At 39.9% G+C, this 57,671-nt stretch carries 55 protein-coding genes (1 of these 55 running past the window's edge); 8 read left to right on the top strand and 47 right to left on the bottom strand.

Annotated elements, in window-relative coordinates:
• From RCP16_RS19290 to RCP16_RS19260, 7 genes are all read right to left on the bottom strand, one after another.
• A protein-coding gene (locus RCP16_RS19290) for an ABC transporter ATP-binding protein (RefSeq protein WP_371748128.1) crosses the window boundary here: on the bottom strand, positions 1-1,460 show its 5' portion. 343 nt of this gene lie to the left of the window's left edge; the window shows 1,460 of its 1,803 coding nt (coding positions 1-1,460); the start codon lies at positions 1,458-1,460; its stop codon lies off the left edge, out of view.
• Between the two features lie 25 nt (positions 1,461-1,485).
• Complete coding sequence (locus tag RCP16_RS19285) at positions 1,486-3,249, bottom strand: sensor histidine kinase (protein ID WP_308641075.1); 1,764 nt, start codon at positions 3,247-3,249, stop codon at positions 1,486-1,488.
• Positions 3,246-3,923, bottom strand: a complete 678-nt coding sequence (locus RCP16_RS19280) for a response regulator transcription factor (RefSeq protein ID WP_069326481.1) — start codon at positions 3,921-3,923, stop codon at positions 3,246-3,248. Before RCP16_RS19280 ends, RCP16_RS19285 begins: the two co-directional genes overlap by 4 nt.
• A gap of 68 nt (positions 3,924-3,991) precedes the next feature.
• A complete protein-coding gene (locus tag RCP16_RS19275; RefSeq protein WP_137224695.1) occupies positions 3,992-4,483 on the bottom strand; it encodes a DedA family protein in 492 nt (163 codons plus the stop codon).
• The gene (gene pssA / locus RCP16_RS19270; protein WP_273592808.1) at positions 4,483-5,010 is read right to left on the bottom strand and encodes a CDP-diacylglycerol--serine O-phosphatidyltransferase; all 528 of its coding nucleotides are present in this window, start codon (positions 5,008-5,010) and stop codon (positions 4,483-4,485) included. The genes RCP16_RS19275 and pssA overlap by 1 nt, the downstream gene beginning before the upstream one ends.
• 223 nt (positions 5,011-5,233) lie before the next feature.
• The gene (locus RCP16_RS19265) at positions 5,234-6,259 is read right to left on the bottom strand and encodes an endo-1,4-beta-xylanase (protein ID WP_083243357.1); all 1,026 of its coding nucleotides are present in this window, start codon (positions 6,257-6,259) and stop codon (positions 5,234-5,236) included.
• 212 nt (positions 6,260-6,471) lie between these two features.
• Complete coding sequence (locus RCP16_RS19260) at positions 6,472-7,488, bottom strand: SDR family oxidoreductase (RefSeq protein WP_308641074.1); 1,017 nt, start codon at positions 7,486-7,488, stop codon at positions 6,472-6,474.
• Positions 7,489-7,746: 258 nt separating this feature from the next.
• On the opposite strand from RCP16_RS19260, the gene RCP16_RS19255 reads away from it, so the two are divergent.
• Positions 7,747-8,634, top strand: a complete 888-nt coding sequence (locus RCP16_RS19255) for a diacylglycerol/lipid kinase family protein (protein WP_069326477.1) — start codon at positions 7,747-7,749, stop codon at positions 8,632-8,634.
• Between the two features lie 140 nt (positions 8,635-8,774).
• On the opposite strand, the gene RCP16_RS19250 is transcribed toward RCP16_RS19255, so the two are convergent.
• From RCP16_RS19250 to RCP16_RS19235, 4 genes are all read right to left on the bottom strand, one after another.
• Positions 8,775-9,326: a WGxxGxxG-CTERM domain-containing protein gene (locus RCP16_RS19250; RefSeq protein WP_308641073.1), complete on the bottom strand. Its 552-nt coding sequence runs from the start codon at positions 9,324-9,326 to the stop codon at positions 8,775-8,777.
• Positions 9,327-9,462: 136 nt separating this feature from the next.
• Positions 9,463-10,008: a DUF2812 domain-containing protein gene (locus RCP16_RS19245; protein ID WP_161594291.1), complete on the bottom strand. Its 546-nt coding sequence runs from the start codon at positions 10,006-10,008 to the stop codon at positions 9,463-9,465.
• Positions 10,001-10,327 (bottom strand): PadR family transcriptional regulator, encoded by a 327-nt coding sequence (locus RCP16_RS19240; RefSeq protein ID WP_308641072.1) that lies wholly within the window; start codon positions 10,325-10,327, stop codon positions 10,001-10,003. The genes RCP16_RS19245 and RCP16_RS19240 overlap by 8 nt, the downstream gene beginning before the upstream one ends.
• 249 nt (positions 10,328-10,576) lie before the next feature.
• Positions 10,577-11,131 (bottom strand): hypothetical protein, encoded by a 555-nt coding sequence (locus RCP16_RS19235; RefSeq protein WP_308641071.1) that lies wholly within the window; start codon positions 11,129-11,131, stop codon positions 10,577-10,579.
• 96 nt (positions 11,132-11,227) lie between these two features.
• Here RCP16_RS19235 and RCP16_RS19230 point away from each other — a divergent pair, with 96 nt between their 5' ends.
• On the top strand, positions 11,228-12,142 hold the full coding sequence (locus tag RCP16_RS19230; RefSeq protein WP_273592814.1) for a phosphatidate cytidylyltransferase: 915 nt from the start codon (positions 11,228-11,230) through the stop codon (positions 12,140-12,142).
• A gap of 87 nt (positions 12,143-12,229) precedes the next feature.
• Here RCP16_RS19230 and RCP16_RS19225 read toward each other — a convergent pair whose 3' ends face one another.
• The 9 genes from RCP16_RS19225 to RCP16_RS19185 all read right to left on the bottom strand — a co-directional run bounded on the left by RCP16_RS19225 (position 12,230) and on the right by RCP16_RS19185 (position 17,214).
• Positions 12,230-12,985: a class I SAM-dependent methyltransferase gene (locus RCP16_RS19225; RefSeq protein ID WP_308641070.1), complete on the bottom strand. Its 756-nt coding sequence runs from the start codon at positions 12,983-12,985 to the stop codon at positions 12,230-12,232.
• A gap of 148 nt (positions 12,986-13,133) precedes the next feature.
• The gene (locus RCP16_RS19220) at positions 13,134-14,030 is read right to left on the bottom strand and encodes an alpha/beta hydrolase (protein ID WP_308641069.1); all 897 of its coding nucleotides are present in this window, start codon (positions 14,028-14,030) and stop codon (positions 13,134-13,136) included.
• 166 nt (positions 14,031-14,196) lie between these two features.
• On the bottom strand, positions 14,197-14,487 hold the full coding sequence (locus RCP16_RS19215; protein ID WP_308641068.1) for a putative quinol monooxygenase: 291 nt from the start codon (positions 14,485-14,487) through the stop codon (positions 14,197-14,199).
• A gap of 100 nt (positions 14,488-14,587) precedes the next feature.
• Positions 14,588-14,731, bottom strand: a complete 144-nt coding sequence (locus RCP16_RS19210) for a hypothetical protein (protein WP_308642510.1) — start codon at positions 14,729-14,731, stop codon at positions 14,588-14,590.
• A complete protein-coding gene (locus RCP16_RS19205) occupies positions 14,713-15,282 on the bottom strand; it encodes a hypothetical protein (RefSeq protein ID WP_308641067.1) in 570 nt (189 codons plus the stop codon). The genes RCP16_RS19210 and RCP16_RS19205 overlap by 19 nt, the downstream gene beginning before the upstream one ends.
• A gap of 13 nt (positions 15,283-15,295) precedes the next feature.
• Positions 15,296-15,577 (bottom strand): hypothetical protein, encoded by a 282-nt coding sequence (locus RCP16_RS19200; protein WP_308641066.1) that lies wholly within the window; start codon positions 15,575-15,577, stop codon positions 15,296-15,298.
• Positions 15,578-15,925: 348 nt separating this feature from the next.
• Positions 15,926-16,156 (bottom strand): hypothetical protein, encoded by a 231-nt coding sequence (locus RCP16_RS19195; RefSeq protein WP_308641065.1) that lies wholly within the window; start codon positions 16,154-16,156, stop codon positions 15,926-15,928.
• On the bottom strand, positions 16,117-16,587 hold the full coding sequence (locus tag RCP16_RS19190; RefSeq protein ID WP_308641064.1) for a VOC family protein: 471 nt from the start codon (positions 16,585-16,587) through the stop codon (positions 16,117-16,119). Before RCP16_RS19190 ends, RCP16_RS19195 begins: the two co-directional genes overlap by 40 nt.
• Before the next feature lie 30 nt (positions 16,588-16,617).
• The gene (locus RCP16_RS19185) at positions 16,618-17,214 is read right to left on the bottom strand and encodes a histidine phosphatase family protein (RefSeq protein ID WP_308641063.1); all 597 of its coding nucleotides are present in this window, start codon (positions 17,212-17,214) and stop codon (positions 16,618-16,620) included.
• Positions 17,215-17,434: 220 nt separating this feature from the next.
• On the opposite strand from RCP16_RS19185, the gene RCP16_RS19180 reads away from it, so the two are divergent.
• A complete protein-coding gene (locus RCP16_RS19180; RefSeq protein WP_308641062.1) occupies positions 17,435-17,917 on the top strand; it encodes a hypothetical protein in 483 nt (160 codons plus the stop codon).
• A 144-nt stretch (positions 17,918-18,061) separates the two neighbouring features.
• Here RCP16_RS19180 and RCP16_RS19175 read toward each other — a convergent pair whose 3' ends face one another.
• The 23 genes from RCP16_RS19175 to RCP16_RS19065 form a co-directional block, all read right to left on the bottom strand.
• Positions 18,062-19,714, bottom strand: coding sequence for a rhamnogalacturonan lyase B N-terminal domain-containing protein (locus RCP16_RS19175; RefSeq protein WP_308641061.1), 1,653 nt, complete (start codon positions 19,712-19,714; stop codon positions 18,062-18,064).
• A 369-nt stretch (positions 19,715-20,083) separates the two neighbouring features.
• Positions 20,084-20,980 carry an ABC transporter substrate-binding protein gene (locus RCP16_RS19170; RefSeq protein WP_308641060.1) on the bottom strand — a complete coding sequence of 299 codons (897 nt, stop codon included), beginning with the start codon at positions 20,978-20,980 and terminating at the stop codon, positions 20,084-20,086.
• 210 nt (positions 20,981-21,190) lie between these two features.
• Entirely contained in the window at positions 21,191-21,745 is a 555-nt protein-coding gene (locus RCP16_RS19165) for a HupE/UreJ family protein (RefSeq protein WP_308641059.1), read from the bottom strand.
• A 1-nt stretch (position 21,746) separates the two neighbouring features.
• Positions 21,747-22,949 carry a hypothetical protein gene (locus tag RCP16_RS19160; protein ID WP_308641058.1) on the bottom strand — a complete coding sequence of 401 codons (1,203 nt, stop codon included), beginning with the start codon at positions 22,947-22,949 and terminating at the stop codon, positions 21,747-21,749.
• Between the two features lie 245 nt (positions 22,950-23,194).
• Positions 23,195-23,797 (bottom strand): TetR/AcrR family transcriptional regulator, encoded by a 603-nt coding sequence (locus tag RCP16_RS19155; protein ID WP_308641057.1) that lies wholly within the window; start codon positions 23,795-23,797, stop codon positions 23,195-23,197.
• Positions 23,798-24,036: 239 nt separating this feature from the next.
• Entirely contained in the window at positions 24,037-25,545 is a 1,509-nt protein-coding gene (locus RCP16_RS19150; RefSeq protein WP_308641056.1) for an efflux RND transporter periplasmic adaptor subunit, read from the bottom strand.
• A gap of 51 nt (positions 25,546-25,596) precedes the next feature.
• Positions 25,597-27,135 carry a DHA2 family efflux MFS transporter permease subunit gene (locus RCP16_RS19145; RefSeq protein ID WP_308641055.1) on the bottom strand — a complete coding sequence of 513 codons (1,539 nt, stop codon included), beginning with the start codon at positions 27,133-27,135 and terminating at the stop codon, positions 25,597-25,599.
• Between the two features lie 14 nt (positions 27,136-27,149).
• Positions 27,150-27,803 carry an HlyD family secretion protein gene (locus tag RCP16_RS19140; protein ID WP_069326446.1) on the bottom strand — a complete coding sequence of 218 codons (654 nt, stop codon included), beginning with the start codon at positions 27,801-27,803 and terminating at the stop codon, positions 27,150-27,152.
• 91 nt (positions 27,804-27,894) lie between these two features.
• Positions 27,895-28,437, bottom strand: coding sequence for a PadR family transcriptional regulator (locus RCP16_RS19135; protein ID WP_137224739.1), 543 nt, complete (start codon positions 28,435-28,437; stop codon positions 27,895-27,897).
• Between the two features lie 292 nt (positions 28,438-28,729).
• Positions 28,730-30,658 (bottom strand): PTS fructose transporter subunit IIABC, encoded by a 1,929-nt coding sequence (locus tag RCP16_RS19130; protein WP_308641054.1) that lies wholly within the window; start codon positions 30,656-30,658, stop codon positions 28,730-28,732.
• Positions 30,659-30,673: 15 nt separating this feature from the next.
• Entirely contained in the window at positions 30,674-31,552 is an 879-nt protein-coding gene (locus RCP16_RS19125) for a ketose-bisphosphate aldolase (protein WP_308641053.1), read from the bottom strand.
• Between the two features lie 18 nt (positions 31,553-31,570).
• Positions 31,571-31,921, bottom strand: coding sequence for a PTS sugar transporter subunit IIA (locus tag RCP16_RS19120; protein ID WP_308641052.1), 351 nt, complete (start codon positions 31,919-31,921; stop codon positions 31,571-31,573).
• Positions 31,922-31,944: 23 nt separating this feature from the next.
• Positions 31,945-33,435 carry a BglG family transcription antiterminator gene (locus tag RCP16_RS19115; RefSeq protein ID WP_308641051.1) on the bottom strand — a complete coding sequence of 497 codons (1,491 nt, stop codon included), beginning with the start codon at positions 33,433-33,435 and terminating at the stop codon, positions 31,945-31,947.
• Positions 33,436-33,665: 230 nt separating this feature from the next.
• The gene (locus RCP16_RS19110; protein WP_137224747.1) at positions 33,666-34,037 is read right to left on the bottom strand and encodes a DMT family transporter; all 372 of its coding nucleotides are present in this window, start codon (positions 34,035-34,037) and stop codon (positions 33,666-33,668) included.
• On the bottom strand, positions 34,037-34,588 hold the full coding sequence (locus RCP16_RS19105) for a TetR/AcrR family transcriptional regulator (RefSeq protein ID WP_308641050.1): 552 nt from the start codon (positions 34,586-34,588) through the stop codon (positions 34,037-34,039). Before RCP16_RS19105 ends, RCP16_RS19110 begins: the two co-directional genes overlap by 1 nt.
• Before the next feature lie 147 nt (positions 34,589-34,735).
• Positions 34,736-35,242, bottom strand: coding sequence for an SRPBCC family protein (locus RCP16_RS19100; protein WP_308641049.1), 507 nt, complete (start codon positions 35,240-35,242; stop codon positions 34,736-34,738).
• Between the two features lie 213 nt (positions 35,243-35,455).
• Positions 35,456-39,283 (bottom strand): glycosyl hydrolase 53 family protein, encoded by a 3,828-nt coding sequence (locus RCP16_RS19095; RefSeq protein WP_308642509.1) that lies wholly within the window; start codon positions 39,281-39,283, stop codon positions 35,456-35,458.
• A 335-nt stretch (positions 39,284-39,618) separates the two neighbouring features.
• A complete protein-coding gene (locus RCP16_RS19090) occupies positions 39,619-41,148 on the bottom strand; it encodes a malate:quinone oxidoreductase (RefSeq protein WP_308641048.1) in 1,530 nt (509 codons plus the stop codon).
• 364 nt (positions 41,149-41,512) lie between these two features.
• Positions 41,513-42,508 (bottom strand): glycoside hydrolase family 43 protein, encoded by a 996-nt coding sequence (locus RCP16_RS19085; protein WP_308641047.1) that lies wholly within the window; start codon positions 42,506-42,508, stop codon positions 41,513-41,515.
• A gap of 227 nt (positions 42,509-42,735) precedes the next feature.
• Entirely contained in the window at positions 42,736-44,157 is a 1,422-nt protein-coding gene (gene araA, locus RCP16_RS19080) for an L-arabinose isomerase (RefSeq protein WP_308641046.1), read from the bottom strand.
• Positions 44,158-44,313: 156 nt separating this feature from the next.
• Positions 44,314-45,009: an L-ribulose-5-phosphate 4-epimerase gene (locus RCP16_RS19075; RefSeq protein WP_308641045.1), complete on the bottom strand. Its 696-nt coding sequence runs from the start codon at positions 45,007-45,009 to the stop codon at positions 44,314-44,316.
• Positions 45,010-45,011: 2 nt separating this feature from the next.
• Positions 45,012-46,628, bottom strand: coding sequence for a xylulokinase (locus RCP16_RS19070; protein ID WP_371748127.1), 1,617 nt, complete (start codon positions 46,626-46,628; stop codon positions 45,012-45,014).
• 527 nt (positions 46,629-47,155) lie between these two features.
• Positions 47,156-48,724: an SAM-dependent methyltransferase gene (locus RCP16_RS19065; RefSeq protein ID WP_137224758.1), complete on the bottom strand. Its 1,569-nt coding sequence runs from the start codon at positions 48,722-48,724 to the stop codon at positions 47,156-47,158.
• Positions 48,725-49,067: 343 nt separating this feature from the next.
• Here RCP16_RS19065 and RCP16_RS19060 point away from each other — a divergent pair, with 343 nt between their 5' ends.
• Genes RCP16_RS19060 through RCP16_RS19045 form a run of 4 tightly spaced genes read left to right on the top strand, consistent with a single transcriptional unit; the run spans position 49,068 to position 53,017 of the window.
• Positions 49,068-50,144 carry an iron-siderophore ABC transporter substrate-binding protein gene (locus tag RCP16_RS19060; RefSeq protein ID WP_069326431.1) on the top strand — a complete coding sequence of 359 codons (1,077 nt, stop codon included), beginning with the start codon at positions 49,068-49,070 and terminating at the stop codon, positions 50,142-50,144.
• On the top strand, positions 50,137-51,177 hold the full coding sequence (locus RCP16_RS19055; RefSeq protein WP_083243353.1) for a FecCD family ABC transporter permease: 1,041 nt from the start codon (positions 50,137-50,139) through the stop codon (positions 51,175-51,177). The genes RCP16_RS19060 and RCP16_RS19055 overlap by 8 nt, the downstream gene beginning before the upstream one ends.
• Positions 51,174-52,205 carry a FecCD family ABC transporter permease gene (locus RCP16_RS19050; RefSeq protein ID WP_308641044.1) on the top strand — a complete coding sequence of 344 codons (1,032 nt, stop codon included), beginning with the start codon at positions 51,174-51,176 and terminating at the stop codon, positions 52,203-52,205. The genes RCP16_RS19055 and RCP16_RS19050 overlap by 4 nt, the downstream gene beginning before the upstream one ends.
• Complete coding sequence (locus tag RCP16_RS19045) at positions 52,205-53,017, top strand: ABC transporter ATP-binding protein (RefSeq protein WP_137224762.1); 813 nt, start codon at positions 52,205-52,207, stop codon at positions 53,015-53,017. The genes RCP16_RS19050 and RCP16_RS19045 overlap by 1 nt, the downstream gene beginning before the upstream one ends.
• Positions 53,018-53,104: 87 nt before the next feature.
• On the opposite strand, the gene RCP16_RS19040 is transcribed toward RCP16_RS19045, so the two are convergent.
• The 3 genes from RCP16_RS19040 to RCP16_RS19030 all read right to left on the bottom strand — a co-directional run bounded on the left by RCP16_RS19040 (position 53,105) and on the right by RCP16_RS19030 (position 56,589).
• On the bottom strand, positions 53,105-53,944 hold the full coding sequence (locus tag RCP16_RS19040) for a P-loop NTPase family protein (protein ID WP_308641043.1): 840 nt from the start codon (positions 53,942-53,944) through the stop codon (positions 53,105-53,107).
• A 110-nt stretch (positions 53,945-54,054) separates the two neighbouring features.
• Positions 54,055-55,206 (bottom strand): PQQ-dependent sugar dehydrogenase, encoded by a 1,152-nt coding sequence (locus RCP16_RS19035; protein ID WP_308641042.1) that lies wholly within the window; start codon positions 55,204-55,206, stop codon positions 54,055-54,057.
• A 270-nt stretch (positions 55,207-55,476) separates the two neighbouring features.
• Positions 55,477-56,589 carry an NADH-dependent flavin oxidoreductase gene (locus tag RCP16_RS19030; RefSeq protein ID WP_308641041.1) on the bottom strand — a complete coding sequence of 371 codons (1,113 nt, stop codon included), beginning with the start codon at positions 56,587-56,589 and terminating at the stop codon, positions 55,477-55,479.
• Positions 56,590-56,764: 175 nt separating this feature from the next.
• Between RCP16_RS19030 and RCP16_RS19025 the strand changes: the two genes are divergently transcribed.
• Positions 56,765-57,187 carry a MerR family transcriptional regulator gene (locus RCP16_RS19025; RefSeq protein ID WP_137224770.1) on the top strand — a complete coding sequence of 141 codons (423 nt, stop codon included), beginning with the start codon at positions 56,765-56,767 and terminating at the stop codon, positions 57,185-57,187.
• Between the two features lie 34 nt (positions 57,188-57,221).
• Here the strand turns inward: RCP16_RS19025 and RCP16_RS19020 are convergent, their stop codons facing one another.
• Positions 57,222-57,662 (bottom strand): DinB family protein, encoded by a 441-nt coding sequence (locus RCP16_RS19020; RefSeq protein WP_308641040.1) that lies wholly within the window; start codon positions 57,660-57,662, stop codon positions 57,222-57,224.
• Positions 57,663-57,671 lie beyond the last annotated feature (9 nt).

Genomic DNA, 57,671 nt, shown 5'->3' with positions numbered 1-57,671 from the left:
CGGATTCCTCTTTCACCGACTTCGGTATCATAACCTTTAGACAATGAAGTAATAAAATCGTGGGCATATGCCTGTTGGCTTGCCTCTATCATCTCTGCTTCTGTTACCGTATCTATACGTCCATATATAATATTGTCACGGATCGTTCCATCCACTAACGGACTTTCTTGAGAAACATAACCGATTTTACTGCGAAAAGAAGCAATATCGAAATCGGTAATTGATCTTTCACCATAAGTGATCAACCCTTTGTCAGGTACATAAAATCGTTCAAGTAGCGAAAATATAGTCGTTTTCCCACTACCACTAGGGCCTACTAATGCGGTAACTTGTCCAGCATGCATATATATATTAATCCCTTTTAAAATAGGTTCTTCAGAGGAGTAAGCGAACTCCACATTGTGAAAGACAATATCTTGCGTAAGGATAGGCATAATAGCACCTTTCTCATCGTGTTCATCTTCAACTTCTGCTTCCAGAATCGGTTTTAAGCGTTCTACTGCTCCTGATACTTTCTGCAAGTTAGAATAAAAAGTAGCGAATGTATTAATCGGAAGCATAATCTGAAATAAAAGTAATACAAAAGATACAAGCACTCCTGTGCTTAAAGCGCCCGAAGATACACGCATACCTCCATAAGCAACAACAGTCGTAAGTAGTACAATCATAATCATCGACATTAGCGGTGAAAGAACAGCATAGACTTTTGCTTCTTTCATACTCAATTCAAATAAATGATCTACTTTATCAAATCCATTTTTTTCTTCACGCTTTTCCGCATTTGAATACTTCACTAATCGAATTTCTCCAATAACCTGAGTCAATACGGAAGCAAACTGTCCCAACTGCTCGTACATATTCATCGAAATTTTGTACATTTTTCCGCCTATTGGCATAATAACCGCTGCACCCAGTGGAGCGGCTAGCAGAACAACCAACGTCAAACGCCAATCTAGCCAGAACAGAATGACCAGTGCGCCAATGACGGTCAGTACATTGGAGAAAAAAGAAATCAGATGTTCTGTAATCAACGTACGAATCTCGTCGGTATCTCGACTGATTCGGCTCATTACATCTGCTGATCGGTGATTATCAAAAAAGTGAACAGGCAATGCTAACGTTTTGCTCCATAATCGCTTACGTAACATTGTAACTGTGCGATTGCCTGCATAAGCTAACATATAATAGGAAACCCCTGTCGTTAATGCTTCCATCAGGAATACGCCAACAAGTAGGATAATCAATAATCCATTAATTCCACCTGTACTAAATTGGTCAATAAATCTGCCTGTCATCACTGGCCAAACGAGACCAATCATTGAAGATGCAATACTGAGAAGCGCAGCGATACTCAGTATTTTTTTAGGCATGCCCGTCGTACTTAACAATTTGTACAAATAGCGAAGCATTGACTTGTTGATGGGTCCTGCGGGCAATTCTTTTTCAAACGGTGCTTCCATAGTTCAATATCCTCCCACAACCGGTTTACTTCGTGAGTATTTTTTTAAAAGTTAACTCAAAAATAACACCGTCTTCTACGTTTCTCACATTATACTCACACTCATGTAATTCCAAAATTCGTTTAACAATCGCTAGTCCTAGACCTGTACCTCCACTTTTCCGATCTCTGGAAGCTTCTACACGAAAAAAGCGTTCCCAGATTCGCTTTAGATAATCGTCTGGAATTTGATCGCCTTTGTTATAAATAGAATACAGACACGTTTGTTCTGTTCCCAAAATATGAATTTCTATCGTGCTACCTTTTTCGGCATGGCGGATCGCATTAGTCATCAAGTTCAACAACACTTGCTCGATCTTGACTGGATCGACATTGATTTCTGTCTCCTGTTTGTACACAAGATGTGCAGAAAGTTCTTTTTCGTCCATTTGATAAGTCAGCTTCTCCAACATGTCTTGAGTAAGTTCACTGAGTAGTACAGGCGACTTATACAACTTCACTGCTGATGATTCTAAGCGCAAAAGGTCAAGCATATCTTGAACCAGTTGTTCCATTTTGGCGCTTTCCTCCAAAATAACTTCCACATAATGCTCCTGACGGCCCACACTAATTCCATCACGTATTCCTTCTGCAAAACCGCGTACAATACTGATTGGGGTTTTCAATTCATGTGAAGCATTGGCAAAAAAGTCCTTTTGTAGTTGCTCCATCTGTTTATTCTGTATAATTTCTTTTTTTAATTGAACATTGGCTTTGTTAAGCTCATCTAACGTCATATTTAATTTGCCGGATAATTCAAATAAAGTCCCAGATAAATTCCCTAATTCATCTTTGCGTGGTAAAGGCTTCTCGCCTGTAAAATCAAGTTCTTTCATTTTGTGTGCTTGTTTGTTTAGCATAAGAAGAGGACGGGTCACCAGACGAGAATACAGTACAGAAAGGAGTAAAATTAGAATAAAGCCTCCAGCGCCCAAATAAGCATAAAATAATCGAAGTGCACTATTTGTTTCTTTGATCTCCTGAAGTGAAGTCACAAGAAAGAGTAATTCGATGTTGCCGTTTTGTTCACGTAACGGCTGGATTAAAATACCACTTCGGCTTCCACTAAATGGATTTTTCCACTTGAGTTCTACCTGTTCCATTCTTTTCAAGCGATCTATATACGTCTGTTCTAATGGGAAAAATTCATCGACAGTTACATAAAGAAGCCCTAATCGCTGTTCTGTTTTGACTACACTAGGTAAGCTGATAGAAATGATTTTGCCCTGAACGGCATCTTCTGAACTTTGCTGTTCATTTACACCTACATCTTTTCCATCACTTGTTTGAATATAGTAAGGATAGAATGTTCGACTGTTTGAACTTTCACCAAATTCACCATACATTTTGAGTTCTGTTCCAACAGCAAGATTCAATTTTTTAAATTCTGCTCCGTACGCACTGACGATGTAGTATAAGGAGACATCCACTTCTGTGCCGTCTTTTTGAATCAAGCGCATACGATAAGGATCATTGACTGTCATATTCCCATCAAAATCCGTCAGTGCAAAGTTCATCTCTCTTTTATGCGATTGCAGGATGGAAGAAGAACCTGTCTCACGAAGCGCAGTAGGATCTTTTTGATATATTGAAGTCAGCTCAACTGCATTCTTTTCGAGCTGAATCATTTTTTGATGTTCATAAAACTCTGGAAACACCAAAATTTGGCTAACCAGAACAATCACATAAAACAGAACGAAAATAGATGCTGTAGCTAAAAATAATTTAGTGGTGATCCCTGTTCTTTTCATACGGATTCCTCAAATGTATATCCCACACCAAATACCGTACGTATACAATCAGCGGCAACGCCCATCTTACTACGTAACTTTTTGATATGTGTATCTACAACCCGTTCATCTCCTTCATATTCCGCTCCCCAAATCGATCTCAATATCGTATCCCGAGGAAGAACAATACCTTTATTGCGAAGTAATAGCTGTAAAATTCCATATTCTTTAGGTGTTAAGTCAAATATGCCGTCTTTTCGTTCTAATCTATGAGTTAAGGTATTCAGTACCACGTCCAAACCGATTGGAGTATGAGCAGAAACAAGCTGACCATCGACTCTTCGCATTAGTACCTCTGCTTTGGAGACTAACACTTTAGGGCTAAACGGCTTGGTGACATAATCATCCGCTCCTAATTCGTAACCTTCTATTTGCCTTTCGTCGCCAGATACTGCGGTTAGAATAATAATCGGTACATTGGAATATTGCCGAATTTTCCGACATAGTTCCCAACCATTCATTTCTGGCATCATAAGATCAAGAATGACTAGATCAGGCATCTTCTCTTCAAATACATACCATCCCTCTACTCCATTTTCTGCTTGAAATACGATCCAATGTTCATTACTAAAATAATCTGATATTAATTCACGTATACGATGTTCGTCTTCTACGATTAAAACCTTTTTAGTCAATATAATGTACTTCCTTTCTTCAAAAGACATAAAATAAGTATCAAGCTATTTGAAGTGTGTAGCGCACTTTATCCATTGTTTGCATATCCTAATACTCTACCTATTAGAATAAAAATCAAGCACCAAAATAAAGCTCCTAGAGAAGCGAATAGACTATACTTACGTAGTGGCATTTTGGTAATTCCACACAAATAACAAGTCACATGTCTAAACCCTGGAATAAAATAACCAAACATAATAGATAAAGGGCCATATTTATTCATCCATTGCTCAGCTTTCGCAATTCGATGCGGTTTCAAACCGACCCACTTCCCATAGCGATTAAGAAAAGGACGACCTGCTTTTTTTCCAATCCAATAACTGATCATCATCCCGCTCATCGCTCCTGCAAAACTAAAGAAAAGAGCATAAGGGAATTTCATCGTTCCAATCGTAGTTAAATAACCAACGGTAGTCATTAGCAATTCATCAGGCACTGGTAGCCCAACGATTCCTAAGGTTAACAGACCGTATATCGCCAGATAGCCGTAATCTGATAAAAATTGAAGCATTGTAGACATTAACAGTCCTCCATCGCTTCAGACTTTACTTTTTTGAGACTCGGAAAATAAAATGGACTGACCATCAGTATGCCGATCAATACTATTCCAACCATAGCAACTAAAGGATATACATAAATAGTGAGAAGTATAGACAGTACAGCAGCTACGGGTGTCGGCATGCCTACAAAAACAGTCATATGACTTTGTCTTACATTAAAGCGTGCTAATCTGAGAGCACTGCAACATACATAAAATAAACAGCAGACTGCACCAACGACATGTATCTCATGTAGGGATACGACATATGCAAAAATAGCAGGAGCAACTCCAAACGTGATCAGATCTGCTAATGAATCCAACTCTTTTCCGAATTCGGATGTTGCATGAAGTATTCTTGCACAGTACCCATCAAGGAAATCACAGACTAAGCCTACTACGATAAGCAGTACTGATATTTCAAATTGTTCTTGAGATATTAAAAGGATAGCGGCAAAACCTGATAGCAAATTGCCCAGCGTAAACAGGTTAGGAAGCATTTTTTTCATCGTGATCACACTCCAGCTCGTTTAATAAATATCAAACCTTTCTATATCCACTCGGATGACCCTAGTTTAATGTATCTTGAAGTTGTGTTTTTTTTAAGTCTTTGGCACAACAAAAAAAAGAGTGTCAAAGACTTCTCATAGAGAAGGTTTTGACACTCTTTAATAATTGGATATATACGTATTAGATAGGAATATACATTTCCGTTAAAAACAGATCCCTTCTTTATTGAGAAGGCACTTCAGCTGTCTCTAGATTATCTTTTTCGAGCATAATGGATTGTCCATCTGTAATCCCTTTACCGAAAAATTGTTTTAACCATTTCAGTGCAGGACGCTCTGTGCCATTGGCATTTAATAAATGGGTGTTAGGCTCCCATGTCTGTCCTTCAATGTATCCCCATAATGTAACTCCTTTAACCGAAGGATGGTTCCAAAGTACAGGGAATTTTTCTTTATAACGAGCCAGTTGGGTTGCGTCGTCACCTGTCATATCCAGTTCAGATACGTAGATCGGTAACCCTGTAGACCCTAATTTATTCAGTACTGTCGTCATGGTACTGGTCGAAACGTTATTCATATTAAAATGGTGACATTGAATACCGATACCGTCGATTAACCCGCGACTTTTGAGAATATTAATAATTTTCACATATTGATCGGCTAGATTAGGATCGCTAATGACTCCATATTCATTAATTAACAATTTGGAATTAGGAAATTGTTGTCTCGCTTGTTGGAAAGACCATACAATCCAGTCCCAGCCTGTCGATCCACTTCCACCGATCGCATTACTGTAAGATGGCTTGGCATGAAATGGCTCATTGACTACATCAACAAAAGCGGATTTTGAATACTTTTGACCTGCTAACTGAATCCACTGAGTCACTTCCGCTTTCTGATCTGCGGCAGACAGACCACTCACCCATGCAGGTTCCTGACTTCCCCAGACTAATGTATGAAATTTAAAAGGATACCCTTTGCTTTGTGCATAATTGTAAGCCATATCCGCTTGTCCCCAGTTCATCGCATTCCGATTACCTTCGACAGCTCCCCATTTCGTCGAATTTTCAGGAGTGACTTGATTCCAATAATTGCCGTAACTTGCCGGTACATTTCCTGCAATAATATTACCTAGAAATTTACTCCCGCTGGTTAGACTGGCATAACTGTACTCTGCAAAAGTCGATGTACACAATACCCCTGTTAATGCGACTGTTCCAATCACTTTCCATAGGCTTGATTTTGACATCTTATTTCCTCCTTTTGACTCCATAGATAGTAGACGTACGTTCTCATCGCAAAAATTACCAAAATTTTATATAAGCGCTTACATTTGTAAGTGTAACAACTTATCTCTGGATTTTCGCTATAAACATAAGGAAATAATGTAATATGCCAAATAACGATATAACAAAAAAAGAGAAAGCAGTAGATATGCTTTCCCTTTAATGAAGTAAAATGTTAAGAACGAACCGATTGGACAGCCTGATCCAAAGCTGTAATCACTTTATTACACCATGTATCAAATTCAGGATCTTCTTTTTGCAATTCAGGGTGACTTAGAATGTGATCGACGACTTGCTTCACCCCTTGATCGAAACGAGTTGTAGCTACAAAATCAGGCACTAAGCGTTTGAGCTTACTATTGTCAAAAACCACAGAATTGGCTTTATCTCCAAGTAGGCTTCCACGATAATCTTCAGTACTGCAAGCATCCAAGAATGTAGAAGACACATACACCGCATTAAGCTTCACACCTAGTGCATCGGCAACTGCATGATAAATCTGATTCCAGGTTAACGATTCATCCGATGTGATCTGCACCGCTTCCCCGATTGCCTGTATATTTCCCATCAATCCGATAAATCCTTTGGCAAAATCGGTATTATGCGTCATCGTCCAGAGCGACGTACCATCTCCATGAATAATAACCGGTTTGTTTTCGAGCATTCGCTTAGCGACTTGCCAGCTTCCTTCGCTACCGTGTACACCCATTGGAATCGAGCGTTCATCATACGTATGACTTGGACGCACGATCGTGATCGGGAATTGCTGTTCGCGATACATTTTCATTAGATAATCTTCACAAGCTATTTTATTACGAGAATATTCCCAGTATGGATTGGACAAAGGAGTGCCTTCATTAATACGATAATCCGCAGGAGGAGACTGATAAGCAGAGGCTGAACTGATAAAAATAAATTGCTTCGTTTTGCCTGCAAATAAACTATAATCCCGTTCTAATTGAGTAGGTTCAAACGCAATAAAATCAGCCACAACATCAAATTCTAGATCAGCAATCAGTTCTGCGACTTGTTGCTCGTCATTAATATCTGCTTGCAAAATATGGGCATTGTCAGGCAAATCTTGATTACGGTTCCCCCGATTCAGCAAATACAATTCACAATCGGTAGTTAATAATTGCTGAGTAATCGCTGAACTGATAATACCTGTGCCTCCAATAAATAGCGCTTTCATAAATACACCTCCGTGACAAAGTAGCCTATCTATACAGTAATAACCCTAAATCTCCTTTACGATACCATTTCTCAGATAAGCAAACAAATGATATCGCTCTATAAACGATAGCTATTATTTTTCAAAATTTGAGGTGAAAAGGTTATAATGCTGTATCATCCCTACTATTTTGGGTAATGGTAATTGATGTCGAATTATTTTTTATTTTGCGAAATTGCTTAAATGCACTTATATAAATTGTAGAGGAGAATCCATCTCATGAAGGCAACGATCATTATTAATCCATCTTCGGGTAAAGAACAAGCCTTAGAATATGTCAAAAAGGCAGAGGATATTCTTAGTGAGCAAGGATATCATGTCACAGTAAATGAGACTGCCAAAGAATTAGATGCGACTCAATTCTGCACAGACGCTTGCAAAGAATGCCATGATCTAGTCGTGTCGATCGGCGGAGATGGTACACTGCATGAGACCATCAATGGACTTATGGATCAAGAACACCGTCCGAAGCTTGCTGTGATTCCACTGGGAACGGTGAATGATTTTGCACGTGCTCTTCAGATTCCACTTAATCCTGATCAAGCGATTGAGACACTACGCTCTTCCAATGTTAAAACGGTAGATATGGGTCAATTGAATGATCAATTATTTGCAAATGTAATTGCTGCGGGTTCATTGGCAGAAGCTTTATCGTCTGTTCCTTCTGAAGATAAATCCAAATTAGGTGCTTTTGCTTATTTTAGAGATGGTATGAAAGAGTTAATGAGCAATTCGGCATCCCCTTTAAAAATCGAATATGATGGTGAAGTGTGGGAAGGAGAAGCTCCTCTTTTTCTAGCCGCACTCACGAATTCTGTCGGTGGTTTTGAAAGTATGGTTCCTGATGCTGAAGTAGATGATGGATTATTGCATTGCTTTATTATGACCAATCTCAATATGTTCAATACGTTAACCGCCGGATTATCTTTATTACTTGGTAATCTGAAAGGTCATAAAGATGTTATCTATTTTACGGCTAAACATGTAAGAGTCAGTTCAACCGAACCTGTAAAAACGAATGTCGATGGCGAAGAAGGGCCTTCTTTACCTGTTGATCTACGTATTATCCCGGGTCATATTCGTGTCGTTGTCCCAGAAGAAGCTTAATGTCAACAGGGTCTTAAGACGATCCAATACATGTTACAACATATATCTCTACACATAAAAATCACCGATGACGTATACGATATCATCGGTGATTTTGTGTAGAGAATATGATTTATTTGATCAATCTATTCATGGCTCTGTTAAAGAGGACGATTGGTATCACGCGGATCATGACGGCGTCCTCTAAGTCCTAATAATCCAAGCAGACCTAGCAACCCTAGCCATCCCCAATCCATATCGTTGTCATCGTCGTCCATATCTGTTGTCATCGGTGCATCAGTGGCTGTCGTTCCTGAAGTACCTGTCACACCAGTGGTACTACCCGTTGTTCCTGTGGTGTCTGTTCCTGTCACACCTGTTGAATCTGTTCCCGTCGTACCTGTAGCGTCTGTTCCTGTGACTCCGGTCGAATCTGTTCCTGTCGTACCTGTAGCGTCTGTTCCTGTGACTCCGGTCGAATCCGTTCCTGTTGTTCCTGTAGCGTCTGTTCCTGTCACACCAGTCGAATCGGTCCCTGTTGTTCCTGTATCGTCTGTTCCTGTCACACCAGTCGAATCGGTCCCTGTTGTTCCTGTAGCATCTGTACCTGTACTACCACCAGTCGTTCCCGTACTTGAAGCGAACGTTGGTGTCGCTCCAACTGTTAATACAATTAATAACGAGAGAAAAGTCATCTGAAATTTTTTCATCATGGTGTTGTATCTCCTTCGATTAATGTATTTTGTTGTTAGCCTATATTTAAACTCCTCTTTGAGCTTTAAACAGATTTTTTATATTTTTTTACATATTTATTCATAAACTGGTTGCTATCTCATTTGATGTTGAATACTAATTCTTCAGAGACTTCGACTTTCCTTGCAGTCTACGATTCTGTGTAGCAAGACGATTCACCCCATACAAAAATAGTATAAAAATCAGCAGATACACGACTAGAATAGAAGTACGAATTTGCCACATTGGTTGTACCACCATATTCATGATGAGGATCGGAATGAGTACCAGTCCTACTGTAATTAATGTTTTCTTAATTCGATTGTTCCGTTGGATGATTGAATCCACATCTGAATAAATTTCGGGACGTAGTTCAGGTTGATCTGCTGGATACGATTTTCGCCATAAATACCAGTTATCCTTCGCATACATCTGTTCCCAACCTGCATCTTCATAGAGCTGCTTATAATCTATATCTACATTATTCTGATAATCGAATACATAACGCATCGTACGCGGGGAACCTTTGACAAACTGGAATCTCATTAAGTTGCTTTTCACTTTCACTAAATGCCAGCCTTGCCCTTCCTGCGCCTCGATCCACTTCTCAATCTTCTCTGATTCCCAGCTCCACCACCAACGGAATACTTTTTTGTTATTCATTATTGTTTCCCTCCATTTGGATAGCATTATGATACAGCTCACTGATCCGAGCGATTTCCTGTTGAAGTAGCTCTCTGCCTAGCTTTGTAGCTGTATATGACTTACGGCGATTTTCCTCACCGACGACTTCAATCAATTGATCCTTTTCCATACGAGATAGACTGCCATAAATAGTGCCTGCGCCAAGTTTAATTCGACCGTTCGTTAATTTCTCGACATCTTGCATAATCCCATAACCATAATGAATTTTTTGCAAAGTCAGCAGAATATAAAAGGCAGTCTCCGTCATCGGGAGATAACTACGTGTTATTTCGTTCATCATTTCCTCCACCTTTTCACCACAACTATATCGCACCTCGATATAGTCTAATACAGTAACTATATCACGCCACGATATAGTTACTCAATAGTAAACTCCATTATAAGCACATCGAAAAAGCCTACAGCTTCTATTTTTCACATTCATCGCAACAAAAAATCCACACTCTAAACCTGTGATGTACAAGTCTAAACTGCGGATTCTTACTTTTATCTATTCTTATTTGTGGGTATACAGACTGTATGAGAACTAGAGGTTTTCTTCGGGTGTCGCTTCATATTCACTCAACTTTCCTTCATAGATCAACTGCAATCGTTCACTTTGGCGAAAATCATCCGGGGTGACCAGAGCGGGAAGCTTATTCCAAATTTTGATACCGGATCGTTGTAAGATCTCAGCAACAAATTGAGAGCAAAAATACGAATTACTGAATTCAACAGGTTCTTTGAGCGTAATGCTGATCACACCTAGAATATTATATAAATACTTCTGATGCTTACGAATAAATAATTGCAATACACGCTGCATTTTCTCGACTTCACGCTTGGTCACACGAAGTTCGTAGATCACACAAGTGGTATTCGGGTATTTGCTGTATGTACCTGTCTTAATATCTTCTTTCACAAAACCACCATTCAGTGGATTGCTAGGATGCTTCCGTCCAAAGCTATACAACTCCGATAATTCACGGTCAAACGAAATCGAAGCATGGTTATACGGTGCTTTGGTATACGTCTGGATCACCTTTGTAAATAACGTTCCAGTATTGGTCAATAAAATAAAAACCGATTGATCTGCTGCCATCACAAAATTTCCCCTTATCAAGTTACCTTTATTCCTTCATAATAGCATATGATCCCTTTTATGGAATCCTAATTCAAGGTAAGTTGGTGCTGATTCATGAATAGTTCGCTAATAACGTTAATTCTTATTTTTGCTGCTCTATTAGTCATCCATTTTATTTACATCATCGTAAGCAAAATTCAAAAAAATCAAGATTATAGCGTGATCGGATTACGGATCAAAACGTGGTGGGGAATGTTCTTTATATTCTGTCTGGCTACGTTATTTAATCCTATTGTATCGCTTCTCTCACTGATGGTTCTTACGTTTTTTGCACTGAAAGAATACTTTTCGATGATTCGCTCACGCAAAGCAGATCGGCGCTTATTTTTATGGGCATACTTAGCAATTCCTATTCAATTTTACTGGATTTATATTGGTTGGTATGGCATGTTTATTGTGTTTATTCCGATTTATGTCTTTTTATTGCTTCCACTTCCACGCTTGATTAATAAAGGTACAGGCGGATTTCTACGAAGCGTCAGTTCAACCCAATGGGGATTGATGCTAATGGTATTCGGACTTAGTCATCTGGCTTATTTTCCATTTGCCACACCACAATATGGAGGAAGATTAGTTTTATTCCTCGTGTTACTTACACAACTTAATGATGTCGTACATTATGTCGCTTCGATGTATATCGGTAAACGCAAAATTGTACCTACATCCAATGCCAGCTTAACATGGGAAGGCTTTGCTTGTGCTTTTATTGTCACAGCGATTACTTCTTACTTTGTAGCTCCTATACTTACACCGCTTGGTGCTAACTTTGGTCTGGTTACGGGGATGCTGATTAGTTTGAGTGGATTTTTTGGAAGTCTAACCGTTTCTGTACTCAAGCGAGATTTATTAATTGGTGATGATCCAAAAGTAGACAACGAAAAGCAAAGTTATCTCAGCCGAATCGACAGCTTAACCTATACAGCACCTGTCTTTTTCCATGTGGTTCGTTATGTGATGGACTTTATGTAATCTAGCTATTCTGTAATAAAATACATCAGCAAAAAGCCTCCATGTTTAACGATGGGGGCTTTTTTATCTATATCACAAGCGATCAGGTTAGACTTCTCCCCAGAACACCTCAGTCTCATAATCAAAAAAGACAACACCTTCGTGCTGATTGTGCTCAAAAATACGCTTTAATTGATCGATCATATCGTTATACCGGGGATTATCAGAGCTAGGAACATACGAAGAAGATTCTAACCGACCACGTAATCCTTCCCAATCAAACACTTGACGATTGCCAAACTTCGCGAGCTCCATCGTATCTTTTTTGAAAAAAGGTTCTAATTTCTCTGCTGAAATATTTTTATGATTGACCTTCGTATAATCGGTCCCATAATCATGCAATAATTGCTCGTATTGTTCCAAAAATAGAGTCCCTGTCGTCAATCTAGAATTCCAGATCAAAATGACTTTACCTTCTGGCTTGAGAATACGTTTAAATTCTGACCGGGTCGCTTGCTGATCAAACCAGTGAAAAGCCTGCGCGCACGTAATGTAATCTACTGAATGATCCGGTAACCCTGTGGCTTCTGCCGATCCTTCACTGACTTCAAAGTTAGGTTCTTCTGCTAATGTAGCTACAGCGACTTCGCGCATTTCTGTATTCGGTTCTACGCCGATCACAGGGTTACCACGTTCTAATAACAACTCTGCAAAAATACCTGTACCTGCTCCAATATCAGCAATTGTACTTTCTCGCTTCATACCAATCACATCATAAAGATAATCGATAGCCGCTACCGGATAACTAGGACGGTATTTCACATACGCATGGACTCGATCTGAAAATCTTTCTTTGCTATTCATTGTTATCACGCTCCTATAGTTTCATCTGATAAAACTATGTTTCATTTAAATATTATAAATCAAGCGCCCTTTGATTGCCAGTCATCAAAAAGAGACGTTCCTCGGCTTAATCAGGAGTCGTCTCTTTTGATATCATACTATCTAAAAATTATTGTTTAGCTGTAAATGCTTCTTTTAACTTGTCACTCATGAGGTGCCAGGCATCTTCGGCTACAGCCAGATCACCATTATGGGTAAATCCATGCGCCGCTCCTGCATATTGCTTGGCGGTAACGGTAATACCTGCTTCTTCTAACTGCTTGGCATAACCTACCGTCTCTGCTGCCAATGAATCGCGTTCTGCGGTGATGACCAATGCGGACGGAAGCCCTGTTAGAGAAGGTGCAAATACAGGCGAAGCTAACGGATTACGTCCATCTTCTGGATGTTCCAAATAACAAGCGTTAAAGATGCGAGAGATATCATTTGGGATCGCTTCTGGAAATTGTGGTTTTTGCGCTGGATCGGTATCGAGATCAAGTGGTGCATAATCAATTACCTGATACACAATATTCAGCTCATTCCCACGTTCTTTGTTCAGCAGACAGATCGCTGCCGCTAGATTACCACCGGCACTATGCCCGCCGACCGCAATACGAGTTGCATCGATATTCAGCTCTGTAGCATATTCGGCTATCCATTTCACCACTTCATACGATTGGTAGACAGGCACAGGAAACGGATATTCTGGCGCTAACAAATAGTCGACATTTACCACGACACATTCTGCCCGATCTGCAATCACACTACACCACGGATCATCCATTTTAGGATTCCCCATCACAAATCCACCACCATGAAAATTAATGAAAACAGGTAATGGAGCAGCCAGCTCACGATCAGGGATATGCACGGTTACAGGTGCATCTTCATAAGAAGTAGGAATCATTCGCGACTCCTGCTTCACCTGCGGGGTATAGCTCGGTTGTAATGTAGATCCATTGACATTATTGGTCGATGCTTCTCTTACTTTCTTCACCATTGCTTGTTGTTGTTGTTTATCCATTATGTTTCACTCCTATTCATAAGGTACTTCTTCTCATCATAAAGAAGTTGCAGGGGTATAATCAAATGTAGCGCCTAGACAGCCATTTTCTGCTATAAGCTTTAGGTGATATCGACAAACTAAAAAGTGATCTCTATAAATAGAAATCACTTTCGTGGTATTACTTTTATTGTTCTACTTTGTGCAAACGGAACGCTTCACGAGAATCAACCAGAGACGCAATATTTTCCCGATACGATTTGAAATGAGGTGTATTCATATGAAATTCAAGCGCCGCTTCCTCTTCCCAGATTTCATAAAATACAAACACCCCGGGTTCAATCGATTCATGCAATGTATATTGAATACAACCACTTTCATTACGAGAAGGCTCCAACATTTTGACCAACTCTGCTTTCAATTGCTCTTCATGCCCTGCTTTTGCTTTCAAAATCGCATTATTTACAAGATTCGTCATGGATCTGCTCTCCTTGTGGTTCATTTATTTTTGAGGTGCTATGTATTATCATACCCGTTTTGGAGGAAGATCAAAAATAATGTGAGATGATCGTATTTTTTTAATCGACTATAAATAGTTTGGCTCCGATTACAGTAGAAGAATGATGCGGTTCTGCTTCGTCAGCTACCGTATAGCTCATACCTGCTATTAATTTAAATGTTCGTTCATCTTCTAATAAAGTATCTAACTCTCCTTCAAGCACCAACAGCACATTTCCCCGATAACACCAGTAATCTGTGACATACTTAACGATGTTATGCTAGAGTTCGTCAATAAAATATCCATAACTGTACCAAGAATCATCTTTTGAGTAAACATAGATGGGATAGTAGAAACAGGATCGCCAAAATCTTTATGTAATTTTTTTAAAACATCTTTCCACTTTTGCGCTTCAAAGACATCGTTAACAAAGTCATATTCACTAGGTAGATAAATAGCATATGGAGATATATTTCTCAATCTCGAACAGAACTCTCTTAATTGTTGGGTTATCTTTTCATCAAGCAAAAATAACTTCCAACTTATTAAATGATCATACTCCAAAAGATATTTACCTATGATCAATTCCTGACCCTGAGATCCAATCAACTTTATATATCCAAAGAAATAGTAATTTTCTAAAAGACTCATACTCTCATTATCTATGTACCAATACCACTGCTTATTTTTATCAGTTTCAAATATATGGTTTATCACCTTAATTAAATCTTCTGTATCCATATGTTCACGATTAAAAATAGCTGTAAAGTTCATATATGTAATCTCCTTAAAAAGAATTTGTAGATACCAGCAATTGCTTCACTTTAGGTAGTATATGTTCTAGTCTGGAGCTATCAAACCACTCTATTTCTTTCAATAGTTCAACAGCTAATTCAAATTGCTCATAAGCATATAGAATGTCTGCTTGCTGATAAATATTATTTTTATGTATTAGATCATCTATGATTTGAAAGCAAGTTACTTCTACATCGTCAACCTTCATATCTTCAAACAATTCTTGGCAATCTTTCAATTCTTGTATTTCATTTATAGAAAATAGTATTTGCATCAGCAAATCTCCTCGTTTAAATTCTTTTTTTAATCATTTAAAAGTAAGTGTTATCTTTTATAATATAGGGACTATCAGCACTTTAATATCAAAGGAGAGTTCAACGATGCAATTTACAGTGAATGCTACGCTAATTATCGAAATTGAAGATGTTGAGGCGATGTGTTGTTATCGGGATCGAGATGGGGATACGTTTGAAGATTCATTACGATTTGAAATCCAATTACAAGAATTGATTCTGTCTCCAGATTGCATAGTAGATATTCAATTTCCGGCTAATATCTTTATTGATCCCTACTATGAATCTGAAAAAATTATACAAGCTGTCCATTATGTTATTGAAGAAATTCACACTTCCTTGCTAAACGCTTCAAAATCTCCTATCGCTTCACATTTTTCTAAATAGGCTAACTCTGCAACTGCGTCCTCATCGTCGATCTCTAACAAATATAACTGAGTCGCTTCTAAGCCAGCACCGCATAACAACTGCACATCAATCATAAAAAATGCATCCATACTCAGATGCTTGGCTTGCCAGATCAATTTTGTGTCTTCGATCTGCCATGAAGCGTCTCCCATTCTTCCCACGACATAATTTCCAAATCTGCTCTCGGCTGATCCTCCAACATCGCTAACAACTCCACCGAATGACCATCTGGATCTTGGAAATAAATAGATACTGCTGGCATAAACGGAAAGACAGATAACTGCTCTGCGCTTTCTCCAAAAAAGTTCGTCGTCGCAATCCCTAACCCTTCCAAATAGCTACGTGCTTGAGGCATATCTTCTAACGCAATGCGAAAAGCAAAATGCTGACGTTGGATAAGTGATGATGGATAATTTTCCCGAATCCCAAGCATCGATTCCCCGGGCTTCCCTACCCAATAGAACTTCGATTTGCGAAAAGGATCATGGTGTAGTGGAATAATATGTAGTAGTTGCTCGTAAAATTCTGCTGATTTTTTGTAGTCACTGACATTAATATGCGTTTCAAAAATTCCTTGAATCATCTGAAAATCTCCTCTCGATATAAACAAATATTACAGATGTGATGTATTAGCAAAATCGATTAATTTAAATTGACCCTGTTGAAAAGATACGATTGTAATCGAACATTCTTTCACAAGACTTGTTTGTACATTAATAAAATCGAGATGAACTTTCTGTAATTCACTTTCAATAATAACATTTATTAAAAAATCAGTAATCAAACCTCCGTGCGTTACAATAACACTACGACTTTCTAGATATTGTAAAGATATATCAGATAAATAGAAAGCTAATCGATCACCTGCCATCCTAGCTGAATCTCCTTGAGGTGGCACATAGTCTCTTTCTTGAGTACATTTATCCCACAGATCAACAAACTCATCAAACGTTTGATCGGGTATATCACCCCAGTTCGCACGCTCACGCAAACAAGAATTTTCTATAATGGGTATATGATTAAAATGACTAATAATACGAGCTGTATGTTTTGCTCTTTGAAGAGGGCTTGAGAAAATTTGATCTATATTCAACTCTTTAAAATAATGTGCAGTCATTTCAGCTTCTTTTATTCCTTGCGAAGTAATATCCACATCCCCAATTGATTTCTCCTTTATGGCATGTCTCACGATATAAAATAGATTGCTCATCTTCATTCCTCCTTCGAGTATTATTAAGTTTATTCTAAAAAATGCTTTTTTCTAACTAGTATGAAGCAAAATATATGTTACGATGAAATATATGTGTAACGATTAGTATGAGATATTTACCTGTATTTTATCAATACCGTTTTAGAAAGGAGAAAATAGTTATAATACATAATCTTAAGAAACAAACAACTATTTTTATCGAAAAAAGAAGGTATATGATATGAAATTTAGTAAGTTAATTTTCCTATTACTAATACTACTATTTTGTATATCTGCTTGTAGTCCACAAGGTAGTATACATCAATTATCAAATGCAAATAATAAATCGGTTACTGATAAAAAAGTAGTTAATCAAGAAATGAAAGATCATCAACCCTCTATTCCACTTTCGTTTGAAACTGTACTTGTAGGAAAAAATCCTACATCTAATTTTTTGATCGATGCTGAACACAACTATTTTCAATTGAAAATCATCAACAAAAGTAAAGTCTTGATTACTTTTAATCTTGTAAATAATGAAAATGGAAAAGAAGTTTTTACAGATCAAGTAAAGCCAAATAAAGTGTTTACTTGGAACATTAATACCGCTTATCTGAAAGGACTGGATTCAGGAAAATACACTATCCAATACAGATCGAATGGTAGCAATATGAATGGGATAGCATACGGACAGCTTAGCTCAACACCCGAGGGATTACATTAAATAAGATAACACTTTGAGATACATATAATAACGAAATTCTATCTAATATTGTATATCATCAAAAAGAGGCTTCAAGTTCCACTGCGAACTTAAAGCCTCTTTTTGATCGTTAATACATCTCTTTCTATATCTTAATTCAACGACTCAATTAAGCAACTCTACCGCATCATACACCCACCCTGCACTAAGCCAATTTCCAAGATCACTGGAACCACTGATCGGAGTGATCGAGATCGTATTCGTGCCTGCCACTAGAGCAGAAGCAGGAATCGTCCATGAAAATGTGGTGTTGTTGCCACGATATGTTCCAATCGTAAAGCTACGTGAATTCGGTTGTGTCGATGCTGTGGGATTACTTAATATTGTGTTGTTCACAGTCACACTAGGACGACCATTGTTATACGCGGCAGTGATTCCAATATTGAGCACATGTGGTAAAGATGCTTGAGCCGCTGTCAGCGTAAATGTAATTTTAGTCGGTGAATTTTGCCTTCTGAATTGAATGGCAGGGAATTTGTTGGTTGCACCACCGACCGCATACGTCACAGGGCCCCAACTTGCATTACGGCTATCCGATGGATGACGAACAGCAATCGTCTGTCCATTCAGAAACTCTAGCGGTGTGCCATCCCATGTGCCTATACGCCATAATGCTGGTTTACTTGCAGGATCACCTGAAATTGTTCTTGTATTGATCGTTGTTGTGTTACCTGCGGTGACATTGATACTTTCTTTATACACGCCTAACTCGCCTTTGTAGACGGTCATCGTATACGTTCCGGGAATCATATCACGGCGGACAGCAGCTCCACTCGACGATGCGGTTGTCCAGTATTGAGCATTATCATTTGCAAATCCGATCGTATACGTTGAACCGCTCACCATACCCGATAATCCGTTTAATACAACCGCTCCACGACTGGATACCCAACCTGTTAATCCCAGTCCAGACATCCAGCTAAAGTCCGGTACACTTGGCGTTGACCCTGTAGTAAAGATCAGCGCATACGGACCATGCAGACCAAGCCGCCAATCTTCTGTCTGTTCATGACCGGAATTCATATAGTTGTAGACTTCAGTATCTCCACCGCTCTGAAATTGAATATCCCGGAAAAAAGGCCCGCCTGAACTTTTCTCCCGATTACCATACGCCATAAAGACACCTACACCGTTACCAGTCACTCCACGCACACTCAAGTCTTTGGCTTGATCGTTGCCATAATATTTGGATACCGTCTGACCGTTGGATAATCCAAATACATCCTGACTTTCAATCGCCCCTGTATTATTGCGGATATTTGAATGTGCAGGAACACCGGTCAGTACACTTCCGTTACCTCTGAAAATATAACGCAGTTCGCCAACCGAAGGCTCTGCTGTTATGTACGTCGCCATATAGATAATATTTTCGCCACTACGGGACACATAATAATGAGTTAATGTGCTCGTCTTGGTAATGATCGTTACTGTAGAACCTGAAGGAGATGTATTCCATGTCACATCTGCCCCTGATCCCAGACCTGAACTGATATGAGAACCTTTGCCTGCTGAACTACTGAGTTCGATTCCATTCATTTTGCTAGATGTGATATCTCCATTGTCTTTGTTCACCGTATAGACTAGCCCTGCACCTGTATTTACAACAATCGTTGATCCATTGTCTGTTACACCGATCGCCGCGGCATATCCTGTGGAAGCAGGAAATACACTCGATACTCCTACTAATACGATGACAACAACTAACGTCAACCACTGACGCCATCCCCAATGTCTTGCTTGTAATTCAACTTTGGACATAATTATTATCCCTCCATCATTTGAATAGAAGTTATTTTGATAACGCTTACAAAATAATGAACGACAGGACATTACTTTTCGGAGATAGCGTTTAGTGATTATGATTTATTAGTATAATAAGGAATAAAAAGTAATTTTCTATATACTACATGAAGTTAATATTCTTTTGAATGGATTTTCGGAATTGTTATACAGTAAATCTGTTTTTTCATCTGATTTGTGCTCATCATGTTAAATACAAAAAAAGCCTTCATACTTACAACGAAGGCTTTTCTGTGTATATATCATGTACGACTTGTATAGCTGTTCTTGTATAACTGATGATTTGATGTCTACTTATTGTGAATCTATTATCTGTTTAAAAATAAATTATTTTTCACTTAGCAGCTTCTCTAATTGTTCTAATGCCTGCAAATTACCTGAAGCTGAGTAATCTAGCCACGGTTGCTCTGTGATCATATATACTTTTTGATTTTTGACGGCTTTGAGCCCTAGCCAGATCGGGTCGGATTGTAGCTTTTCAAATACTTGATCGCTGCCTTCATCTACAGAAGATACTAATACAAAAATAGCGTCTGCATCCAAATCAGGTAGGATTTCTTTGGAGATATTTTCCCAGTTCTTATCGATTTTTGTGACATCTGGAGAAGGATTTAATTTCAAATCTTCGAATAAAATAGGGCCCAGCGGACGATCCATACCATAGATACGGAATCCTTTAGCAGATACGCGCATCGCTAACACTTTGCCATTGCCAATTTCTTTTTGAAATAATGCAGATACTTCTTTGGCTTTGGCATCGTACGCTGTAATAAATGATTCTGCATTTTCTGTGCGATCTACGATTTGGGCGATAGCACGTAAATGATCTTGCCATCTTCCTTCATCTAAATTAATGACATGGGTGGTAGCAATCTGCTCGAATTTATCCAACCCTAGCTTATCTGCAAATTCAGCATCGATAAAAATCTCATCTGGTTGTAATCCAATTAATGCTTCCATATCCGGTTCTTTGGTAAACCCTAAATACTGTATCCCTTGATATTGTTCACCTGTAATCGGCAAATAATCGCTTGTGGTCGTTGCCGCAGGTTTGATGCCTAATGCCATCAGATCCCCTGTTAGAAAAATAGAAATTGACGCTATCTTTTTATTCTCTGCGCTTTCCGTCGTGCTTGTTGTTTCAGTGACTGCTGGTGTTGATCCACAAGCACTTAGCACCCATATCATACAGATTCCTAATGTGATCCCTATCCACTTTTTCATACGTAACCCCTCTATCTATTGATTTCTCTCTCTGTGGAACGATTGACATATTCATCTCTATGTATCATCAATCTATTTCACATCAGCTATATTTACTACACTCAATTGATAATAATTATCAATTAGAATGAATTTTATAGTAGCTTCTATACGTTGTCAATGGAAATGATTGTTACCATACTATCTGCTATCTCAAATAGGGTCTATTTTTCAACACAAAATCAGTTTTAACCCTATGACTAAAATCACCACTCCTATCAACCTTAATCGAATAGCCCTTTTAGGTTCTTCCAAAATAAGCAAACCTCCGACAGCTCCAATCACATGTAAGCCAATTGTTGTGATCAGGAATCCTATAATGTAGACTGCTGGACTCAGCAATTGAGGAATTTCAAGACCATGCGCATAACCGTGTGCAAATCCAAAAAGAGCGACTCCACCACTGGCAATCCATACCGATTGTTGACGATTCCAGACGATCGCTAAGCCTAGCAAACATACCGAACAAGCGATATAGACTTCTAGATGTGTCCATAACCATCCTTCTAATCCAACCACTCCACCTAACGTCATCATCAATACAAAGCAAGAAGGCACGATATAGATTGCTCGTCCTCCAATCTGCGCACTCCATACACCAACAGCTAGCATAGCGACCAGATGATCCACTCCTGTTAAAGGATGCAAAAAACCACTACCACCAAATCCATGTGCTTCTACAACCCCTGCTGGCAACCATCCTAGTATAAGGACACATATAAACATCCTAATCATGTACAATCATCTCTTTTTGCTTGCGATGATCTTTTACAATCACAATCAGACTTAGAATCGCAGGAATCATCGGAAATAGAGCTGTATACATGCCTGAAAAATATTCATATCCTACGCCTTCTTGTACCATCCTTACGATAGGAAATACAAGCAAATGGGTAGGTTCTCCCAGAATCATACCTACAATCATAAACCACAAAATAAAATTACCAAACGCTTGTCTTTTCCACAGACTGTAAGCCCCTAATACCCAGAAGAAAGGCCCAATAAAAGTAATCAAATAATCGAAATCCTGATCAGACCATGTCTGTCCAGTAATTGAAGCTATTCCTTGATTAAAATGAGTCAATACTTCTTCTCCCACATGAATATAAAAAAGCGCTTGTAACAATAAATATAACGGCACTACGGTATATGGATCAGCTGGTACATATGATGTTGTTTTGCGCCAGCAGACCAATCCACCCATCATAGAGCCGATAATTACACCGACAGGTAATAAGCTACCGGTTTGTGCATAAAAAGTCATTCCGTAGATCGCAATACAAGTTACAATCAAGATCGTCCACAGATTTTTTTTACGTCGACTTAATGGTTGTACCGGTTCATGCGTTCTCAATTGATCTCGTGGTCGAATCAGCTTGAGTATGCCTGTACAGCCTAGATAAAATAACAACATTGCTACCCAGACTCCGCCGAGATAATGATGTGCATATAACGAATAATTCCTTAATTCTACGAGTAGTTGAATAACAGATTCAACAGCGACATAAGCATATCCCCACCAGGCAAAAAATGCACCTACACGATACCCTTTGCTTAAAAAGTAACCACCCAATAACAAAATAACAATCGGTAAGCCCACCATCCAGACAAACCAAGTCGTATGACTCATTACAAAATCTTGAGCAAATCCAGCGGAATAATGTATAGCTATAAAGCTTGCATATTCAGATGTATAACGAAAAGTATTCAGTGCAATCAATAAGACAATACAGATGATATAGACAGGTAATAGCGAATCGATACGAGGTACAGCACGATACGAATAGGTCAACCATCCAATTAGAGCAAGTACAGTCACCAATGTATATTCTGCCCCTATGGCCCATCCCACATGAATCAGTAATAGAACTGACAACGTAATCGATATTGAGATAACGATCAACAGACTTTTAGTATTGGAATTGTCCATTTTTATGACCTGCTTTCTTTGATATTGGATATATCTCGTACAAATAAACAACATGTTGTTGCTTAAATTGTAACAATCTGGCGTTCATATTCAACAAACAATAAAACCAGAATCGTTGCTTAACCTACACTATTTCGTATAGTGATGGCTATCTCTCGGATAACGCACAATACAGCCTATACTGACGATAAACAACACAAAAAAAGCCACTCCATCTATAGGAGTGACTGCTGTTTGGAAGATGATCAGATCGAAGTTTTTTGTAACGTTTGTAAAGGGCCTTGTACAAACAAATAAGCCATTTGTGTAGCCATAAATGCTGCTGAATAGGGCATCACACCTGTTAACCATTGTGTAATCAATCCTACATTGGCTGTCGCCACATAGGTAATCGCTATATCTTGAGTGATCTGTTGCTGAGGATCAGAGGAGAAATGTTGTCCGATCACTTCATTGAGATTGGCTTTGATAAGCTGGATAAGCTGAGATTGAAAAGAAGGTAACCCTTTATCACCAAGCATCACTTTAAAATAAGGCCGATGCTGAGAAATAATCGTAAGCACACGTAAAAATAAAGCTTCTAACGAATGAATATCTAAGTTTACTTTTTTCATTTCTTTTAATTTCACTTCAGCTTGGAGTGAAGTGAGCATATCCGTCATACTTTGATCCAATAGATCGTATTTATCTCGATAATGCTTGTAAAAGGTAGCCCGATTAATTCCTGCTTCACGGGTCAGGCTTTGCACTGTTATCGCATCGAATCCTACCTGTTCGATCAGCTTGATCAATGCTTCTCGTAACCAACTTTGTGTGCGTACGACACGTAGATCATTAACATTCACCATATCTATTCACCATCCTTGGTGTTTAAGTGGAGTCGTTGACATATGGATTATCTTAAATGTAGATATAGACTCCTTCATATCATATCTCTAATGTACACTTATTAGAAAAGAGAATGAAATACAAGCCACTCCCGCAAATGCACTTCATATACTTACACAACAAAATTTACACGAAAAAAAACGCTCTACAAAATCATAGAGCGGTTTTTAGTATAAATTAATGTAGTATGCTGAATTGTTTAATCTGCACTTACCGTAACCGTACTCTGATCACTAAGTAACGCTATATTGTTCTGAATGACTTTATCGCCATCTTTCAATCCGCTGGTAATCAATGTCTGCGAGCCCATTTCACTACCTACTTTTACTTCTTTACGAATCGCTTTGTTATTGACAGCCACATAGACATAAGAGGTTTTTCCGTCTTTTTGAATCGCTTTGGTCGGCACAATTATACCTTCTTTGGCATCTTTGCCGATAAAGCTGACATCTGCAAGCATACCCGGTTTAAGTTTATTGTCTGCATTAGATACAGCCACTTGAACCGGATAACCATTTCCACTGCTATCGATAGAGTTAATATTTTTCACTTTACCTGTCGTTAAAATGTTCGATGAATTGACTCGTACCTGTACACGATCGCCTGCTTGGATATTATTGATCTGATCTGCCGGTACATAGATCAGCATATTCACCGTACTGAGATTTGCAATCACAAGTGAAGGTGCGGAAGGAGCAACCATTTCACCTGTTTCGGCATTTTTGGTTGTAATAATGCCGTTGATCGGTGAAGTCACAACAGCATTTTTGAGATTATCTTGCGCGATATTAACATTCAATCGAGCCTGAGCTACTTTTTGCTCACTAGCTGATATGCCTGCTGTACTTTGAGCAACATCTAGCTGGCGTTGAGCATTGCTGTAACCGCTATTGGCATTTTCATAACTGCTTGTAGCATTCTGATAGGCACTTTGAGCAGTCGATAATCCTTTTTGTGCTGTACCTAGCGCATTTTGAGCGCCCACTAATTGTTCTTCTGCATTCGCTTTAGTATTTAGAGCATTTTGGTACGCCGTTTGCGCTGTAATTACCGCTGCATTAACCTGCTCCAATTCAGCTTGTGTAGCTAGACCACTGTTAAATAACGATTGTGTACGTGATGCTGTTTTTTGTGCACTGGTTACATTTTCTTGTGTTTGTCTAATGGTATTCGTAGCTGTAGAAATAGCCGTTTGCGCTTGTTTGAGTGCAGTCTGCGCTTGATTTACCCCTGCTTGTGCTTGGTTCATCCCCCCAGTCGCTTGATCGATTGCGCTTTTGGAAGAAATCACACCGCCTTTTGAACTCACTACACCTGAATTGGCAGAGACCATACCGGATTCACGCGAATCTTTAGCAGTTGTAACACCTGCCGCCGCCGCTTCTACATTCGATTGAGCGATCTTCAGATTATTGCGTAGATCATCGTCTTCTAACTTGAAAAGAACCTGACCTTTTTTCACTTCTGTCCCAATATCAACCGAGATGGCTGACACTTTACCGGATATTTTGGGCATAATATTGACGGTAGCTGATGGTGTTACTGTGCCTGTATAGATTTCGCCTTGTCCGATCATGCCTTTTTGCGCCTGACTGACTTTGACCGTGACATTCATATCTTGAACAGCTTCACTACTGGAACAACCTGCTAAAATAACCGTACTTAATAATAGCGCTGTTGCTGTAACTTCCCACTTTTTGATGTTCATCGCTTCTTTCCTTTCTAGAGAACGGTTCTGTCTATATGGATCGGTGAGGCTTTAAGCTTTGACCAAAATCACTTCTTCTTTCGCTGGTTTGGGCTTGCGTTTGCCAATAAATAATAAGATTAATGGAATCGAGCAGAATAGCGGAATCGATGAGATCACAAAAGTATCTGCAATCCCTCGCGAATACGCATCCAGTGAAATCATGCCTGTTAACGAAGAGACCCATGAGCTACCCAGTGTCGATTGCAAGGTCTGAGCACCATCTCCTGTGATCGATTCTGCAATATGTTGACCGTGTAAAGCGGTTCGACTTTGCATAATAAATGTTAAAATGGCAATCGCAATGGAACCTGCAATCGTCCGAATCAGATTGGATGCCGCCGAAGCATTAGCTACTTTTTCCGGGGCTACCGCATTCATCCCTACCGTAGATAAAGGCATGAGACACATGCCGATTCCGATGCCACGTAGAACGGTGACCATCTCGAACCAAGTCCGAGAAGTCTGTGGAGATAGGCTGTACATATGAAAAGTCATCAGACTGGTTAACGTTAAGCCCACCAGACCTATTGGAACAATGCCTATCTTATCCAGTAGCTTCCCTGCAAATGGCATCACTATCGCCATCGCTAACGCTTGAGGAAGTAAGATTAAGCCTGTATCGATTGCTGAGTAAGACTGTACACTTTGCAAAAAGACAGGTGCCAAAAATGTTCCGCCATACATTCCCATCATGACAAAGCTAGACGTAATCACACTGATTGTAAATTTATAATTTTTGAATAAAGATACATCGATAACAGCATTGTCTTTGCCCCATTCGACCACGATCAAAAAGATTAATGACCAGACCGAGATAAACAGTAACCCGACTATTTCAAAAGATGTCCATCCTTTTGATGAACCATTCGATAGAGCATACAATAATGTACCTGCACATGTGCCTGCCAGTATAAATCCCAAAATATCGAACTTAATCGGTTCACTTTTGGGTGGTTCTTTGATCAATAACATGACCATGAGAATAGCGAATAATGCAATCGGTACACAAGCGATAAAGAGGAAGCGCCAGTTAAACCATTCGATCAAGTATCCGCTTAGTGTAGGGCCTATCGCTGGAGCCGCCATTGCCGAAATACCCCAGATCCCGATTGCCATCCCAACTTGCTCACGTGGAATAATTTTATAAATAATCGTCATACTCAGTGGAATAATAACACCGCCACCAAGACCAGCAATAATACGAGCAATAATCAACGACATATCATTCCATGCGAAAATGCAAAAAGCGGTTCCTAGCGTAAACAGGGCTAATGCACCGATTAAGAACTTTTTATAACCTACTTTGCGTTCCATAAATCCTGTAATTGGCACGATAATACCTGACGCTAATGTATAGCCGGTGATAACCCATTGAATCCGGGTTGTGGTTGAGCCTAGATCGGTCGTTAATTGCGGAATCGCTACATTGATCAGGCTGTTATTTAGTACAGCGATAAAAGCACCAAGAACAATAGCGAAGAAAGCAAGCCAGCGTTCTTTGGAAGAGGTATCCAAGGAAGGAGCAGCAGCCATTTCATTAGAAGCCACATCGACTCCCCCTTTTACTGTGTATAGATTTTAATTTCAACATTGGTTCCGGGAATCAGTGTCATGCCGTCCGGTACATTCAATGCTATTTCAACAGGGATTCGTTGGGTCACTTTGTTAAAGTTACCACTGGTATTGGTAGCAGGAATCGCAGAAAATACAGCATTCGAAGCTTGTCCAATTTTGCGAATTTTGCCTTGTATCGTTGCTCCTTCAATCGCATCAAGCGTAATATCAACCCGTGCACCTAACTTAATCCGGCTAATATCTGTTTCTTCAATATTGGTGGATACATATAGATTTTTCATATCTGCCATAATAGCGATCGCTGTGCTCGGTGATCCCATTTCTCGTTCTTTGGATTGTACTTTGAGCACCGTACCATCAATAGGGGCACGTACCACTGATTTACTAATATCACTTGCTTCTAGACCAGATACATCTTGTTCAGCGATCGGTTCATTCTTTTTGAGAATATCGCCTTCTTCGACATCAATATGATCTAATCGAGCAGTCAGCTGAGGCATTACTTTATACTGATCTGCACTAATTCGAGCATCATCTGTTTTGACGAAATGACTTCCTTGATACCAATAGTAATAGCCCAGTGCACTACCACTTACGACCAGTAGTACCAGTAAAATAATTAAAATAATCTTCTTCTTCACTTACTCCACCTCAGCAGTCTAAAAGTTGGGAATCCCTATTCAAACCATCATCGCGATCTGTATTCACCTCTGCTTTAGAGCATGTAATACATCAAGAACGATGTTTTTCAAGTAACGATAGTAATTGTTTAAATGCTTTTAATTCGACTTTCTTTTTATCCAATGTATATGCACCCATAAAATCAACCATTTCGTGTTGATCAGGATCGACATAGTCGGGCAAAGGATGATATGAATTTGCTTGTAAATAGTCTATTCGCTTCTCCAAATTTTCGATGGTTTCCAATGTCGAATAGATCAGTTTGTTCACATCTACAAGCTGAATAAACAACAGCGAAGCAAATAAAGAACGAACATCTTCAGGATTTTTAAAGCTTTTATAAATCATTTCTTTTAAATGTTCTTTCCCTTTTTCAGTAATCGTATAATTTGTTTTTTCAGGACGATTATCATTTTGAATCGTATTCACTTTTTGAATATAGTCTTTCTTTTGCAAGGCTTCGAAATTGTAGTACAAATTACCATCGGTGACCCGTACCAGACCTTCTGTGCCGTTATTAATAATTTTTTTGATATCATACGGGTGATAATCCTGATCATGAAGCTTTCCCAAAATAAAAATCTGTATAGACAATTAAAAGCATCTCCTTTGTTCCTATTCATTTATAACAGTGTATTTATCTATAGGTTTGATTCTATCGATGCTTTGCTTATCAAAAATTACTTTGCGTAGATTACTCTGTACAGAGTAATGAACAAGATTATCTTATGTAATTTTTTAAACGTTGTCAATGGTTTTCAAGATTTATGTAGGTATGTAATGTATTTTTACAAAATAAAGGTTGTTTTTACGCCAAAAAGAGTAAAATCCTTTCAACATTCTGAAGGATTCTACTCTTTTTAAAATGTAAATATATTGGTTATTCTTATGCTGATTTCATAGTTGGTGCTAATTCACTTTTCTCTACTTCTGTTTGGTCATTGTTTTTCGATTGATAGACTGGCTTTTTCAATAAGCCAATGATACAAGCGGTAACGACAGAACCAACAGCAATACAGAGGATATAGAGCAATGGATTACTGGCTGCTATCGGAATCACGAAGATTCCTCCATGTGGAGCTTGTAGTGAAATACCCAATGCCATACACATTCCGCCACCGATCGCTGCCCCAACAATGTTAGCAGGAATAATCCGTAATGGATCATTAGCGGCAAAAGGAATAGCGGCTTCGGTAATAAAAGAAGCTCCCATAATATAAGCAGCTTTGCCAGCATTGCGTTCTTCGATAGTAAATTTATTTTTGAATAATGTTGTTGCTAAGGCGATCCCTAGTGGTGGAACCATACCTCCAACCATCAGAGCAGCTGACGGTTCAAAAATCTGATTGGCAAACATGGCGAGTCCAAAAGCAGATGCGGTTTTGTTAATCGGCCCACCCATATCTGATGCCATCATACCTGCAAGTAAAGCACCTAACAATATCGCATTCGTCCCTGTTAAGCTATTGAGCCATCCCTGTAACGATACGTTAATCCAAGCCATCGGTGTATTCACGACAAAGTACATAATAATCGCTGTTACAAATGAACCGACTAAAGGTAGAATCAACACAGGCGACAGACTTTGCAAGGAATCAGGAATCCCTCTCACTAATCGTTTGATCGCTAAAATACTATATCCTGCGATAAATCCTGCTAACATCCCGCCGAGGAAGCCTGAACCACCGAGTGTGGCAAGCATTCCGCCAATCATCCCCGGTGCTAGACCTGGACGATCTGCAATACTATAGGCAATATACCCTGCTAATACAGGAACCATTAGAGCAAAGGCTGCACTACCACCTGCTGTACTCAAAAAAGCAGCAAACGGATTATAATCAGGGCTTGTTGGATCAGCGGCATGAATACCGAACATAAATGAGAGCGCAATCAATATTCCGCCAGCGACGACGAATGGAATCATAAAGGAGACACCATTCATAATATGGCTGTAGATTTTAGGCTGTTTGAGACGTGTTTTTTCTTTTGCTTCTTTGAGGTTGGATTGACCGCCATTTTGAGCGACACCTTGACCTGCTATCGCTTCTTCAATCAAATCTTTAGCATGATGAATACCGTTTTTGACCGACGTTTGAACCACTTTACGGTTACCAAAAACGCTCATATCGACTTTGACATCGGCGGCAACAACGATTCCATCCGCTTGCTCAATATCTTCCGCTGTTAATTCATTTTCAACACCTGTTGATCCGTTTGTCTGTACTTTGATCTGTACTCCCAATTCTTGAGCAGCATTTTTTAATGATTCTGCCGCCATAAAGGTATGAGCAATTCCTGTAGGACAACCGGTAACGCCGACGATTTTTTTGCCTGCATGTTTTTTATCACTATGCAGAGCGGCTGTATCTTGTTGTTCGGCTTGTTCAAATAGGCGCACAATCTCTTCACGATCACGTGCCAGAATAAGCTTCGCTCTGAACAATTCATCCATCAAAAAAGTAGAGATTTTGGATAGCGTTTGCAAATGTTCAGAAGACGAATGTTGATCAACCGCAATCATAAAAAACAGATTACATGATTCTGTGCTGTAATTAATACCGCTTAGTGATCGACCCATAATAATTGCGGGCGCTTTAACTCCTGCGGACTTGGCATGTGGAATAGCAATCCCGAAGCCCACTTCAGTCGGTACCTGTTCTTCACGCGCCCAGATATCTTTTTTAAATTGCTCAATATCGCTCAAATAGCCGTTATCGTTTAACTTTTGCGCTAATTCATCTATCAATTCTGCTTTGGTGGTAGCGGTGACATCCAATATGATATTTTCCGGTTGTAACACACTAGAAATCTTCATGATTGATCACTCCTCTTATAGCTCTCCCAATTTATAAAGGGATGCTTTACCTGTTGATCCGAAAAGATCCATTTTTTTCTTCACTAATTCTGTTGCCGCTTGAGTCGCTTCAGGCATTAAGAAATCAGGTTCATAGGCATTAGGATTCGCATCGAGTGTTTTTCTTAATTGATTGTAAAAGGCTCTCTTCATATCTGTAGATAAATTAATCTTAGCGATACCATACTTCACCGCTTCTCTGATTTCTTCATCTGGATTATCTGAACCACCATGTAAGACTAATGGAATTTTCACTTTTTCATGAATCTGTTGGAGTCGATCAATTTTGATCGAATGGTCTTTCGTTTGTGGATAGATACCGTGTGAAGTCCCTACTGCAACAGCCAGTGTATCAATACCTGTCTGTTCTACAAAAATCGCCGCTTCATCAGGATTCGTATACAGAATCTCATCTGCTCCACCTTCAGAGCTACCTTCATTACTACCGATCGTACCCAGCTCACCTTCAACCGATACATCCACCAGATGTGCTAATTCTACAGCTTCTCGAGTAGCCGCAATATTTTCTTCAAAGGGTAAATGCGAAGCATCCATCATGACTGATGTATAGCCGTTACGAATCGAGCGTGTAATATCTTTGATACTTGCTCCATGATCCAGATGAATCACAAACGGTACTTTCGATTTGGATGCAGCTTCACGGACATAAGCGACAAAACTATCTGTGACTAGATCAATTTCGTTCGGATGGATCTGCATAATCGCAGGTGAATTTTGTGCTTCTGCGGCATTGATGACCACTTTGACGAACTCACTATTTGCTACATTAAAAGAACCGACTGCAAATTTATTCTCATACGCCACTTTAAGTAAATCTCTCATATTGATTAACATTTGAATGCCTCCTAAGGGTTATTTGGAAGACCAGACTTCCAAAAATTCATCATAATTGGTGATTTTGAGTAGCTTTTCTGTCATATTGGTCTGCTTGAATACATCATAAATTTCTTCAAAAAATTTGGTGTTGTTCACCTTTTGATTTTTGGGTGGGATAAATAGAAAGATGATCTGCGCCATCTGATCGCCCCACAGTATTTTTTGCTTATTGATAGCGACCAGTACACGTAATTTTTTGTTATCTCCACAATCAAAGGGATGGGGCATCGCGACTAGATTTCCTATATTGGTACTCGACATTTTTTCCCGTTCCAGAATACTGGTATACAGATGTTGAATATCTCCTAATTCTGTAAGGGTTTTCAATAAATCAGCAGGTTGATCCTCATCTAAAAAAAGAGATCGTTTGGCGATAAATAATACTTCAATAATCCACGATTTAACTGGATCGAAATATTTTTCATATCTTCACTGGTAATCATTTCACTCACGACAATTATATTTTGAGCCTGTAATTGATGTTGTTCGGCGATCTCGCTTGTCGTAATAATCGTCTCTATTCCTTCAGGCAGAAGATGAATTTCATGATTAGCGAGCAGACTGTCGATTTTGATATTCGGAAAATACAGATTGATTTTGCGTTCTAATAGCTTGCCCACTAACGGGTTTTTGCCATAAATAATCGCTATACGTTTGCGTGTCTCTTGAGAGTTCTCGATAATACCCATCACATGAAGCGTTAAATAACCGATTTCATTTTCCGGGATTTTGATATTTAAGCAAAATTGCAATTCTTTCGCTAACACAACCGCAATATTATAAGCATTAGTGTATTCTGATTTTATTTGAGCAATAAAAGGATTTTCGACAGGAAAGTAATATTTTAACGGATATAAAGACTTGGTAATATGAGCAAGTAGTCGATCGAACAGTTCTTCATTTTTGTAACTGACAAATCCATATTGCCCTCCAACGTTCTGGATTACGGCTTTGATCTTCGCTTCGATCTCATTGGATTGCTCATGTTCGATGCCTTCATTTTTTTTCGGTAAAATCTGTAGTGCAATCAGCAGATAACCTAGATACTGATACTCGTATTCATCAAATGGAGTCTTTAACTCCATGGTCAAACGGTTCAAAATAGAACGGGCGATACGTAATTCTTCAAAGCTTGTATGATCAAGACGCATATCTTGTGCTGCGATAGGCTGTCCGAGTTCAACCCGCTTGAGGCTGATCAGTACATTCACACAGATCGAAAATAATTCCTGTGAACTCAGTAGCAAATGATATCGTGCGACTTCTTCCTCGATACATGTATAGATAAAAGTAATCGCTGATTCGTTAAACCAATCGCCAAAATAATACTGTAGCGCTTCATCCAATGACATACGTTTGAGACAATCCGCAGTCACTAGCTTTTTGAGTAAAATTCGCTTCTCGACTTCGCTTCCTTTAAGCCGAATCCCTTGAAAAATAATCGCTTCGATCTCAATATTCTGCTTTTCTGCTTGAATAGTCTGCAACAATTTCTGTACATCTTTGCGAATCGTTTGTGTAGAAAAATAAAGATTTTTGGCTAAATCTTCATAAGTGATAAAGTCTGTCTGTGACAGTAACGCTTTAATAATATGGAAAGCTCGCTCTTCATAATCATCTTCATTCTGATGGAGATTCGACAAGTCTCCGACAAGCTTGTATCCTTTGCGAGTGTTACCTGTGATAATCGCTTTATCTAAATAATTCTCGTTGATTTCTTTGATGTCATTGCGTATCGTTCTCGTCGTTACATCAAATAGATTAGCTAATTCGCTCCCACTCACAAAGTCATGCTCCGATTGTTTTAAATGCTCCAATAGCTTAATGTAACGTTTCCGCATTTGTTTTCCTCCTCGCATTTATACTAATGCAAGCGCTTTATTTACACCAAGCCTATAGTGTTTCCTAATAGTTAGGAAGTGATTTGTTGTTTGTTCTATGATACCCACCTTTTAAATATCTAAGAGACTTCACTATTTAAGAATCTTTTGCGAAAAAGGAACAGCAAAAAGCCAACCTTGATCAAGGCTGGCTTGGGATAGATATAAGAGTCATATGATTTAATCGAACGTTACTTCTGAGCGATTGAACTTGTTGTTTCTGTCGATTCTTTTGCTTCACCATGTCCTGCACCGAATAAATTCAATACCACGACTCCAACAACGATAAGCCCTATACCTACCATACTTCCTGTATTGATCTTTTCTTTCCAGATGAGTACAGAGATCAATGCTGTCGCTACAGCTCCTACACCTGACCAGATCGCATACGTCATATTAAGTGGTAACGTTTTGAGCGTTAACGAAACAAAGTAAAATGAGATCACAAAAGCAACAATGGTCAGCAATGTCGGATATAACTTGGTAAATCCTTCAGAAGCTTTGAGCATCGACGTTCCAATCAATTCGCCTATAATTGAAATTGCCAAAAACAGATATGCCATTATGATTGCTCCTTTATATCATTTCTAAGTTCTTCCATAATCTGTTGTTGTAACTTATCATCAGGTGGCGCCAGACCAAACATACCTGCGAACCATAATCCATCCACCACTAATCGCGCCATCGTAGCACGTACTGGATCAAGTTCATCATGTTCGAGTTTATGCTGAATATCTTGATAATCTTCTTGCAATAATTTAAGCATTTTGGGATGAGTAAAGTGTGCTACCGATAGTGCGGTATATAGACCATCTACATCCTGCTCTTCTGAAAATGAAGTCTCTACATAAGCACGTGTCCATTTCCCTTTAGAATCGGAATCTTGCTCAGCTCGTTGATATAATTCTCCGGTAAAATGATTGGACATCCGTTCGACCATGCCTAGAATCAATTCCTCTTTGTTCGGAAAATGATATAGTAGTCCGCCTTTGCTGATGCCTGCTTGTTTGGCTACTGCTTCTAACGTTAATTTGTCTACGCCTTCTTCACGTACTACATGAGCAGCCGCTTTGAGAATCGTTTCTTTTTTTAATTCTTTTTTAGTTGTTGTCATCATTGATCACCCATTTAAATATACCGTCTGGACGGTTTTATTTCAAGTGAAATTTTAAAATAAAATCACTCAAAATAACAAAATCCCTGAACGAATGTTGAATATACTTCATCATCCATCAGGGCTTTTATCATCGATTCTATTTAATTAAAGAGATTGCAGATAGGCTTCAAGTCGATCCCATGTTTCGCGAATACCTTGCTCTACTCCCATCTCGATCACCTGTTGCAAAGCTTCCACAGATTCAAAGCGAGAATGACTGATTAATTGAGTCTGCCCGTCCTGATCTGCAAATAACATCGTAATATGACTAGGTGGCATTCCTTCCACCTCATTGCCATCGGCATCGGAGAAATAATCGGTATAGACTATTTTTTGATTAGGTTCAATCTCATGATAGACGGCTTTGCCCCATGATTCATATCCATAGAAATCACCTTGCGTGGGATCGATACACTTCATACAATAATGCCAGATCCCTTCTGGACGAAAATCGATATTGCAGACCGTTAGCGTCCATCCATTAGGCCCCCACCACTCTGTCAAATGTTCTGCTGTTGAGAATGCTTGAAATACCTGTTCACGTGTAGCATCGAAAACCCGTTCTAGCACTAACGTTTGACCTTCTACTTTCGAGATCATTTTAGATGACATGATTCATCCTCCTGAAATGTAGTTTGGGTAATGGTTATAGATGCTCATTCTCTAGGTTGCTACGTTAAATATACTATCAAAACATGCCTTTATTAAAGTCATATTTACACCAATAATCAACATTTCTAGGTTTAGGTATAATTCATACGATTATTCTATAAAAAAAGAACGCTCCAGCCTATAGCCAGAACGTTCTTTTTGAATTTTCCACTTTTACTGATTGATTCTTGTCGCTGTTACAATATCTCCAAATGCCCAATGAGATGCTGGAACATCCGACCACTGAGATGTAGTTGTCTCTACGCTTGGTGTTAGATTCAGTAATCGATTGAATAAGGTAACCGCTTGTGCACGGCTTAATGTCTGGTTCGGCTTGAATGTACCATCTGGCATCCCTTGCATATAACCTGCTTGCTGAACTTGAGCAATAGATACGTCTGCCCAGTGTCCTTTCGTATCCGGGAAAATAGGACCTTCTCCGCTAAGCTTCATCCAGCGAGCAAGGATCGTCGCCATTTCAGCTCTAGTGATTGGACGTTCCGGTGCGAATGTGTTCGGACTATCCCCTTGCATCCAACCTGCGGCAGTAACCGCTTGAATCGCTTCTGTACTCCATTTGCCAGCAATCACATCACTATACTTCGATGTCTGATCTGTTGTTGTGGAAGATGTAGATAAGCCATCTCCTCCCAGACGAACAAGAATAGATGCTAACTCGGCGCGTGTCACAGTACGATTGGGTTGAAAAGTCTGATTCGGATAACCTTGCATATAAGGTTCTTTCGTTGGCTTGCTTTCGCTTGTCTTGTCATGATCTAGCGATTTCTCCAGATGAACAATTGTAAATGTACTGAATTTGTTAACGCTAAATTGTAATGCAGAAGATCCATTGTCTTCAGAGATTACTGTAGGTTGTAGTAACTCTTTGGTTCCATCACTGTGTTCAACATAGATCATTAGATTGTTCACAAATGTCTGACGTTCTGTTGTGGATGCTGGTAAAGCTTGCTCTGGTAAAGGAAGAACTAGATTCACAGGCTGTCCTTGTAGATTCGTATCGATCTCTACAGGTGTACCGATCACTTGTACGGTTCCATTGCCTATAGCAGATTGTATGAGACGATCTTGTTGCACACGTTCGTTAACCGCTTGTTGATCGGTTGCTTTTTGCAAAGGAAGAATCGCAAATTGACGATCTGCTCCTAATGCAGACAATGTAGCTACAGGTAGAATCAGTTGTGCATGATTAGTATACACTTCTAGATTCATTTGATTATTTACCAATATGCTCGCTGTTTGTTGAGGTAAACCCAATTGTAATTCACTAACTTCATTGTTGGGGTCTGGCATCATAAGACGTATAGTTGATTTACCTTCTGCTTTTACTTTTTGCACCGTTTCTTGTGCTTGGGACGCTTCGTAATTAACAGTGTCTTTTTTGGTTCCATCTGCTAATGTTGTACGTTTAATTATAAGGTTAGAAGAAGTAATATTCTCAGTCGCTACTGCTGAACCACCGCCACCTTTACTGGAAGAATTACCCGTAGTAGGAGTAGGCTCTGGAGTCGGTGTTGGTTCTGGATTAGGAACAGGATTAGGCGTTGTGCCTCCATCCGGTTCAGTCGCTTCTAGATCACGTGCAAATGTTAAATAGAAATCATCTAATGATCCCCATGCTCCACCACCCGCTTGAATTGTAGCACCTACGGTTAACATTCCATCAGTTACTTTGATGTCTTTCAGTTCAGGCTGATTCCATTGCACCCAGCCTTTAACCCCTGTCTCTGCTTGTACTTCTTGTCCACCCGTAGAAGCAAATAAAGCCATCTGGGATGGATTCGCTTCGCCACCTTGAATCGACATGGAGAGATCATAATAACCGGGCTTCAGTCCTTGTACGATCTGCTTCACTTTAAAATTCACACCATCCGCTGAAAAGAAATGGAGCGAATATTGTCCAGATTTGGCATCTGAAGCTTTGTTCTGGAAATCAGTATGCGGTGTACTTCCATCGCCATACGTCACTTCCCACATACTACGATCATTTTGTTCGAATCCACCATTGAGCAGTAGATTGGGACGGCGAATATCCAGTTTTGCTTGTGCCGCGTATCCACCGGTAGCTGTTCCTTTGATCGTATACTGACCTGCACCTTGACGTAGTGCATCTTCTAACTCTTGCTGATCCCAAACTACAGCTAGTGTGCCTGTAGTACCGTCATTATAAGTTGCTGTCACTACACTAGGTAATGGGATAGGATCACCTGCATTAGCTGTAATATTCACAGTTTGCACTTCATCGACTTTGAGCGTTGCTACTGCACCCGTGTTTACGTATTTGAATACATTGAGCGAAGGTAATGGATGACCTGCAAAATCAAACAATGCCTGATTATCGACAGCACTACCGCCATACCATTTACCCGCATCATCGGGATCATATTCTGCCGCATAACTGGATGCCCAACCTGATCCATATTGTTCCCATAGTTTTTTATTTTGTTCGATATTTTCTTTCGGCCCTACAGGTAACCATGCAGGTTCCCAATAAAATACACCTATGCCGGCATCTCCAACTTGCGATACCGCTTGGATCACATTACGCACAGATGTCGCTTGTCCTTGAGCGCTGATCGGATAATCAAGCGTCTGTCCTGAACTGCGAGGCGCTGTATTTTCATGACCGTCTCCATCTTCGGCTGTATAGGCATAAGACGTTTCAGCGACCATCACTTTTTTGCCATACGTATCGGCTACTTGCTTCAATACAGCAGTCAAATTGCTCAGTGTACCGTGCCAGAATGGATAATACGAACTGGCAAATACATCATAATCGACTCCTTGTTCCGCAAGCGCTTTGGCATAAGAAAGATAACGACCCGGTGTCTCTGGATTCGTAAAATGTAGCGCAATTAGAATCTTATGATCTACTGCTCGGATCGCCTGACTGCCTTTATTGAACAATCTGCTGATATTCACCCAGTTATTTTCCCCTATAAATGATTGATTCGTTTCATTACCTACTTGCACCATACCTACATCTATCCCTGAATCTACAATCTGTTGTAGGCTTGTCTTGGTATAATCATAGACCGCTTGTTCTTTGTCCGCTAGATTAAGGTTTGCCCATGCTTTCGGAGTATGTTGCTTACCCGGATCTGCCCAGAAATCAGAATAATGGAAATCGACTAACAATTTCATACCATTTGCCGTCGCTCGTTTTCCCATTTCGATCGCTTTGGCAAGATCATTATCTCCGCCACCATACCCTTTACCATCTGCTGTATACGGATCATTCCAGATACGCACACGAATATAATTGACACCGGATTGTTTGAACGTTGTAAATATATCTTGCTCTATCCCTTGCTCATTATAGAAACGCACGCCACTTTGCTCCAGTGAGAGAATACTGGATACATCGACCCCTTTAATAAAGTCTGATTTCAAGCCCGGTACTTTTTGGACAAAAATATCGGCTTGTACAGGTGTGGTTGTATCGGTGCTTGTCTGCTTCAACTTCACTGCATCAAGATATCCCCATGCGCCTGCTCCACCTGTGATTCTAGCTCCAATCTTAAGGTTAGTCGTCGGCTCAGTCAGAACAAATTTCAATGTGACCGTTCCCCACTGATTGTATCCTGTTGTTGCCACGTCATTACTTTGTTCACTCCCTGCGAACAATTGAACATGACTTCCTTCTGCTCCTGTACCGCCCATCGACTGGACAGATAATTCGTAGCTTCCAGCAGAAAGTGTAGGCACATTCTGACTTATGGTGACTTGCTGGCTAGTCGTGGATTGATCGCTTATCCAATATTTGAACGCATACGTATCTTCTGAGGGTGTAATAAAAGAATCATTCGCATACGCATATTGCTGAATATCAATTAATTTCCAATCTGAAGAATCCACTTGCCATGATGAATCATTCCAAAAGTCACTTTCAAATCCTCCATTTTGAATCCATTCTTTGTCACTGGTTGCTGCTGCTAATGCAGGTGTCAGATGAACCGGTAATAGACCGATGATCATCACCATTACTAACAACAACGAAGCTATCTTTTTCTTTCTTTTCAATGGTGTATCCCCTTTCGCTCTATCTATGTGTATATCTTCACATAAGCACTGTTCTTTTATGTAAAGCGCTTACATATAACTGTGATCACTATAGCATCCTCTTTTGCACAGCAACATGGGACGATTGCAACATTTTGTGTTTTTAGGCAAGCATTTTGGTGAGAACTGTTATTCCGACTGTTTAGATTGGCGATATATGGAATTTTGGTCAAAAAAAGAACCTTCCATCTGCAAAACAGATCAAAGGTTCTACTATTTACATTACCGTATGTTATCTTATGTTGCTCCACATCAAGCTATACCTTTTTAAAGACTTTGGTATCCATATCTAGCTCAGTCGCTGGATAATCGCTTAGACCTAACGTGTCAGAAGTGGAGGCATGAATACTTTGGAAAAGATCTGGATGTTCCGCCAGCTTTTTACCATACGAAGGAATCATGTCTCTAAGCTTAGGTTCCCATTCTGGCATCCGTTGCGGGAAACATTTTTGGAAAAGATCGAGCATAACATGTACAGCTGTCGAAGCACCGGGTGAAGCACCTAGCAACGCAGCAATCGATCCGTCAGCAGCACTGACGACTTCTGTCCCGAATTGAAGTGTACCTTTGCCATCTTCTGTGTCTTTAATAACCTGCACACGCTGACCAGCAACGACGATTTCCCAATCTTCGCTTTTGGCATTAGGAACGAATTCACGTACTTCTTCCATCCGTTTATCGTTTGACAGCATCACTTGTTGAATCAGATATTTGGTTAGCGCCATCTCTTTTGCTCCTGCGGCTAACATCGTGAACAAGTTGTTCGGTTTGACCGAATTGATCAGATCCATATTTGAACCCGTTTTCAAGAATTTCGGCGAAAAGCCTGCGAATGGGCCGAATAGTAATGCTTTTTTATTACCAATATAACGTGTGTCCAAATGCGGTACAGACATCGGCGGAGCACCTAATTTTGCTTTACCATAGACTTTGGCATGATGTTGTTCAATCACTGCTTGATTGGTACATGACATAAATACGCCACTAACCGGAAATCCACCAATATGCTTGGATTCAGGAATACCTGTTTTTTGAAGCAACGGTAGACTACCGCCACCACCGCCAATAAAAACAAATTTGGCAATATGAAGTTCTGTTTTGCCTGTGCTAATATTATGGACTTTGACTTCCCATCCACCTTCGGCAGCACGCTTGATATCTTTAATCATATGTTTATAGTGTATTTCTACATTTTTAGTTTTGAGATCGTCGAATAAAATACGAGTTAACGCACCAAAGTTCACATCGGTTCCATAATCGATTTTGGTAGCGGCGATTGGTTCATTCGATGTACGACCTTCCATCATTAATGGAATCCATTGTTTTAATTTAACCGGGTCTTCTGAATATTGCATGCCTTGAAATAACGGATTTTCCGAAAGCGCTTTAAATCTTTTATTCAGAAAAGCCACATTACTTTGTCCTAACACAAAACTCATATGTGGAATCGGCTTAATAAAGTCTTGTGGTCGACGAATAATATTGCGCTTTACGAGATGAGACCAGAACTGCTTGGATAATTGAAATTGTTCGTTAATATTAACGGCTTTGCTAATATCGACCGATCCATCTGGCTTCTCTGACGTATAGTTCAGTTCACACAGCGCAGCATGACCTGTTCCTGCATTATTCCATTCGTTAGAGCTTTCTTCTCCTGCATTGGCTAGCTTCTCAAATACTTTGATTTCCCATTCGGGTGCTAACTCTTTAAGCAATGACCCCAAAGTCGCACTCATGACTCCGGCACCAATTAAGATAATGTCTGTTTTTTTCGGTATGCTGTTCATAAAAACCTTCCTTTATCTCTTTATATTTGCAAAAAAGAGCAGGCGCTTCTATCCAGGTCATTCCAGAAGCAAAGCTCCACTCAGGAATATACGTTATCTGTATTCATTATAACCAAATTATCTTCTATTTAAAATATTATCGGCATGTGTCTCTTCATTATAAACTATTTTGATCTGGTAAAAAATGAGAAGATTGACTGAAATAGTCGAACATCTTAAAGTCTATCGGGTTACTGTGCTTTTGTCTAGCAATCTACAGCTTTTATTATGTTATATTATACATAATATGTAGGTCAAAAGGATACGTTAGCTTTGGATAGGAACTACGTATCCTTTAGGTACAGCGATCATTATATAGTTGGCATTACAACGTTGCTATCGAATGTTTCAGTCTAAATCGATCTCCAGTATCTTCAATCTCATATAGATAACAACGTGAAGCAGGCATATCAAAAGGACGATGCAAAATCAACATCCATTGCTGATCAAAAGTCTGAAAAAGCATCCCGTGACCGCTATCTTCTTTCACTAATGGCTCCAATTGTTCCCATGGACCTGCAAGTGTACCACTGATTGAGCGAGCAATCGTCTGCACATAGCTATCTCCTTCATAGCTTGACCATAACATCATCAGCTTACCGCCAGATGTACGATAAAGCTGACAACCATCGGTGACATAGACAGATATCTCTTGATCCTCTGGCGCATGCTGTTGCTGGGATAACCACGGTGCCGAAGAAGCTTGTAATAACGTCATCGGTTCTCCGATAGCAGTTGATAAGTCAGCATCAAGACGCACCGCTTCGATCGTACCGTCAATCGTCTGAATCCATTCATGACAATAGACCATCCATGGCTCATCTTGTTCATCCATATACAGCGTGCCATCTAATGTCATCTGAGTTGAAGATACCACAGGAGCTTCCGGGTTGATCATTTCAAAAGGGCCTGTTGGTGAATCGCTCACAGCAATCACAGTACCTCTCCAATGCTTCTCATACCCTTGAACAGGCTCACCATCTAGCTTCCGCTCTTGATTATGAAGTGTCACAAATAAATAGTACCGACCTTTATAAGCGTGTACTTCAGGAGCCCAAGCCCCATGTTGAGGATGTGCCCAACTATTTTCAGGTACGGCAAAGACAAGATAAGGGCCTTTCCAAGACTCCAAGTCCTGACTGGTATACGTCAAGACTCCATAAGATGCTACCCCGTGTAGTGAAGGTACTGCCCCGGTATATAAATAATATGTACCTGTCGATGAATCTGCTAACACAAATGGATCATGAGCAGGAATATCAGTTAGACGATGACCTTCTTGCGGTTGACTCACATCACAAGCACTATTATAGACAGTCATAGCGATCAGCTCCTTTGATTGAACACGCTTTCAAAAATAGATAAAGTATACCCTTTATAGATGTTGAAGTCTATTCAAATCAAGTATAGTCTGCAAGCAATCGGTATATCCATCATCCTATTCTCAATACTAACAACAAAACGCAAAAAGTCGGAGATGAACTCCGACTTTGCATATGATCTTACTTTTTATAATTCATCCATCGATCAATCAGCTATTTACCATTTTTATTTAATAATAACGTAATCCAAGTTCACTAATTTTGCATAGGTTACGATTTGGTCTGTTGTAAGGTTCAACGATACAACCGTATGGTGACCGCCACCATTTTCGATCCAAGCACGTACGCCGTCTTGGAAGTTAGGTTTTACTTGCCATAGTACACGCGCTACCGGTAAGTTCGGTGCAGGAACCGTAGGCTCGAATGCAGACACTTCGTTGATCAACAATTTGTAATGAGTACCAAAGTCAGCCATGGATACAACAACACCTTCGCCTGCTTTACCATCAAATACAAGACGAGCTGGATCTTCGCGATCGCCGATGCCTAGTGGAGATACAACTACTTTCGGTTTGCTACTCGCAAGAGTCGGATCAACTTCTAACATATGAGATTGCAAGATCGCTTCTTGACCTTCAGCCATTTCATACGTGTAATCTTCCATAAAGCCTGTATTTTCATTGTGGCTCATCACTTTCATCAGGCGATCCAATGCTGCTGTTTTCCAATCCCCTTCACCTGCAAAACCATACCCTTGCGCCATCAAACGTTGAACCGCAAGACCTGGAAGTTGCTTCATGCCGTGCAAGTCTTCAAAGTTAGTCGTAAATGCTGTGTAACCACCATTATCCAAGAAACGCTTGATTGCGATCTCATAACTTACTTGTACACGTACACTTGCTTCCCAAGCTTCTTGACTGTACGTACCATATTCAAAGTCATACAATTCTTTATATTGAGCAAGCAATTCATCGATTTCTTGTTCAGTCACAGCATTAACGTATTCTACAAGATCGCCAATACCGTAATAATCGACTGTCCAGCCAAATTGAATTTGTGCTTCAACTTTGTCGCCTTCGGTTACACCCACATTACGCATGTTGTCGCCAAAACGAGCGACTTTAATATTAAAGCTTTCGTTATAAGCAAACGCAACATCCATCCAGTCTGCGATCTGTTGTTGCACTTCTGGACGCTCCCAATATCCAACCACGATTTTGTTTTGTTTCCCTAGACGAGCATTGATAAATCCATATTCACGATCACCGTGCGCCGCTTGGTTCAAGTTCATAAAGTCCATATCAATCGTAGACCATGGAATACTCTCATTGTATTGGGTTGCCAAATGAAGCAATGGTTTTTGTAGCAATTTCGTACCACGAATCCACATTTTTGCAGGTGAGAAAGTGTGCATCCATGTGATCACACCAGCGACTTCATCACGGTAATTGACTTCTTTCATAATGCTGGTGATTTTGTCTGCGGTTACTGCCAAATCTTGCAATACCAATGGATAAGGCAATACTCCGCTAGCGTTTAACGAGTCTGCGATTTTTTGTGCATTTGCTTTAACCTGTCCTAGTGCTTCTTCTCCGTACAAATGCTGTGAACCGACTACGAACCAAAATTGTTTAGTTGCTACTGACATATCATTTCATCCTCTTTTCATAATTATATTAGTGAGAGTTATTTAAAAGTGAGTTTATTGAAAACAAATCCAGTGTGTAAAGAGACGTGTATACATTTCTACTTTAATAAGTCACCATCATCTTGTACTCTCTATATTCAAAAAGATTTCTTTATATTACTTTTGCCCGTAATACGCATCTTTACCATGTTTGCGCAGATAATGTTTATCCAGAATATTCTGTGGCAATTCTTTAGCAAAGTTGTTCAATTGACGTGCATATAGATTCATTTTGCAGACTTCTTCAAGCACAACACTATTCACTACAGCAGACTTCGCATCTTTCCCCCATGTAAATGGTGCATGACCATGAAGCAATACAGCTGGAATCGCCATGACATCAAGTCCACGTTGTTCGAACGTTTCGATAATGACATTACCTGTCTCCGCTTCATATCCACGATCAATCTCTGCTTGGTTCAAGAAGCGTGCACAAGGTATAGCGCCATAGAATGTATCTGCATGTGTCGTTCCCATTACAGGCACATCCAGACCCGCTTGCGCCCAGATCGTTGCCCATGTGGAATGGGTATGCACAATGCCGCCAATTTGCGGATAATGCTTGTACAGAACTGCATGAGTCGCTGTATCCGAAGAAGGTCTCATATCGCCTTCAACCACATTGCCATCCAGATCAACAACCACCATATCGCTAGGTTTCATCGTTTCATAATCGACACCGCTTGGCTTGATCACAAATAGATTACTTTCCCGATCGACAGCACTGGCATTTCCCCATGTGAATTTGACCAATCCATGCTTCGGTAATTCTAGATTTGCTTGATAGACTTCTTCTTTTAACTGCTCTAACATGCTTAGTTCCTCCCGTTCTCTAACAAATGATCTACAGCCGCTTGTTCGATAGCCAATCCTTGCTGATAACGCTCGATAAAGGCTTCGAACCCTTTCACATCAGTTGCATCTGGCTGTACTTGTTCACCGACAACATCATGAAATACTTTTTGTTCCAAGAAGATATCCAGACTTTCCTGCTCGTCTTTGTTGATCATATAAGAAGCTAATAGTGCCATTCCCCATGCTCCACCTTCACCAGCTGTCGCCATTACCGAAATCGGTACATTCATTGCTGCTGCAACGATTCGCTGTCCGACTACAGGTGTTTTGAATAGACCGCCATGAGCAAGAATACTATCTATCGCTACATTTTCATTTTTGGTCAAAATATCCATTCCGATCTTCAATGCACCAAATGCAGAGAATAGATGAGTACGCATAAAGTTCGCTAGATTGAAGCGACTTTCAGGTGAACGGACAAATAGCGGACGACCTTTTTCAATACCTGTAATATTTTCACCGGAATAATAACCGTAACTAAGAAGTCCACCGCCATCTGGATCAGCTTCAAGTGCTTTGTTGAACATCACGCTGAATAGCTTGGCATTATCGGCTTCGTATCCCATCGCTTCGGAAAATTCACGGAACAATCCTAACCATGCATTGATATCACTGGAACAGTTGTTAGCATGCACCATTCCAACAGGGCTACCGTCTGGTGTCGTTACAATATCAATCTCTGGATGAACTTTAGACAATTCTTTTTCCAGTACGATCATCGCAAATACCGAAGTACCAACAGAAATATTACCAGTGCGCTTTCTTACACTATTGGTGGCAACCATTCCTGTACCTGCATCGCCTTCTGGCGGACAAAATGGAATACCAGCCTGCAACGTTTGGGTAGTATCGAGTAATTGAGCACCTGCTTCTGTTAACAGACCCGCTTGCTCTCCTGCACGATACACTTTCGGCAACAAATCTTCGATTTTCCATGCGTATCCTTTATCTGCAATCAATTCATTAAATTGAGCCAACATGGATGGATGGTAATTATGAGCAGACTCTTCAATCGGGAAAATACCGGACGCATCGCCGATTCCCACCGCTTGATTGCCTGTTAACAACCAGTGTATGTATCCTGCTAATGTCGTTAACGATGCAATCTGAGGTACATGACTTTCTTGATTCAGAATCGCTTGGTACAGATGGGCGATACTCCAACGTTCTGGAATATTGAATTGGAACAGTTCAGTTAATGCTTTGGCTGCTACGCCTGTTGTCGCATTACGCCATGTGCGGAAAGGAACCAGTAATTCGCCTTGTTGATCCAGTGCTACATAGCCGTGCATCATGGCAGAGAATCCAATCGAACCCACTGTCTGTAGCGTGATTCCATATTGACGCTCTACTTCTTGCTTCATTTCACGATAAGCTGTCTGCATCCCTGTAATAATATCCGCTTGATCGTATGTCCAGAATCCGTCTTTCAACAAATTCTCCCATTCATAACTTCCCGATGCGATGGTCTCAAATTGCTTATTAATCAAGACCGCTTTGATCCGTGTGGAGCCAAATTCAATACCGAGCGAAGTCTCTCCGTTCATAATCGCTTCTTTCATATCCACATGACTCATGCTCATGTAGTCCCCTCTCTATAGTGCAGTTTGGTGTTGATACGTTAGTCGTACAGATTAAGAATATATTTCAAAATAAAGTCGCTACATTATCTATAAGTATGGTAATCTCCAATATTCTTTTTAAAAAGAATGCGTTTTCTTTTTGTAACAGTTACAGTATATTTTTTGTACGTACATTTGTCAATGTAAGATCCCTTTTTAAATCAAAAAAAGATAAAAAATATCTCTTTGTCTTCTATGAGAAGTGATATAGACACTCTTTTTATAGTAAAAATAAAATATACATCCTTAATTAAATGCTTTATTCAAGCCTTTTTGGATCATTTAACAACTTATATAAGTTAAAATATACATAAATTATAATAATTTTAGACAATTACTCAAACCTTTAAAATATGTACGTACAAGTTCGACATAATACATAACATTGTCTGTTTATAGACAAATAAAAGAAGCATCAAAGAGATTAAAACACTCTTCAATGCTTCTTCTTGTTGTAGCTCTATAACGGGTTAGATTCGTAATTATTCTTCCGCCATCAATACCGACATTAATGCCAATGCTTCTTCATGATCCGGTTCAAGGACAAGTAGTTGCTTCAAGTACTCTTCGGCTTGATCCATTAGATCCAGTTCCAGACACGCAATCGCCAGACAGTAATATACGGTCGACACGACTTCCTCTTGCTCTTGAGCAACCGATATTTCTAGATACTGCTTCGCTTCCTCGAACATATCCATTTCAAATAAAATCAGACCGGCATCCAGTGCCAGATCATATCGTTGTGGCATCACATAGAATGCTGACCACATTTTCTGAATCCCCATCCATAGATCTTGCTTTTCCTCATCATTGGCTTCGGGTAATAATGCAGAAATTTGCTTGGTCGTCTGAATAAAGAACTCCGCATCATATCCACCTAAGCGCCAAAAGCTTAAAATTTGTTGCATCCCTAACTCATCCAGATGACGATCGATCCACATTTTCAGACTAAAGAAATCGTCGGGGCCAAAGCGTTCGACTGAACGGCGATAGGCTAATCGTGTATTCGTATATGCTTTGGGCTGTGCTACATGTAAGATACAACCCACATTGATGTTGTTGTAATGATGCGGAACAAATAGAATCTCTGCTCCTTTTTGCTCGAACACATACTGGACAGCATGGTAATTCGCTATTAAAGAAAAGCTACCATGCAACACCAATTCAGGCGGTTCTGCAAATTCCCAATTTTCGATCAAATGATCGCCTTTATCTGCGGTCAGCAACATAAAGCCTGATTGAGATAAAGCATCCAGGCGATCCAGACATTCTAGTCCCACTTTGGGAAATAAGATATGTGCATCTTCCAGACGTTCTTGATAGATCGCAATTAGATCACGATAGATATAATCATCTTGCTCATACTCCGGTGCTTTGCGATATTCATAACTCAAATGAATATGATTGAGTTGTTGAGAAGTAGTCAGTGCTTCAAATTCAGCACCTGTTTTGGAATATTCGATATACACATCAGCTTCATAAATACTGCCTTCATCCACATAGATCAATTCCTGCGGAATCGCATCGAAAAAGTAATTCGCAATAATCAGGAGCGGTTGTGTGAGATCACCTTGTTGAATGACTTTTCCTGATACGGTTAAATGAAGCGAATCACTTTGCACGGCATCAAATTGAGCAAAATCAAGAATCCCTTGCTCGATAAATGGCTGTAATGCAGAGTGTTCTCTCCATCCGATCACATTATTCATTGCCAGATCTGTCATGACATAGTGATACTCCGGTACATCAATGCCTGCGTATTCTTTTAACTTCTGCAATTCATATAAGACATGGTAAGCCAGACGACCTGCTCCTGCTCCCAGTTCGACAATATAGACAGGTTCTGCACCTAATCCTTGATTCATCTGATCTTGTAAAAAAGCAAAAATCATTTCAGCATAAGCAATCGCTGTAGCAGGATTACTTGTAATGTATTGAGGAACTTGATCATTTCTCCATGCTTCTAAGCCTGCATCTTCGTAATATTTGCGTTGCAGACTCCATATCGGTGCTTCACTAAAACGGTAACGTTGTTGGTGCTGTTCTGTCATTTTATAATATCCTGCTTTCTTGAGATTAATCATCTACGATTTCATTGAAATATCTATAAATATATTGTAAACCACTACCTGCTTATGATGTAAAAAAGTTTATTATAACAATGCTTACATACTTTGGCGAAAAGTGAAGAAATATGATGAATTTCCTTATTAAATTGCCACTTTTTCATTGACACTGCTAGAGATAAAACGCTATATTATTGAGGTTGATAATCATTATCATGTATTACATATGCTTATATTTCATTTGAGTTTACTCATTTAAGATAATCAACACCAAAATCAGAGACTAAGTACCATTAACAATCATGTTCGGGTACGAAAGGGGATCACTATGAATACTAGACAGAAATTATCTTTTACCGCGGTACTGATCTTAATCATGTCGATTGTTGCTCTCGTTGGTTGTTCCAACAACCAAGCGGCTTCTACAACAACTCCAGCTCCAACAGAAACAACGAATACAGAGGCAGCCGCTACACCAGCAGATACAACAGAGTATCCAATCGTGATCAAGCATGCTCTAGGCGAGGCTGTGATCGAAAGCAAACCTGAACGTGTAGCTACAGTACAATGGGCGAACCAAGATGTAGCATTGGCTCTAGGTGTGGTCCCTGTCGGCTTTTCAGCAGCGAACTTTGGAGTTCAAGATGGTAGTGGACTTTTGCCATGGACAGCCAAAAAGCTAGATGAGCTTGGTGTGAAAAATCCGAACGTTTTCCAAGATACCGATGGTCTAGATTTTGAAGCGATTTCCGATTCTAATCCGGATGTTATTCTTGCAGCATACTCTGGTATTACGCAAGAAGATTACGATACACTCAGTCAGATTGCTCCTGTTGTCGCTTATCCAACAGCTCCTTGGGCAACCACTTGGCGTGAACAAGTATTGCTCAATGCGACAGGAATGGGTATGAAAGCGCAAGGCGAACAATTGATCAAAGATACCGAAAAATTAGTCAACGACAAGCTAAGTGCTTATCCGCAAATCAAAGGTAAAACAGTCGTATGGGTGAATTTCTCCGATACGGATATGTCCAAACTTCATATTTATACACCTGCTGATTCTCGTGTATCGTTCTTAAAAGAATTAGGCATGGATGCTCCAGCAAGTATCACAAAAGAAATCAAAGATCCAAAAAGCTATTCTTTAAACTTGAGTGCTGAAAATGCAGAAGTATTAAATGATGCCGATATCTTAATCGGATATGGCGATGACAAATTGTATCAAGCCGTCAAAGCAGATCCATTGCTTGGTAAAATTCCTGCAATTCAAAGAGGTTCAGTAGCGTTTATCACAAGCGATACTCCTTTGGTAGCTGCTGGAACACCTAATCCACTTTCGATTTCATACACCATCGATGAATATTTGAAATTAATCGGTGCTGCTGCTGATAAAGTAAATGGATAGTTCAACTCTTTCAAATGAGAAACACTTACACTCACATATGCCTAAAAACTTCGTATGGGTGCTGATCATTTGCTTGATCTTGCTCGGGTTCACTGCTATTGCCTCCCTGGTCTTGGGTTCAAGATCAATAGGATGGCACGAATTAATAGACGGGTTATTTTATCCGAATGTCGATAGTTACGGCGCTAATATTGTACGTAAACGCATTTCTCGCACAGTGTTCAGCTTATGTTGTGGAGCAGCTCTTGGCGTATCCGGTGCATTGATGCAAGCAGTCACCCGTAATCCGATTGCTGATCCCAGTATATTAGGAGTGAATACAGGGGCGTCCTTGTTTGTGGTTTTTGGGATCGCTTTTCTTAATATCAGTCATGCTAATCAGTATATCTGGTTAGCTCTGGCTGGAGCAGCGATCACCGCGGTATTTGTATTCGGGATTGGTTCGATGGGTCGTGGCGGAGCTACACCGATCAAGCTGGTCTTAGCCGGTGCAGCAACCAGTGCGGCTCTATCTTCACTCGTAACAGCGATTATGATTCCTCGCTCGTATGTGATGGATCAATTTAGATTCTGGCAAGTAGGTAGCGTCGGCTCTGCAAATTGGAGCGCGATAGCTACCTTTATCCCGTTTTTGGCAGTCGGCTTATTGATTGGCTTTATCACTGCACCTGCACTAAATGCGTTAGCACTTGGTGATGATGTGGCTACAGGTCTTGGTGTACGTACGGGCACCCTACGATTGATCGCCGCTTTGGCAGGAGTTTTATTATGTGGAGCAGCGACTGCACTTGCTGGCCCGATAGGATTTGTTGGTCTACTTGCTACTCATGTGATACGGCTGATTCTGGGAGCCGATTTGCGGTTTGTGATTCCCATGTCTGCGATCACAGGCGCTATTATTTTGACGGTATCTGATGTCGGTGGCAGACTGATCAGTAATCCGGGTGAGCTTGAAGTGGGAATCGTCACTGCCTTTATAGGGGCTCCTATCTTAATCGTAGTAGCGATGCGCTCGAAAGTGCGTTCATTATGAGCCAAGCTGCGATTGAATTTATCCAAGCAGGCAGACGTCAACGCCATCGCCGCTGGCTCATTGTGACCAGTCTGCTTGCTATCATTGCTGTTGGTCTATGTTGCGCAATGCTTGTACTAGGCAATACCATCTATCCACTGGGTGATGTTATTCGTGCTCTATCAGGAGAAAAGATTAAAGGCGTATCCTTTGCAGTCAGTACGATTCGCTTACCACGTATGTTAGCAGGACTGTTTGCAGGCTTTGCTTTTGGCGTAGCTGGCTATACTTTTCAGACGATATTACGTAATCCACTTGCGAATCCAAATGTGATCGGGATTACATCAGGTGCAAGCGCAGCAGCTGTTTTTTGTATTGTGATTCTGCATGCTAGTAATGCAGTCATCTCGATTGCTTCTGTGGTTGCAGGGCTGATTACTGTTATTTTTATTTATGTATTATCTAGAGGCAAAGTCTTTTCGATTGGACGTTTAATTCTGATTGGTATCGGTATTCAGGCAATGTTGGATGCAGTGATTTCTTATCTGTTATTGATCAGTGCTCAACAAGATATTCCTTCAGCCCTTCGGTGGTTAACAGGTAGTCTGAACGGTTCGCAGATGCGTGAATTACCCCCACTGATCATTATTGTGCTGATCTGTTCACCGCTAATTATTGGACTTAGCAAGCACTTGAGCATCTTAGAATTAGGAGAGCAATCTGCTTTCTCATTAGGTGTGAACACGGATCACACACGGATTGCGCTGATTGTGAGCTCGGTCTGTATGGTGGCGATTGCGACAGCGACTACAGGGCCGATTGCTTTTGTCTCCTTTCTAGCTGGGCCAATTGCCAAAAGATTAGTAGGCGTAGGTTCGTCTAATATTATGCCCGCAGGATTGGTCGGTGTGAATCTAGTGCTAGCTGCCGATCTGATCGGACAATTTGCGTTTGAGTACAGATTCCCCGTAGGTATCATTACTGGATTACTCGGAGCGCCTTATCTGATCTTCTTGCTGATCCGAATGAATCAAAAGGGGGAACTATAATGAAGCCGACACATCTTTTTCAAGCGGAACAATTAGTAGCAGGATATGAAAATAAAACCGTTATTCACGGCGTAGACCTCACGATACCGAGTCACCAAATCAGTGTGATCATCGGTTCAAATGGTTGCGGTAAATCGACGCTACTCAAAACATTAGCTCGATTGATCAAGCCTACTTCCGGTCATGTAACACTGGATAGTAAGCCGATCAGCAAATTCCCTGCCAAAGCCTTAGCCCGCATTATCGGACTGCTTCCCCAGTCTCCTATCGTGCCAGAAGGCATCTCGGTTGCTGATCTAGTCGGTAGAGGACGGTTCCCTCATCAGAAGATGTTCGGAAGCTGGAGTAAAAAAGATTATGAAGCTGTTGCAGAAGCGATGACAATTATGGATATTACGCAATTCGCTAATCATAATATCGACGAGCTGTCTGGTGGACAACGTCAACGGGTCTGGATCGCGATGGCACTCGCACAACAAACGGATATTTTATTTCTGGATGAACCGACCACGTTTCTAGATATCACCTATCAAGTAGAGATTCTCGATCTGTTGACCGATCTGAATCGCAAGCATGGCACTACGATTGTGATGGTACTTCATGATATCAACTTGTCGGCACGATATGCAGATCATATCTTTGCTCTTCATACGGGCAAGCTGGTTGCAGAAGGTTCTCCTGCGGAAGTGGTCACCAGTGAACGGGTGAAAGAGATTTTCGGATTGGATTGTACCGTGATCGAAGATCCTATTTCAGGTTCGCCATTGGTCGTGCCGAAGGGACGGTATCATGGAAGTGGAGTTACGGTGTAATGATTATTTTATGTACAGTAAAGTCATTCAATATAAAAAAGAGGTTCTCCTACACTTTGGATTTAGGAGAATCTCTTTTTTTATTTTTTATTTATTTAAATAATTGATAAGTTCTTGCTCTGTTTGTTCCCTATTCAGTGCTGAGTTATCGATGAGCACTTTGTCTATATGTAACTGCTCCAAAATCTCTAATTCCAATCTTCTTCGCACTTGCAGACATTCTATCAGTCCCTCTACCCCGCTTAATTGATGGGCTTTGCCATATTCTTGTTCTGTATAATACCAGATCACAAAGTCTAACCATTCAGAGGATCGTTCTGCACTTACTCGATGTAGTGTTCTACTGATATCTTCTTCATATAGATAAATAAGCACAGGTTGAAGCGGCTTAACAATATCAGCAAGCTCAAGAATATACTGCGTAATGACTGCCTGATCGGCATTACTTTTGGCTAATAACATACACATTGGATTTTGAAAAAAACAACATTCCAAAACAATGACTTCATCCTTGTCAGCTACACGATCTACAAAGTCTCTCCAACTCTGTAAAAGCAATTCGCAATGTCTAGCTAATGGTAATTCGTAAATATCGTAAGTTGCTATATATGTATATAGATCATCTGGAAATGTATCGTTTAATATCTGTTTTGCTTTTTGATAAAAGAAAAAATGATTGGATCCTTGCGAGTAAACCATTTGCTGAATACACTCTTTATCATGTTCAAACTGTCGTAATAACGAGCGATATTCGTCCTCATTTAGACAAGCTACACTTTCAAAATCGACAGGATGATCCAGATCACCTTCAAGAAATAAACTCGCTTGTATATGCTGTTGCTCCAAGTACTTTTGGAGAAAAGACGCTGTAGACGTTTTGCCTGATCCCATAAGACCTTCAACCATAATTAATTTTGTGCTCTTCATAGGTACTCCTTTCAGACTGTATTAAATTTCATCATAACACTTCACCTAAATAAAATGAAAAAGAAGCGATCAGAGCAAGATAATCTACCCTAATCGCTTCTTTTTATGGTTTATTTTAAAATCAGCAAGCGATCATCATTCTTCTCTGGTGTTCCGCCTGCGGTGTTGTTGGTGATTACATAAATCTTACCGTTGTGTACCGCTACATCACGAACACGTCCCACATCTGTTAGGATATCAGTCATCTTTTTAGAAACAGGGTCAAACTCTTTCAGACTTTTACCTGCCAGTGTCGCAACAAGTATCGTATCATCTGGTGTTGTAGCGATACCGGATGGAGCGATTGCTTTGGAACTAGCGACATAGAGTGGAGAAACCATATTTGGTGCGGTTTCGTTGCCCATAATCTTCGGCCAGCCATAGTTAGAACCGGGCTTAATCAGATTCATCTCATCCAGACCTGTGCGATCTGTGCCACCGCCCGGGATGGGAGCGCCACTTGGGCCATGATCGGATGCATATAATTTGCCGTCAGATGTCCATGCAATCCCTTGCGAATTGCGTAGTCCATAAGCATAGACATATGAATTTTTGATTGGATTGTCTTTAGGGATTTTACCTGTAGGTGTCATGCGCAGAATTTTGCCACCCAAGCTTTTCAGATCTTGAGAAAGCTCTCTGCGATTTGTTTCACCGGCTGTACTATACAACATACCGTCTGGTCCAAACGCTAAACGTCCACCTTCATGAATACGCCCGCCGGGAATGCCTTCCACTAGCTTGCTTTGTTCTTTCCAGACATTGCCGACTAACTTCACTTTGACAATTCGGTTGAATCCTTCACCATTTTTCTCATACGCATGGTAGATGTAAGCCATTTTATTTTTAGTAAATTTAGGATCAAGGACGAAGCCTGTCAGCCCTGCTTCACCTACAACACGAAGTGGCTTTTTGGTCTGTACTTTTTGTACCGTTTGCTTACCGTTCTTAATCTGGACAATGCCTCCACCACGTTGTGTGATATAGACGGTATTGCCAGAGAACTGTATAGACCAAGGTACATCTAGCTTGGTAGCTGCTACTGTGTAGCCACCCTTCAAAGAGTCTGTAAGATTCGATGTAGTAGCAGTTGTAGAAGATGTAGCTGCAATAGCCGTCTGTCCTAAAGTTAACGATTGGATCGTTCCTGTAGCTGTAGATAGAGGTAAAGCGAGTAATAAAGCAACTGTAATCATTTTCCCTTTTGATTTCATATTAAGCATTATATTCCTCCTCTTCCTTTTGTTATTTTTTACCCGTTGAGGAGGTATCTAATCGGAAAACATAGAGAAATATGGATTTTACTTATTTTTTATTCGCTCATTCGTATTTATTCATTTACTTCATTTACAGGATCAATCTCTACTAAATCCTCATCATCCTCTATTATTTTCTCCAATCGTAGTCAAATTTATGTATCTCAGTAAACAATAAAAAAGAGAACTCACCTAAGAAAGTTCTCTTTTTCATATACTTGTTATATTTATCTTACGTTATGAACGAACATTAAACCAACCGGGCATAGCATGAATAATATTCCAAAGTTTTTCAGGAAGTTGTACTTGGGAAGGATCGAGTTCGGAAGTGATCTCAGACTCACGTCCGCTTTCTACTTTCTCCACCCAATCTGGATTCATAATTAATGTATGTCCAAGCGCAATTACTGGTAAACCTAATTCTACATATTCAATCGCTTCATCTGCTGTTGTGACAGAACCTGCTGCTAATACAGGTACTCTACCGTTTGCTTTTTCAAGAATCAATTCAAGTCTTGTTTTATCATCTTGAGCATCTACTGGCTTCGAAGACAAATGATCTAACGAAGCATGGATATAATCCAGATCTTGTTCTACCAGAAAATCGATTAATTCATACGTATCTTGCATACGCAATCCATCTGATTTAGATGATTCTTCTGGCGATAAGCGATATCCTAGCATGAAAGGCTTGGTAGCATGCTTTGCAATAACAGATTTAATTTCTTCAATAATAGCCAATGGAAAACGCAACCTTTTCTCAAGCGTACCACCCCATTGATCTGTCCGTTGGTTAGTCGAAGGCGACCAGAAGTTTTGAATTAAAAATCCATGTGCTCCGTGAATCTCAACACCATCGTATCCTGCTTCAATCGCTCTTCTTGTGGTATCTCCAAAGGCTTGAATCATCTCAAGAATTTCTTCGTGTGATAGTTCTCTTGCTGCTACTGTTGATCCAAGAGCCGTTACCTCAGGTAGCGATTCACTGGAGCTAACCACATCCAGTCCAGGTAAAGCTTTATTACCTGCATGGAAAATCTGTAAGATCGCAGGGGCTCCTCCACTTTTAGCGGCGTTCGCTAATTGACGTAAACTAGGAATAAATGCATCATCGTATCCGGCAAATTCATGTGTAAACCCTTGTCCATTCGGCGTCACATGCGTACATCCTGTAATCACCAGTCCAACACCATTCACACGTTCTTGATAATAGCTAATTTCTTCCTCGGAAACGGTAAGATCTTCATTACTTGCCCATGTAGTCATCGGTGCCATAACCACTCTATTCTTGATAGTCACTCCACTTTTAAAAGTAAAGGAATCAAATAACTTGCTATATTTTTTATTCATATGGTTAGCCCTCTTTATCTTTTATTTTCTGAACAATACTTATTGTATTAGGTTGTCCTAAGGGCAAGTAAAGGATAATTTTTTATAGCGCTATAATAAATATTTTAGTTTTCTAATTCATTTTCGTGCTATGATTAGGTTACAGTAACTGTAACTAAAGGTGGAGACAAATAATATGACGTATTCTATGAATTATGTAGTCGAAAATGTAAATATATCTGCAAAAACACTGCGCTTTTATGAAGATCAGGGCATACTACCAAACATATCTCGTGATGAAAAAGGAAGACGAATCTACACTGAACAAAATATAGACTGGCTTTCTTTTATTCGTTGTCTTCGAGAAACTGGCATGTCTATTGCTAAAATAAAAGAATATAAAGAGCTTTTTGAAGCGGGGAATATCACTTTTGTAGAAAGACAAGACATGTTGAAAGATCATAAATTAGAAATACAAAAGCATATTGAGAAAGAACTAAAACATTTAGAAGAAATCAACTACAAACTAGCGATGTACGATCTTCAGGAACACGAAGTCAAAAATAATCCTGATCATGTTTTTAAATGTCATGGTCTGGAAGTAAGTACAATGAATTAATCTAAGGATATCGGTAGATATACAAAACCTCATTTTATTCAAACAACTGCACCTTAGGCTCCCGCTTCAACACATGCACTAGCATTGCATGCAACTGTCCACGGTGATGGTAGAAATGTGCTTGGGTATCCAGAAGCCATTCATAACGGGAATGCGTTCCACCCCAGAATGCTGTAGTTTGTTGTAAAAGCTCTGATTCTTCTAGCTGTGCTATCCCTTCTTTGAGAAAATCATAATGATGCAATAACGCCTCTGCGATCGCATTCAGATTAGGTGCAGGTTCTGCTTCTTCGTAAAAAAGATCGATCTCTTCCTCAGAGACACCTTTCCCGATCAGAAAGTCCGCTTTGCAAAGTACAGACATATGCGCAAGCAATTCGCCGATCGACATTTTCTCTGCGGTGGGTCTAATACTCAGATCTTCATTACTCAATGTGTTGATAAGCTTAATCACAGAATCAACAGCCATATCCATCTGTTTAAA

This window comes from Paenibacillus nuruki (assembly GCF_963311185.1).
GTDB classification, from domain to species: domain Bacteria; phylum Bacillota; class Bacilli; order Paenibacillales; family Paenibacillaceae; genus Saccharibacillus; species Saccharibacillus nuruki.
The sequence above is the reverse complement of the archived record's forward strand: the minus strand, read 5'-3'. Positions and strand labels throughout refer to the sequence as shown.

Bases quoted from the DNA above. Each gene is read 5' to 3' on its own strand.
- RCP16_RS19285 (WP_308641075.1), bottom strand. From the start codon at position 3,249: ATGAAAAGAACAGGGATCACCACTAAATTATTTTTAGCTACAGCATCT.
- RCP16_RS19275 (WP_137224695.1), bottom strand. From the start codon at position 4,483: ATGTCTACAATGCTTCAATTTTTATCAGATTACGGCTATCTGGCGATA.
- pssA (WP_273592808.1), bottom strand. From the start codon at position 5,010: ATGAAAAAAATGCTTCCTAACCTGTTTACGCTGGGCAATTTGCTATCA.
- RCP16_RS19265 (WP_083243357.1), bottom strand. From the start codon at position 6,259: ATGTCAAAATCAAGCCTATGGAAAGTGATTGGAACAGTCGCATTAACA.
- RCP16_RS19260 (WP_308641074.1), bottom strand. From the start codon at position 7,488: ATGAAAGCGCTATTTATTGGAGGCACAGGTATTATCAGTTCAGCGATT.
- RCP16_RS19255 (WP_069326477.1), top strand. From the start codon at position 7,747: ATGAAGGCAACGATCATTATTAATCCATCTTCGGGTAAAGAACAAGCC.
- RCP16_RS19250 (WP_308641073.1), bottom strand. From the start codon at position 9,326: ATGATGAAAAAATTTCAGATGACTTTTCTCTCGTTATTAATTGTATTA.
- RCP16_RS19245 (WP_161594291.1), bottom strand. From the start codon at position 10,008: ATGAATAACAAAAAAGTATTCCGTTGGTGGTGGAGCTGGGAATCAGAG.
- RCP16_RS19240 (WP_308641072.1), bottom strand. From the start codon at position 10,327: ATGAACGAAATAACACGTAGTTATCTCCCGATGACGGAGACTGCCTTT.
- RCP16_RS19235 (WP_308641071.1), bottom strand. From the start codon at position 11,131: ATGGCAGCAGATCAATCGGTTTTTATTTTATTGACCAATACTGGAACG.
- RCP16_RS19230 (WP_273592814.1), top strand. From the start codon at position 11,228: ATGAATAGTTCGCTAATAACGTTAATTCTTATTTTTGCTGCTCTATTA.
- RCP16_RS19225 (WP_308641070.1), bottom strand. From the start codon at position 12,985: ATGAATAGCAAAGAAAGATTTTCAGATCGAGTCCATGCGTATGTGAAA.
- RCP16_RS19220 (WP_308641069.1), bottom strand. From the start codon at position 14,030: ATGGATAAACAACAACAACAAGCAATGGTGAAGAAAGTAAGAGAAGCA.
- RCP16_RS19215 (WP_308641068.1), bottom strand. From the start codon at position 14,487: ATGACGAATCTTGTAAATAATGCGATTTTGAAAGCAAAAGCAGGGCAT.
- RCP16_RS19205 (WP_308641067.1), bottom strand. From the start codon at position 15,282: ATGAACTTTACAGCTATTTTTAATCGTGAACATATGGATACAGAAGAT.
- RCP16_RS19200 (WP_308641066.1), bottom strand. From the start codon at position 15,577: ATGCAAATACTATTTTCTATAAATGAAATACAAGAATTGAAAGATTGC.
- RCP16_RS19195 (WP_308641065.1), bottom strand. From the start codon at position 16,156: ATGGGAGACGCTTCATGGCAGATCGAAGACACAAAATTGATCTGGCAA.
- RCP16_RS19190 (WP_308641064.1), bottom strand. From the start codon at position 16,587: ATGATTCAAGGAATTTTTGAAACGCATATTAATGTCAGTGACTACAAA.
- RCP16_RS19185 (WP_308641063.1), bottom strand. From the start codon at position 17,214: ATGAGCAATCTATTTTATATCGTGAGACATGCCATAAAGGAGAAATCA.
- RCP16_RS19180 (WP_308641062.1), top strand. From the start codon at position 17,435: ATGAAATTTAGTAAGTTAATTTTCCTATTACTAATACTACTATTTTGT.
- RCP16_RS19175 (WP_308641061.1), bottom strand. From the start codon at position 19,714: ATGTCCAAAGTTGAATTACAAGCAAGACATTGGGGATGGCGTCAGTGG.
- RCP16_RS19170 (WP_308641060.1), bottom strand. From the start codon at position 20,980: ATGAAAAAGTGGATAGGGATCACATTAGGAATCTGTATGATATGGGTG.
- RCP16_RS19165 (WP_308641059.1), bottom strand. From the start codon at position 21,745: ATGTTTATATGTGTCCTTATACTAGGATGGTTGCCAGCAGGGGTTGTA.
- RCP16_RS19160 (WP_308641058.1), bottom strand. From the start codon at position 22,949: ATGGACAATTCCAATACTAAAAGTCTGTTGATCGTTATCTCAATATCG.
- RCP16_RS19155 (WP_308641057.1), bottom strand. From the start codon at position 23,797: ATGGTGAATGTTAATGATCTACGTGTCGTACGCACACAAAGTTGGTTA.
- RCP16_RS19150 (WP_308641056.1), bottom strand. From the start codon at position 25,545: ATGAACATCAAAAAGTGGGAAGTTACAGCAACAGCGCTATTATTAAGT.
- RCP16_RS19130 (WP_308641054.1), bottom strand. From the start codon at position 30,658: ATGAAGATTTCTAGTGTGTTACAACCGGAAAATATCATATTGGATGTC.
- RCP16_RS19125 (WP_308641053.1), bottom strand. From the start codon at position 31,552: ATGTTAATCAATATGAGAGATTTACTTAAAGTGGCGTATGAGAATAAA.
- RCP16_RS19115 (WP_308641051.1), bottom strand. From the start codon at position 33,435: ATGCGGAAACGTTACATTAAGCTATTGGAGCATTTAAAACAATCGGAG.
- RCP16_RS19110 (WP_137224747.1), bottom strand. From the start codon at position 34,037: ATGGCATATCTGTTTTTGGCAATTTCAATTATAGGCGAATTGATTGGA.
- RCP16_RS19105 (WP_308641050.1), bottom strand. From the start codon at position 34,588: ATGACAACAACTAAAAAAGAATTAAAAAAAGAAACGATTCTCAAAGCG.
- RCP16_RS19100 (WP_308641049.1), bottom strand. From the start codon at position 35,242: ATGTCATCTAAAATGATCTCGAAAGTAGAAGGTCAAACGTTAGTGCTA.
- RCP16_RS19095 (WP_308642509.1), bottom strand. From the start codon at position 39,283: ATGGTGATGATCATCGGTCTATTACCGGTTCATCTGACACCTGCATTA.
- RCP16_RS19090 (WP_308641048.1), bottom strand. From the start codon at position 41,148: ATGAACAGCATACCGAAAAAAACAGACATTATCTTAATTGGTGCCGGA.
- RCP16_RS19085 (WP_308641047.1), bottom strand. From the start codon at position 42,508: ATGACTGTCTATAATAGTGCTTGTGATGTGAGTCAACCGCAAGAAGGT.
- araA (WP_308641046.1), bottom strand. From the start codon at position 44,157: ATGTCAGTAGCAACTAAACAATTTTGGTTCGTAGTCGGTTCACAGCAT.
- RCP16_RS19075 (WP_308641045.1), bottom strand. From the start codon at position 45,009: ATGTTAGAGCAGTTAAAAGAAGAAGTCTATCAAGCAAATCTAGAATTA.
- RCP16_RS19070 (WP_371748127.1), bottom strand. From the start codon at position 46,628: ATGAGTCATGTGGATATGAAAGAAGCGATTATGAACGGAGAGACTTCG.
- RCP16_RS19065 (WP_137224758.1), bottom strand. From the start codon at position 48,724: ATGACAGAACAGCACCAACAACGTTACCGTTTTAGTGAAGCACCGATA.
- RCP16_RS19060 (WP_069326431.1), top strand. From the start codon at position 49,068: ATGAATACTAGACAGAAATTATCTTTTACCGCGGTACTGATCTTAATC.
- RCP16_RS19055 (WP_083243353.1), top strand. From the start codon at position 50,137: ATGGATAGTTCAACTCTTTCAAATGAGAAACACTTACACTCACATATG.
- RCP16_RS19050 (WP_308641044.1), top strand. From the start codon at position 51,174: ATGAGCCAAGCTGCGATTGAATTTATCCAAGCAGGCAGACGTCAACGC.
- RCP16_RS19045 (WP_137224762.1), top strand. From the start codon at position 52,205: ATGAAGCCGACACATCTTTTTCAAGCGGAACAATTAGTAGCAGGATAT.
- RCP16_RS19040 (WP_308641043.1), bottom strand. From the start codon at position 53,944: ATGAAGAGCACAAAATTAATTATGGTTGAAGGTCTTATGGGATCAGGC.
- RCP16_RS19035 (WP_308641042.1), bottom strand. From the start codon at position 55,206: ATGCTTAATATGAAATCAAAAGGGAAAATGATTACAGTTGCTTTATTA.
- RCP16_RS19030 (WP_308641041.1), bottom strand. From the start codon at position 56,589: ATGAATAAAAAATATAGCAAGTTATTTGATTCCTTTACTTTTAAAAGT.
- RCP16_RS19025 (WP_137224770.1), top strand. From the start codon at position 56,765: ATGACGTATTCTATGAATTATGTAGTCGAAAATGTAAATATATCTGCA.
- RCP16_RS19020 (WP_308641040.1), bottom strand. From the start codon at position 57,662: ATGGATATGGCTGTTGATTCTGTGATTAAGCTTATCAACACATTGAGT.